Genomic DNA, 57,671 nt, shown 5'->3' on the forward strand with positions numbered 1-57,671 from the left:
CGATCATGCGGCGCGCGGGGCAGATCTCCGCCGACGCCCACTGCCGCGCGATGCGCGCAACACGCCCGGGCCGTTTCGAGTACGAGATCGACGCCGAACTGCTGCACGCCTTTCGCAGCGCGGGCAGCCAGTTTCCGGCCTATCCGTCGATCGTTGCCAGCGGCCCCAACGCCTGCATCCTGCATTACGTCGAGAACGACCGCCGCATGGCGGACGGCGACCTGCTGATGATCGACGCCGGCTGCGAACTCGACGGCTACGCCTCCGACATCACCCGCAGCTTCCCCGTGAGTGGCCGCTTCACCGACGCACAGCGCGACGTCTACCAGCTGGTGCTGGCCGCCCAGCATGCCGCGCGCGCCGAAACCCGACCGGGCCAGCACTGGAACGCCGCACACGAAGCCGCGGTGAAAGTGCTGGCGCAGGGCATGCTCGACCTCGGCCTGCTCACCGGCTCCTTCGACGCCGTGATGGAGCAGCACACCTACCGTCGTTTCTACATGCACCGCACCGGCCACTGGCTGGGTCGCGACGTGCACGACGTCGGCGAATACAAACAGGATGGTGAGTGGCGCACGCTGGTACCGGGCATGGTGATGACCATCGAACCGGGCTGCTACATCCGCCCCGCCGACGACATTCCGGAAGCCTTCTGGAACATCGGCATCCGCATCGAGGACGATGCCGTCATCACCGCCGACGGCTGCGAATACCTCACGGACGGTGTGCCGCGCGAAGTCGACGAGATCGAAGCGCTGATGCGCGACGGAGCATGAGCGACGCCGCCCGGCCGCTCGAAGGCGGCGCTCGTCCAAAGCTGGCTCTGCACAGCGCAAGCGACCGGAGGGCAGTCCAGTGACCGACGCGGACCTGCTCATCGTTGGCGGCGGCCCGGCCGGACTAGCGCTGGCGCTGTCGCTGGCCGACTCGGGCAAACGCATTGTCGTGGCCGACGCGCGCGACCGCGACGCCGTCACAAGCGATCCGCGCGCACTGGCGCTGGCCCACGGCTCCCGCCTGATTCTCGAACGCCTGGGCGTATGGCGCGGGCTCAACGCCACGCCAATCGAAACCATCCATGTCTCGCAACGCGGCGGCTTCGGGCGCACCGTGCTGCGTGCCACCGAACTGGGCGCACCGGCCCTCGGCCATGTCGTTTCTGCCGGCGTACTGACCGGAGCACTGCGCGCCGCGGCAGACGCCGCGGGCATCGAAGTGCGTGACCACACCCGTGTCGGCGAAGCCACACTCGAAACCACCCGGATCAGCGCGCAGCTCAACGACGAGCCTGTCAACGCGCGACTGATCGTGCGCGCCGAAGGCGGCCCCGGCGATGGCGAGGCCGTGAAGAGCCGCGACTACGGCCAGCACGCGCTGATCGCCACGGTGTGCCCGCGCGACGGACACGGCCGACTGGCCTTCGAACGTTTCACGCCGGAAGGCCCGCTCGCACTGCTGCCCTTCGGCGACGACTACGCCAGCGTGCTGGTGGTCTCTGACGACACGGCTGACCGCCTCGCGGCGCTCGACGATGCGGCCTACCTCGCCCATCTGCAGCAGACCATTGGCGGGCGCACCGCACTCGCCTCCGTCGGCCCCCGCGTGCGCTACCCGCTGGCGTTGCGTTATCGCAGCAGCGCGGTCGGACCGCGCACGGCGTGGCTCGGCAACGCCGCCCAGACCCTGCATCCGGTCGCCGGCCAGGGCTTCAACCTCGCACTACGCGACGTGCACTCGCTCGCCGCGGCCCTGCGCGACGCCGCAGACCCCGGCGACCCTGCACTGCTCGCAGAGTGGGCGCGCGGCCGCCGACTCGACCGTGCCGGCACCATCGGTTTCACCGACGGCCTGATCCGTGTCTTCGCCAATGATTTCGGGCCGCTGTCGGTCGTGCGTGGCCTCGGGCTCACGGCACTCGATCTGTGCAGCCCGCTGCGCGGCTTCGTCGCGCGACGCATGATGTTTGGCGCGCGAGCCTGGCCCTGAACGCAAGCCAGGCAAGCGTTGCGGACGTGCAACTGACAAGCGTCCGGCGCTCAGACCGGGACACCGAACGTCGGATGCGCACCACCACGCGTCGTTTATCTGCCTTGTGCGCCTACTCCGTCGGCCACGCCGGCCGGCCGCTGCGGTAGAATGGCGCCCTTCCCCACCCCACCCGGAATTTCGTCGCCCATGCAGTTCGCCGGCTTCAATCTGCGCAACAACCTGTTCGTGGCACCGATGGCCGGCGTGACCGACCGTCCGTTCCGCCAGTTGTGCAAGAAGCTGGGTGCCGGTGTCGCGGTGTCGGAAATGGTCACGTCCAATTCGCTGCTGTACGGCAGTGCCAAGACCCAACGCCGCGCCAACCACGACGGCGAGGTCGATCCGATCTCGGTGCAGATCGCCGGCGCCGACCCTTCGATGATGGCTCAGGCGGCCAAGTACAACGCCGACCGCGGTGCGCAGATCATCGACATCAACATGGGCTGTCCGGCCAAGAAGGTGTGCAACGTGATGGCCGGCTCGGCGCTGATGCAGGACGAACCGCTGGTCGCGCGCATCCTTGAAGCCGTGGTGTCGGCCGTGCCCGATACGCCGGTCACGCTCAAATTCCGCACCGGCTGGAACCGCGAGAACAAGAACGCCCCGCTCATCGCACGCATCGCCGAAGAATCCGGCATCCGCGCGATCGCCATTCATGGCCGCACGCGTGCCGACCAATACACCGGTGATGCCGAATACGACACCATCGCGCTGGTCAAATCGCAGGTGACGATTCCGGTGATCGCCAACGGCGACATCACCACGCCCGAAAGAGCCCGCTTCGTACTCGAATACACCAAGGCCGACGGCGTCATGATCGGCCGTGCGGCGCAGGGCCGGCCGTGGATCTTCCGCGAGATCGAGCACTTCCTGGCCACCGGCCAACTGCTGCCGCCACCGCTGGTCACCGAAATCCATCAGGTATGCCGCGAACACCTCGCCGACCTCTACGGTTTCTATGGCGAGGAAACCGGACTGAAGGTCGCCCGCAAGCACATCTCCTGGTACACCAAGGGGCTGGCCGGCTCGGCGGCTTTCCGCAAGATGATGAATACGCTGGGCGACATCGACAGCCAGACGGCAGCCGTAGACGAGTTCTTCGGCCTGCTCGCCGAGCACGACACCCGACTGCACTACGAAGAAGACCCCCTGCAGGAGCTCGCCGCATGAGTCGCGAGAATGACATCGGAGAATGCGTGCGCCGCACGCTCGACCAGTATTTCTGCGACCTCGATGGCGAACAGCCTTCGGCGATCTACGACATGGTGATCCAGCATGTCGAACGCCCGATGCTGGCCTGCGTCATGGAACGCGCCGGCGGCAACCAGTCGGTGGCGGCCCGCATGCTCGGCATCAACCGTAACACCCTGCGCCGCAAGCTGTCCGAACACGGCCTGCTGTGACCCCGCGCGCCCGCCGGGCGCGCTTTTCCCGCTGCATCATTCGAATCCATGAAAGTCACCCAAGCCCTACTGAGCGTCTCCGACAAACGCGGCGTTCTTGATCTCGCCCGCGCGCTCGACGCACTCGGCGTCGCCCTGCTGTCCACCGGCGGCACCGCCGCCATGCTGCGTGAAGCCGGCCTGCCGGTTACCGACGTATCCGAGCACACCGGCTTCCCCGAGATGCTCGGCGGCCGCGTCAAGACCCTGCACCCCAAAGTGCACGGCGGCATCCTCGCGCGCCGCGACCTGCCCGAGCACATGGACACCATCGCCGCGCACGGCATCACGCGCATCGATCTGGTGGTGGTGAACCTCTACCCCTTCGAGCAGACCATCGCCAAGGCCGGCTGTACGCTCGAAGACGCCATCGAGAACATCGACATCGGCGGTCCGGCCATGGTGCGTGCAGCCGCCAAGAACCACGGTGACGCGGCCGGCGGCGTCGGCATCGTCACCGACCCGGACGACTACTCGGCCATCGTCGAAGAACTGCAGAGCAATGGCGGTGCGCTGTCGTACAAGACCCGCTTCGCACTGGCCGCCAAGGCCTACACGCACACCGCGCGCTACGACTCGGCCATCTCCAACTTCCTGACCTCGCTGGCCGACGACGGCAGCCGCGCGGCCTACCCCGAGCGCTTCCAGATCGCCTTCGACAAGGTGCAGGACCTGCGTTACGGCGAGAACCCGCATCAGAGCGCCGCCTTCTACCGTGAGCCGCATGCGCCGGAAGGCTGCATCGCACGCTACACGCAGTTGCAGGGCAAGGAACTGTCGTACAACAACATCGCCGACGCCGATGCGGCGTGGGAATGCGTCAAGGCCTTCGACACCGCCGCCTGCGTCATCATCAAGCACGCCAACCCGTGTGGCGTGGCGCTCGGCCTCAACGCCGCCGACGCCTACGCCAAGGCCTTCCAGACTGACCCGACCTCCGCCTTCGGCGGCATCATCGCCTTCAACTGTGAAGTCGACCGCGTCACCGCCGAAGCCGTCTCCAAGCAGTTCATGGAGGTTTTGATCGCCCCGACCTTTGCGCCGGACGCGCTGACCCTGCTGGCCGAGAAGAAGAACGTGCGCGTGCTGCAATGCCCGCTCGGCGCCAGCGCCGGCGCGCTCGACTTCAAACGCGTCGGGGGCGGTCTGCTGGTGCAGAGCGCGGACGACGCCCACATCCAGATCGGTGATCTCAAGGTGGTCACGAAGCGTGCACCGACCCCGACCGAGCTGGCCGACCTGCTGTTCGCCTGGCGCGTGGCCAAGTACGTCAAGTCCAACGCCATCGTGTACTGCCGCGACGGCATGACGGTCGGCGTCGGCGCCGGCCAGATGAGCCGCGTCGACTCCGCCCGCATCGCGTCGATCAAGGCCGAGAATGCCGGTCTGAACATCCGCGGCTCGGTTGTTGCCTCGGACGCCTTCTTCCCTTTCCGTGACGGTCTGGACGTGCTCGCCAACGCTGGCGCCACGGCGGTCATTCAGCCCGGTGGTTCAATGCGTGACGCCGAAGTCATCGCTGCCGCCGACGAACACGGCGTAGCCATGGTGTTCACCGGCTTCCGCCATTTCCGTCATTGAACGCTCTGCAACCCCACAACGACAAAATCCCCGACTCCACATGAAAGTTCTCGTCATCGGCTCCGGCGGCCGCGAACACGCCCTGGCCTGGAAACTGGTCCAGTCCGGCAAGGTCACCCGCGTACTCGTCGCACCCGGCAATGCGGGCACCGCGCTCGAACCCCAGGTCGAGAACTTCGAGGTCACGAAGATTCCCGACCTGATCGAACTCGCGCGCGCTCAAGAGGTTGCCTACACCGTGGTCGGCCCTGAAGCGCCGCTCGCCGCGGGTGTGGTGGACGCCTTCCGTGAAGCCGGCCTGCCGATTTTCGGCCCCGCGCAAGCCGCCGCCCAGCTCGAATCGTCCAAGGATTTCGCCAAGCGCTTCATGGTGCGCCACGGCATCCCGACCTCGAAGTACGAGACCTTTTCCGACGCGACCGAGGCACACGCCTATGTCGAGCGCGAGGGTGCGCCCATCGTCATCAAGGCCGACGGCCTGGCTGCGGGCAAGGGTGTGGTCGTAGCGATGACGCTCGAAGAGGCGCACGCCGCCATCGACATGATGCTGCTCGACAACAAGATGGGCGACGCTGGCGCGCGCGTGGTCATCGAAGAATTCATGCGCGGCGAAGAAGCCAGCTTCATCGTCATGGCTGACGGCACCAACGCCTTGGCGCTGGCCACCAGCCAGGACCACAAGCGCCTCAAAGACAAGGACGAAGGCCCGAACACCGGCGGCATGGGCGCCTATTCGCCCGCCCCGGTGGTCACGCCCGAGGTACACGCCCGTGTCATGCGCGAGATCATCTACCCGGTGCTCGCCGGCATGAAGGCCGAAGGCACGCCCTACACCGGCTTCCTGTACGCCGGCCTGATGATCGACGACGACGGCCGCCCGCGCGTGGTTGAATTCAACTGCCGCATGGGTGACCCCGAAACGCAGCCGATCATGATGCGCCTGAAGAGCGACCTGACCGATCTCATCGAAGCCGCGCTCGAAGGCAAGCTTGACCTGATCGAGGCCGACTGGGACCGCCGTTTCGCGCTCGGCGTCGTGATGGCTGCCAAGGGTTACCCCGAGAAGCCGCGCAAGGGCGATGTCATCACCGGCCTGCCCGCAGCGTCGAGTGAAGACGCCCATGTCTTCCATGCCGGCACCGTGATGAAGGGCGACGATGTCGTCACGTCCGGCGGCCGTGTGCTGTGTGTCACCGTGCTGGGCGAGAGCGTGCGCACTGCCCAGGCCAAGGCCTATGCCGTTGCCGACGCGATCCAGTTCAAAGGCGCCCAATACCGCCGGGACATCGGCTTCCGCGCGCTGGCGCGCAAGAGCTGAGCCCTCGCAGCATGGATATTCACGCGGTCAAAACCTACCTCACCGGGCTCCAGCAGAACATCGTCACGCAGCTGGAGGCTTTCGACGGCACCCCCTTTCGTGCCGACGGCTGGGATCGTCCCGGCGGCGGAGGCGGTCTGACCCGTGTCGTCGAGGAAGGCCATTTCTTCGAGCGTGGCGGCGTCAATTTCTCGCACGTCACCGGCGATGCCATGCCGGCCTCGGCCACCGCGCACCGTCCGGAGCTGGCCGGCCGTGCCTTCGAAGCCATGGGCGTATCGCTGGTGCTGCACCCGCGCAACCCCTACTGCCCGACCGTGCACATGAACGTGCGCTGCTTCGTCGCCAGCGCAGCAGACAAGCCGCCGGTGTGGTGGTTCGGCGGCGGCATGGATCTCACGCCGTATTACGCAGCCGAAGAGGACGTGCGCCATTTCCACGCCACCTGCCGCGATGCCGTGCTGCCCTTCGGCGGCGCAGCCGAGTACACCCGACTCAAAGAGTGGTGCGACCGCTATTTCCACTTGAAGCATCGCAACGAGCCGCGCGGCGTCGGCGGCCTGTTCTTCGACGATCTGGGCGCAGACGGCAACACGCCGTATGAGCAGGCTTTCGGTCTCACACGCTCGGTCGGCGACGCCTTTCTGGACGCTTATCTGCCGATCATCGAGCGCCGCCGTGCCACGCCGTATGGCGAGCGCGAGCGCGATTTCCAGGCCTATCGACGCGGGCGCTACGTGGAATTCAACCTGGTCTTCGACCGCGGCACGCTATTCGGCCTGCAGTCGGGCGGACGTACCGAATCCATCCTGATGTCGCTGCCGCCCATCGTGAAGTGGCGCTATGACTGGACGCCGGAAGCCGGCTCGCCGGAAGCCGAGCTGTACGAGAAATACCTCAAGCCGCAGGACTGGGCCTGAACAACAAAAAGCCGCACCTGAGGGTGCGGCTTTTTGTTTGATGACGCTGCTTCAGAGCGCGCGCAGTTTGGCCGCCAGTCGGTACTGTTCCGCAGCATCGTCCGGGCGCTCGAGCTTCTCGAACAGCGCAGCCAGCGTGACATGCACATCCGCCCGCGGCGCACGCACGAGCGACTCTTCCAGATAGCTCTGCGCCTTGCCCCAGATCTGCGCGGCCAGACACTGACGCCCCAGCGAAGCCAGCAAGCCGGCATCGTCCGGATGCGCAACCAGCCACTTCTCGGCGCGGGCCAGTCCGTCGCGCGCATCATTGCCTTGCGTGCACAGGTGGTACAGACGCGCCAGTTCCGAATCCCAGTGTTCGTCCAGCCGGCGCTCGACCGCCCGACGGGCCAGTGCGCCCTGTCCGGTCTGCGCCAGCAAAGGCAGGACGGCCGCCAGCATGACCGGATCGGCCAGATCTTCTTTGGGAAGATCACGCCAGCGGGCAGCCACTTCGATGTCATTGTCGGCACATGCGCGCATCGCCTCCAGGCGCGCAGCGCGCAGCAGGCCACGCGCCTCGTCGGCCGGCATGGCACGGTCGGACTGGAGCTGGTGCACGGCCTCGGCCACCTCGGACCACTTGCCCTGACGACGCGCCAGTTCGAGCTCGAGCCGGCGTGAAGCCGTGCTGCGATGACCATCGTTGCGCAGCGCATCCAGCGCCCGCTGCGCCGTATCCAGCGCACCACGCTCCAGTGCAAAGCCGGCCTCGGCCAGCAGGCGCGGGATGCGGCCGTCGTAACGCTCGGCCTTGTCCAGCCATTCGGTGCAACGCCGCGCGTCGTTCAGGCCGTGTGCGGCCCGCGCGCCCAGCAGCGCGACCTCGTAGGAACGGTCGACCGACTCCGCCGTCTTGACGTGTGTCAGCGCATCCGACATGCGCCCTTCGGCCAGCGCCCGCAGCGCGTTGTGCAAGGCCGTGGAAGCCTTGTGCTCCCGGCGTCGGGCGCGGTAATGGGCCACACGCCCCGGCAGGCCGAGCGTCTTGCGCAGCACCCGGATCAGCGCGTAGGACAGCACAAAGGACAGCAAGGCCACGACGATGACGAGGTTCAGCGAAACCTGCGCACGCCACGGCGGCGAGACGATCAGCACATAGCCTTCGTTGGCGCCGGCCATCATGGCCACGCCGGCAGCGATGGCGAAGATCGCGAGAATCCAGATCAATGCACGCATGCGCGGCCCCTCAGCGTGCTGCGCCAGCAGGCGCGGCGGCCGGCTCGGCGCTGTTGCGGCCACGTACCATGCCCAGCGCGGCGAAGGTGTCGGTCAGCGTCGGCGCCTCGGCATTCATGTCGATGGCGACCAGCTGCTCCAGCTCGCCAAGCACACGCTGCACCTGGACGTCTCCGGTGTCGAAATAGCGCTCCAGCCATTCGCGCGCCATGGTCAGGTCGGTGCCATAGGTGCGCACGTCACTGGCCAGCAGCGCGAGTCGCGCGGTCAGCAGGCGGATCTTCACGTTCTCACGCAGATACACCCCCTGGGACGGTGCCAGCAGCGCCGGATCGGCGCGATCCATGCGTTCGAGCCGGATCATGCCGCGCACTTCGTTCCAGGCATCCGAACCAAGCGCGTGCATGAAGCCCAGGGCCTTGTTCCACCAGCGCGCATCACCCTCTCCAGGCGCAACTTCGGGCAGGGCATCCATGGCCGGCGCGTGATCGATGGGCTCCACGGCATAGGCCAGCGGCAGGCGGTCGATGTGGGCGAACAGCAGTTCGAGGCGCAGCGACATGCCGCTGACGTCGATCTGCGGGTGCGACTTGACCGCGTCGATGTCCTTCATCAGCGCGCGACGCAGGTCGTGCAGATGCGCGAGCTCCGGCGCAGCCAAACGCGATTCGGCGCTTTGCAGCGCAATCAGCGCGGACTCGTAGTTGCCCGCCAGACGAAGCTGCTGCGCGGCGATGGTGACCGCCTGCGCGACTTCGGCCAGCACGCGATCCGTACGCGTACGCGAAAATTCCTGATACAGCGATTCAAGCGCCGCAGCCTGCCCTTCGGTCGCCGCCACCTTGGACTCGAGCGCGCCAAAACGCCCCTGCAGGGTAGCGATGGATTCCTGCGCCTGGCGCGACAGCGCGCGCATCTCGGTCGCGCGCGAATCGGCCTCGGCCAGTCGCTGCGCAACTTCGCCGCGCAAATCGCCGGCGCCCTTGCGCAGCTCGTAGGTCTGCCAGCCGACCACGCCGACGCCGATCAGCGCCAGCACCGACAGGCTCAGCGCGAGCTTGCCGGATTTGCGCGGAGCATTGTCCGCCGCTGCGGGAGGCTTGCCCTTGTCGCCGCCGGCAGGCGGCGCAGCGACACTCGCAGCCTCGTCTGCACGGGCTTCGTCGCTGGCGTTCGGAGGGGGCTGGGTGAGCGCGGGAGTCTGTTTGTCCATGGCCGGAAGTTTAACCGAGACTGATTCAAAGTGAGCCGCCGGCACCGGCGGCGGAGCGTGGCACAAGCCCGTGTTCGAGCCCTGCGACGATGCCGGCATCGCCGGCATCGGTTTCGACAACGCGGCGAAAGCCCGCCTCCAGAGCACATCCGGCAATGCGCGGATGCGGTGCAAACACCGCCACATCACACATTGCCCGCATGCCCTGCGGCCCGAGCATTGCTTCTAGATTACGTACACCTTCGCTACTTGTCAGCACGATGGCATCGAGCCGGCCGGATTGCGCGGCCTCGACCAGGCGGCCACTGTCCGCTGTCGGGCAGTAGCGACGATATACGGCGACGTATTCGACTGCAGCGCCCCGTTGCGTCAGCACCTCGCCCAGCAGGTCGCGCCCGCCGTCACCGCGAAACACCACCACCTTGCGCCCCCGCACCGCTTCCGCCGAAAACTCCGGCAGCGCCAGTACGGCTTCGCTGTCGAACCCTGAAACCGGCACGATCACCTTGGCAAAACCCATGCGCTGGAGCGCGCGCTCACTGCCACCGCCTACCGTCGCGACGGACAGACCGGCAGGCCATTCACGTTGCTCAAGAATGTAGCCGAGGGCAAATTCGACGGCGTTGGGGCTGACGAAGAAGGCCAGATGAAACTCATCGAGCCGTGCCGCAACCGCCTGCAGCGGGGCCGCGTCGGCAGCCGGGGCAATGCCCAGCACCGGGAAACGCATGGTCTGCCCACCACGTGCCGCGATGGCCTCGCACAGCGCGTCGGCCTGCCCGGCAGGGCGCGTCACGACAATCGTCCTGCCTGCCAGCGTGTGCTGCACCTTGTCTCTCCCTGCACCGGGTCCGCCTGCCGGCGGCACGCTTTCAGTCGAGGGCGGCGAGGATTTCCTCGGCGCCCTGGGCGCGCAGCTCCTCAGCCAGCGCCAGACCGATTTCCTCGGCCTGATCGGGGTAGCCCTCACGCTCGGCGCAGACCATGCGCGAACCGTCCGGCATGGCCACAAAACCGCGCAGCCACAGCTTGCCGTCGCGCAGCAGCGCATAGGCGCCCAGCGGCACCTCGCAGCTACCGGCCAGCGCACGCGACACGGCCCGCTCGGCGGTCACACGCGCCGCGGTTTCAGCGTCGTTCATGGGTTCCAGGCATTTGAGCAGATCGGCTCGGTCGGCGCGGCATTCGATGCCCAGCGCACCCTGGCCGACGGCCGGCAGCGACTGCTCGGCCGGCAGCACCGAGCGCACGCGCTCGTCCATGCCAAGGCGGCGCAGGCCGGCTTCGGCCAGAATGATTGCGTCGTACTGTCCTTCGTCGAGCTTGCGCAGACGCGTGTCGAGGTTGCCACGCAGGCTGCTCACCGACAGATACGGAAAACGCGCGCAGATCTGGGCCTGACGACGCAGCGACGAAGTGCCGACCACCGCCCCCGGCGGCATGTCGTCGAGGCTGTCGTAGCGATTGGACACGAAGGCATCGAGCGCCGCGCCGCGGTCGGTGATGCAGGCCAGCGCGAAGCCCGGCTCCAGCGACATCGGCACGTCTTTCATTGAATGCACGGCAATGTCGGCACGTCCGTCGAGCAGCGCGGTCTCAAGCTCCTTGATGAACAGCCCCTTGCCCCCCACCTTGGCCAGCGGGCGGTCGAGAATCTGGTCGCCGCGCGTCGTCATGCCGAGCAGTTCGACGCTGCAGGCGGGATACAATTGCTGCAGTCGCACACGCACATGTTCGGCCTGCCACAGGGCGAGACGACTTTCTCGGGTGGCGATGACGATGCGCTCGGGCGTACTCGGATTCATGGATCTTGGCTACTCTGGACGGCGGGGCGTGAAGCCCCGGAAAACGATGATCGAAAGTTATTTCGCCGCGACTGCAAGACACGCTGCAGCCTGCATGACGGCGCTCATTCTAGCATGGGCCCCTGCACCGCCCGCGGCCGCAGCCGGCACCCTGCCGGGCGCTAGCGACCTCGCCGCAACCGGCCGCGCCATGCTGCTCGACGGCCAGCCGCTGGTGGTGCTCTACAGCCAGGACAACTGCAGCTGGTGCGACCGTGCGCGCAGCCAGCTGGTGCCGCTGTCGCGCCAGCCGGATGTCGGCGCGCGCTTCGCGCAGATCGACATCGACCGCGCCACGCCGCTGGTGGATTTTGCCGGTCGCAACACCACGCATGGCGGCTTTGCGCGGGACGAAGCCGCGCGCTTCACGCCAATGCTGGTAATCTATGGCCCCTCCGGCCAGCGGCTGACGGAGCCCATCGTGGGCATGGGCGCCATCGATTTTTATGCCGAACAGGTGTTGCAGGCGATCGCTCAGGCTCGTGCGCGGCTCAGCGCGGGACGAGCACAGTCGGCGGACATTGCGCCACTGCTTCCCCTGCCCGGACAACTGGCTTCCCTGAATCGCGGTGCAGACGCCGGCCCCTGATGGTCAGCGCCCGCACGCCCAAAAACGACAACACGCAGGAATCCCCTCCATGACCACTCAGGACAAGGACGCGCCGCTGCGCGACGACATCCGGATGCTCGGCCGCCTGCTCGGCGACACCATCCGCGAGCAGCAGGGCGAGGCCACCTTCGAGCTGATCGAACGGATCCGCCAGACCTCGGTGCGCTTCCGCCGCGATGAAGATCATTCCGCCAAACGTGAGCTGGAAGAACTGCTCGACGCGCTGGCCCGCGAACAGACCATCCAGGTCGTGCGCGGCTTCAGCTACTTCTCGCATCTGGCCAATATCGCCGAGGACCAGCACCACATCCGCCGCAGCCGCTACCATCTGCGCATGCACTCGACCCCTCGCCAGGGCACGTTGCCGCGCGCGATGGATGACGCTCTGGAACGCGGCATCACACCCAGCGAGCTGGCCGGCTTCTTCGACTCCGCCATGATCTCTCCGGTGCTCACCGCCCACCCCACCGAGGTGCAGCGCCGCAGCATCCTGAACTCGCAGATGCGCATTGCGCGCCACCTCGACGATCGCGACCGCATCGAGATGACGCCCGAAGAGGTCACGCTGTCGGAAGAGGAAATCCGTCGCGCGGTGCTCACGCTGTGGCAGACGCGCATGCTGCGTCCTGTGCGCCCGTCGGTGGTGGATGAGGTCTCCAACGGCCTGTCCTACTTCGACATCACCTTCCTGCGCCAACTGCCCAAGCTCTACGCCACCATCGAGGAGCACCTCGCCGAGCGCGATCCGGCGCTGGCCAATACCGAACTGCCGGCCTTCATGAAGATCGGTAGCTGGATCGGCGGCGACCGCGACGGCAACCCCTTCGTCACGCACGAAGTGCTGCAGCGCACACTGCTGCTGCAGGCCGAGACCGCGCTCGACTACTACCTCGATGAAGTCCAGACCCTGGGCAGCCGGCTGTCCCTGGCCGAAGGGCTGGTGAACGTGTCGGATGCCGTGCGCGAACTCGCCGCCAAGTCGCGCGACGCCTCGCGCCAGCGCACCGACGAGCCCTATCGCCGCGCCATGATCGGCATCTACGAACGCCTGGCCGGCACCTACCGCGCCCTGCTCGGCAAGCCCACGCCGCGACAGGTGCTGATGGAAGGCGAGGCCTATGCCACGCCGTCGGAGTTCCTTGCAGACCTCGACGCCATCCACCGCTCGCTGGTGGCCAACGGCTCGGCCACGCTGGCGCGCGGCAAGCTGCGTCTGCTGCGTCGCGCCGTAAAGATCTTCGGCTTCCACCTCGCGCCGGTCGACCTGCGCCAGAACTCCGACGTGCATGAACGCGTAGTCGCCGAGCTGCTGGCCACTGCCGGCGTCGAGGCAGACTACCTCGCGCTCGACGAGGAAGCCCGTATCGCACTGCTGCTCGAAGAAATCGAAACACCACGGCCGCTGGTGTCGCCGCACGTAAAGTATTCCGAGCTGACCGAGTCCGAACTGGCGATCTTCCGCGCCGCCCGCGCCGCACACCTGCGCTTCGGCACCGAAGCCATCACCAACTTCATCATTTCCAAGACCGACAGCGTCTCCGACCTGCTTGAACTGGCCTTGCTGCTCAAGGAAGCCGGCATCCTGCGCCCGCACGAGGATGCGCTCGACGGCAACATCATCCCGCTCTTCGAAACCATTGAGGATCTGGTCAACGCGCCGGGCATCATGGATCGCCTGTTCTCGCTGCCGCAGTACATGAAGCTGCTCGCCGGCTCGCGCAATCGCAACCAGGAAGTCATGCTGGGCTACTCCGACAGCAACAAGGACGGCGGCTTCCTGACCTCCGGCTGGTCGCTGTACAAGGGCGAGATCGGCCTGGTCGAAGTGTTCGCCAAACACGACGTGCGCCTGCGCCTGTTCCATGGTCGTGGCGGCTCGGTCGGCCGTGGCGGCGGCCCGAGCTATCAGGCCATCCTGGCTCAGCCGGGCGGCGCCGTGCAGGGTCAGATCCGCCTGACCGAACAGGGCGAAGTCATTGCCGCCAAGTACGACAACCCCGAGGTCGGCTTCCGCAACCTCGAAGTCATCGTCGCCGCGACCATGGAAGCCACGCTGCTGTCGGGCACTGCGCCGGCACCGCGCAGCGAATTCCTCGATACCATGCAGACGCTGTCGGACAACGCCTTCTCCGCCTATCGCGGGCTGGTGTACGAGACCGAGGGCTTCGAGAACTACTTCTGGGAATCGACCGTGATCTCGGAAATTTCCGAGCTCAACATCGGTTCGCGCCCGTCCTCGCGCAAGAAGGGGCAGCGCATCGAAGACCTGCGCGCGATTCCGTGGGTGTTCAGCTGGTCGCAGTGCCGCTTGATGCTGCCGGGCTGGTACGGCTTCGGCACGGCAGCACGCAAGTTTGTCGAGGCCCACCCGGAGGACGGTCTGGAGCGCCTGCGCCAGATGAACCGCGAGTGGTCGTTTTTCGCCTCGCTGCTGTCGAACATGGACATGGTGCTGTCCAAGACCGATCTGGCAATTGCCTCGCGCTACGCCGGTCTGGTCAAGGACGTGGAACTGCGCGACGCGATCTTCGGCCGCATCCAGGCCGAATGGCACGAAACGGTCAAGATGCTGCTGGCGATCACCGAGCAGGAAGAGCTGCTCGACGGCAACCCGCTGCTCAAGCGCTCGATCCGTAACCGCTTCCCGTATCTCGACCCGCTCAACCACGTGCAGATCGAGATGTTGCGTCGCTACCGCGAAAACCCCGAAGACGAGCGCATCCGACTGGGCATCCACCTGTCGATCAACGGCGTCGCGGCCGGTCTGCGCAACAGCGGCTGATCCGCAGCCCCCGCCAAACAAAAAGGGCGCTCCGCAACGGGAGCGCCCTTTTTTCATCCCGACACGGCCTGCGCTACAGTCGCAGCGCATGCTTCACGGCCGGCCACTGCCGGCGGCTGACCGGCAGGCGCTCGTCCAGCCCCCGCACCACGATGTCCCAATGCGGCTCACCGCCCTCTTCTCCGGCGCGCTCCACGCCCGCCACCGCGTCACGCGCCACCAGACAGTTGCGGTGCACGCGCAGGAAGCGCAACGGAAATTCCTCTTCGATGTGCACCAGCGATTCATCCAGCACGTACTCGCGCTCGCCGGTGATCGCGGTGACGTATTTCAGCTCGGCCCGCAGCACCAGCACATCCACCACCGGCAGCAGCAGGATGCGTCCGCGCTCGGTCACGCTGAAGTGCTGGCGCGGCACCCCGGCGCCGGTATCGAGCGCACTGCGCACGCGCGCCAGCGACTCGGCCAGGCGCTCGGCGCGTACCGGTTTGACCAGATAGTCGGTGGCGGCCAGCTCGAAAGCCTCTACCGCATAGTCGTCGTAGGCGGTGGTGAAGATCACGCGCGGCGGATGCGCCAGCCGGGCGGCCTGGCGGGCGAACTCCACACCGTCCATGGCCGGCATGCGCACATCGGCCAACACCACGTCGACCGCCTGCACATCGAGCAGGCGCAAGGCCTCGACGCCGTTGGCGGCCACGCCGACGATCTCGTTGGGCTGCTCGGCCGCGATGTCACCGAGCAGGTCGCGCAGCCGGCTGCGCGCCGGCGCTTCGTCATCCGCGATCAGCACCCGTAACGGTGTCTTGGCCTGCATAGGGATTCCTCCGGAAGGGCAAGCGAATGGTGACACGGTAGCGGCCTCCCTCGCTCGTGCTGTCGAGCCGCGCCTCCAGATCGAAGAACAGCAGCAGACGCTCGCGGATGTTGTCGAGCGCGATGCGATTGCCGGCGTGCGGCAACGCCGCTGGCGCCACCGGGTTGTCGACCTCGATCAGCAACTCGGAGCCGCTGCGCGCCACGCGCACACCGACTTCGCCGGGCTCGGCCATCGGCTCAATGCCGTGATAGATGGCGTTCTCCAGCAAGGGCTGGACCATCAGTGGCGGCACCCGCACATTTTCGGTGCCGGGCTCGATCTCCCAGCGCACCACCAGACGCTCGCCCATACGCAGCGATTCGATGTCGAGATAGCGGCGGCACAGCGCAATCTCGTCGCCCAGTGCGACCAGTTCCCGGTTCTCACGCATCAGCACGCGGAACAGTTCGGCCAGCTCTTCCAACGCCCGCTCGGCGCGACGCGGATCGGAGCGGATCACGCCGAGCACGCCATTGAGTGCGTTGAACAGGAAGTGCGGCCGGATGCGCGAGGTCAGCGCCATCAAGCGCGCCTCGACCACCGAAGGCGTGAGCCGACGCGCGAGATAATCGAAATAGAGCACGGCCATCAGCGCTGCTCCCACCGCCCACAGCACCCAGCGCCAGGAATGTTCGTTAGCTGCGGCCAGCAGTGGAAAGATGCCCAGCGCCGCCAGCGCTGACGCCACCAGCAGCAGCCCCGCCCCCACGTGGTACGGCAGGCGGGCCAGCAACGGGGAGGCGAAGAACAACAGCAGCACCACGACGAACAGCGGCAATTGCACGCGCCCGAGCATCAGCAGAAAGCCTTCGCCGAGCGCACGCACGTCGGGCTCGGCGACCAGTGCCGTGAGCAGCGCCAGCACATTGACCAGCAACAGCACACGCAGCACCACACCGAGGTTACGGAAGTCGGGCAGATGGCGGCGCGGCAAGGGCCTGCCCGGCTTTTGCTTTATACTTTGCACGCTTTTTTGCCCCCCGCCGTCCGGCGCCGATCAGTCGGCGCCCCAACCCGCAAGCCGCGTCCATTATGACAGACACTTCCGCACAAGCCCCCAAGGCCTGGTCCGGGCGTTTTTCCGAACCCGTATCCGATCTGGTCAAGCGTTACACCGCTTCGGTGTTCTTCGACCAGCGCATGGCCGCCCAGGACATCCGTGGCTCGCTCGCGCACGCCAAGATGCTGGCACGCCAGGGCATCATCGCCGAATCCGACCGCGCCGACATCGAACGCGGCCTGACGCAGATTTCCGGCGAGATCGAGCGCGGCGAGTTCGCGTGGAACCTCGACGACGAAGACGTTCATCTGAACATCGAGAAGCGCCTCACCGCACTGGTGGGGGACGCCGGCAAGCGCCTGCACACCGGCCGCAGCCGCAACGATCAGGTCGCCACCGACATCCGCCTGTGGCTGCGCGACGCCATCGACAACATCCTTGGCCTGATCACCGAATTCCAGCACAACCTGCTCGACGTGGCCGAAGCCCACGCCGACACCGCCCTGCCCGGCTTCACGCACCTGCAGGTCGCTCAGCCCGTGACCTTCGGCCACCACCTGATGGCCTATCACGAGATGCTGCGCCGCGACGCCGAGCGCTTTGCCGACTGCCGCCGCCGCACCAACCGCCTGCCGCTGGGCAGCGCCGCGCTGGCCGGCACCAGCTACCCCATCGACCGCGAATTCGTCGCGCGCGAGCTGGGTTTTGACGAGGTCTGCTACAACTCGCTCGACGCCGTCAGCGACCGAGACTTCGCGATTGAATTCTGCGCCGCGTCCGCGCTGCTGATGACGCACCTGTCGCGCCTGTCCGAAGAGCTGATCGTGTGGATGAGCCCGCGCGTGGGCTTCATCGACCTGGCCGACCGCTTCTGCACCGGCAGCTCGATCATGCCGCAGAAGAAGAACCCCGACGTGCCCGAGCTCGTGCGCGGCAAGACCGGCCGTACCAACGGCAACCTGATCGCGCTGCTGACCCTGATGAAAGGCCAGCCGCTGGCCTACAACAAGGACAATCAGGAAGACAAGGAGCCGCTGTTCGACACCGCCGACACGGTGATCGACACGCTGCGCATCTACGCCGACATGGTCACCGGCATCCGTGTGAAGCCCGAAGCGATGAAGAGCGCGCTGACCCAGGGTTTTGCCACCGCCACCGACCTGGCCGACTACCTCGTCAAGAAGGGCCTGCCCTTCCGCGACGCACATGAAGCCGTGGCGCTGGCCGTGCGCGCCGCCGAGATCAAGGGCTGTGATCTGCCCGATTGCACGCTCGACGAACTGCGCATTGCCATGGCCCATGTGCCGGGCGCGGTCGAACGCATCGGCGAAGACGTGTTCGCGGTGCTCACCGTCGAAGGCTCGCTGGCCTCGCGCAATCACATCGGCGGCACCGCGCCGGAGCAGGTGCGCAAAGCGATTGCCGCGGCCCGCGCCCGCCTCAAGGCCTGATTCGATGAACGCGCTCGGCACCCTCACGCGCGTCGAGCGCGCCATCCGTGAAGCCACCGGCAACGCCTTCCGTATCACCGATTCACGCGCCGTCTCGGGCGGAGACACGCACCGCGCGCTGAGCGTCTCCGGCGGCGGCGTGCGCTACTTCGTCAAGCACGGCCCGGCTGACACGCGCGACCTGTTCGAAGCCGAAGCGGATGGCTTGGCCGCGCTGGCCGACACCGGCGCAGTACGCGTACCGGTCGTCATCGCCCTGGGTGCGGACGAAGACGGCGCCTGCCTGGTTCTGGAACACCTGGATCTGACTCCACTCGGCTCGGCCAGCGACGGCACGCGCATGGGCGAGGCGCTGGCCGAACTGCACCAGCACACCGGCGAGCGCTTCGGCTGGTCGCGCGACAACTTCATCGGACGCAACCCGCAAGAGAACGTGCAGAGCGACAACTGGGCATTGTTCTTTGCTCAGCGCCGACTGGCACCACAGCTGCTGCGTGCCAGCGAGAACGGCTTCACCGGCGAGCTGCAGCGCCATGGCCAACGCGTGATCGAACGCCTCGCCGGTCTGTTTCTCGACTACCGCCCGCAACCCAGCCTGCTGCACGGCGACCTGTGGCACGGCAACGCGGCCATGACTGCCGACGGCCAACCCGCGCTGTTCGATCCGGCCGTGCACCACGGCGACCGCGAATCCGATCTGGCCATGGCCGAACTCTTCGGCGGCTTTCCGCCCGCCTTCTATGCCGCCTACCGCCATGCCTGGCCGCTCAACGACGGCTTCGAGACGCGCAAGCCGCTGTACGCCCTGTATCACGTGCTGAACCACCTCAACCTGTTCGGGCGCAGCTACCTGCGCGAGGCGGAGCGTCTGGTCACCAAACTCGATTTCGAACTGGGCACGCGCAGCGAATGAAAAAGGCCGCCCTCGAGGCGGCCTTTTTTAGCTGCATGCGGCCGTTCAGGCCTGCGGTGCAGCACCTTCCGGATCGGCGGCGGCCAGCATCGGCTGAAGCTCGCCGGTCTCGAACAGTTCCTTGACAATGTCACAGCCACCAACGAACTCGCCCTTGATGTAGAGCTGCGGGATGGTCGGCCAGTTCGAGAATTCCTTGACGCCCTGACGCAGATCGTCGCTCTCCAGCACATTGAAGGCCGCAACCTTGGTCAGCCCGGACTGCTTGAGGATCTGGATCACCGTGGACGAAAAACCGCACTGCGGAAACTGCGGCGTGCCCTTCATGAAGAGCACCACCGGGTGGGTGTTGATCTGTTCGCGAATGAATTCCTGCATGTCCATGTGTGGCTTCCCGACGGGCAAATGCCCGAGTTAATTGGTCGGATATTCTATGAATCACGTTGCACTGCGTCAAGCCGCGCGGCCAAAGCCTATGTCGGGATGAACACAGCGAATTTCAACAAATCGCGCCAATACGGCCGCCAATGGCGCGTTTCGTCTGCGGCTCGACGCGTTCTAGTGCTTTCCGGCGCCGCCCTTGCCCAGCCACTGACCGCCCGACACGCGCTCGATGCCGCCCAGATCACGCCAAGACGCGATACCGGCAAAGCCCGCGTCCGCCAGCAAGCCGCGCACGCGGTGCGCCTGATCGTAGCCATGCTCGATGAAGATCCAGCCGCCTGACTCCAGGTGATATGGTGCATGCGCCACGATGCCGGCAATGTCGTCCAGCCCCTCCGGACCCGACACCAGCGCGGTCTGCGGCTCGAAACGCACGTCGCCTTCGCCCAGATGCGGATCGGCCGAAGCCACATACGGCGGATTGGCCACGATCAGATCAAAGCGGTCGCCTTCCAGCGCCGAAAACCAGTCGGACACCACAAAAGACACCGACACGCGCAGCCGCGCGGCATTGGCCATGGCCACCAGCAGCGCTTCGCGTGAGCGGTCTACCGCGGTGACGTCAGGCTCCGGCAGCTCCTTGGCAATCGCCACCGCCAGCGCACCGCTGCCGGTGCCCAGATCCAGCACGCGGGCCTTGGGGCGTCCGCTGAAATGGGCAATGGCCAGCTCGACCACCAGCTCGGTCTCATGACGCGGGATCAGCACGGCCGGCGTCACGATCAGGCTGTAGCCAAAGAACTCGCGCTCGCCGGTGAGGTAGGCAATCGGCTCACCCGAAGCCCGGCGCGTGACGACATGGCGGAACTCCTCCCACTCCGCGTCCTGCAACTGCGCCTCGGGGTGCGACACCAGCCGCGCGCCGGTGCAGCCCAGCACGCGACGCAGCAGGATGCGTGCCTCAGCCAGTTCGATGTACTCGCGCGCCCAACCCAGGGCGCCGGATACGTCCGGAGCGGTGGCGTCGATCATGTTTCCCCCGCCAGTTCGGCCAGTTGGTCCGCCTGATGCTCGAGCGTGAGCGCGTCGACGAGTTCGTCGAGTTCGCCCTCCATGACGGCATCCAGGCGGTACAGCGTGAGGTTGATGCGGTGGTCGGTGACCCGACCCTGCGGAAAGTTGTAGGTGCGGATACGTTCGGAGCGGTCACCGCTGCCGACCAGACTCTTGCGCGTGGCGGCCTCGGCCGACTGGCGGGCGCGCACTTGCTGGTCGTGGATGCGCGCAGCCAGCACGCTCATGGCCTGCGCCTTGTTGCGGTGCTGCGAGCGGTCGTCCTGGCATTCCACCACGATGCCGGTCGGAATGTGCGTGATGCGCACCGCCGAGTCGGTCTTGTTGATGTGCTGCCCGCCGGCGCCGGAAGCGCGGTAGGTGTCGATGCGCAGATCGGCCGGGTTGATGGCCACCTCGGCCAGCTCGTCGGCCTCGGGCATCACGGCCACGGTGCAGGCGGAGGTATGGATGCGGCCCTGCGTCTCGGTGGCCGGTACGCGCTGCACACGATGGCCACCGGACTCGAACTTGAGCCGCGCATAGGCGCCCTGGCCGGCCATGCGAACGATGACTTCCTTGTAGCCGCCCAGATCGGATTCGCTGGCGGAGACGATCTCGACCTTCCAGCGCTGACGCTCGGCGTAGCGCGAATACATGCGCAGCAGGTCGCCGGCGAACAGCGCTGCCTCGTCACCACCCGTGCCGGCGCGAATCTCGAGAAACAGGTTGCGGCCGTCGTCCGGATCGCGCGGCAGCAAGGCATGCTGCAGATCCGCCTCCAGCGCCTCGATGCGGGCCTCGCCGGCTTCAACCTCACCCTCGGCCAGCTCGCGCATTTCGGGATCGCCCAGCATCTCGCGTGCACCCGCGGTTTCGCGCTCGGTTTGCACGTAGTCGTGATACAGCGCCACCACCGGCTCGATCTCGGCACGCTCGCGGCCTAGATCGCGGATGGATTCGACGTCACCCGAAGCCAGCTCGCGGTCGAGCTCTTCCAGCCGGGCGGCGAGGTGTTCGAGTTTGTCGCGGATGCTCTGCTTCATCGGGCCGGGTTTGCGCTCAGTCCTGGTTGTCGAGATTGAAGATGCTGCGCACGACGCGGCTGGCGTCGGCCTGCTGCTCGCCGTCGGCGCGGTTGATGTAATGCACCGGGCCGTGCAGCAGCTTGCGCGCGAGACCACGCGAGAGCATGTCGAGCACCGCTTCCGGGTCTTCGCCACGCGCCAGCGCACGGCGGGCGCGCTCAAGCTCGGCCGCACGCATGGCCTCGGCGTGGCCGTGCAGGGCGCGGATGGTCGGCACCGCTTCGCGCGCCTGCACCCAGTGCAGGAAACCATCCACGCGCTGGTCGATGATGCCTTCGGCCTCGACCACCGCCTGCTGACGCGATTCCAGCCCCGCATGCACGATCTGCGAAAGGTCATCGACGGTGTACAGGAACACATCGTCGAGCTTGGCGATTTCCGGCTCTATGTCGCGCGGCACCGCCAGATCCACCATCACCATCGGTTTGTGGCGGCGCGCCTTGATCGCACGCTCGACCATGCCCAGGCCCACGATGGGCAGCGGTGCGGCCGTACAGGACACCACGATGTCAAAGCGCGGCAGCGCCTCACCAATGGTATCGAGCCGCATCACCTCGGCGCCGAAGCGCCCGGCCAGCACCTGCGCACGCGCTTCGGTACGGTTGGCCACGGCCATCAACGCCGGCTTGGCCGCCGCAAAATGCGCCGCGCACAACTCCACCATCTCGCCTGCACCGATGAACAGCACGCGCTGGTGAGCGAGGGTGTCGAAAATGCGCTCCGAGAGCCGCACAGAAGCGGCCGCCATGGACACCACATTGGCGCCGATGGCGGTGGTCGAACGCACTTCCTTGGCCACCGCGAAGGTGTTCTGGAACAGCTTGTGCAGCAAGGTGCCAAGCGTGCCGGCCTCCTCGGCGCAGCGCGCGGCCTCCTTCACCTGGCCGAGAATCTGCGGCTCGCCCAACACCATCGAATCCAGCCCCGAAGCCACACGGAACATGTGACGCACCGCATCACGCTGCGGGTAGGCATACAGATAGGGCGACACTTCGGCCAACGGCAGCTGGTGAAAGCCCGCCAGCCAGTCGGCCGCCACCTGCGGCTGTTCGGCCGCAAAATACAGTTCGGTGCGATTACAGGTCGACAGAATCGCCGCCTCGCGCACCGGCCCCGCGTGCGTCAGGTCATGCAGCGCATCACCCAGCCGGTCAGGCCGAAACGCCACGCGCTCGCGGATGGCGAGCGGCGCGGTGAGGTGATTGAGGCCGAGGGCATAGAGTTGCATGCAGGGAACGGGGCGGGAGGACGGCGCATTATATCACCGCCCACCCCCGCAAATACCGCATGAAATCAGGCATTCCGCCGCATTCCGGGCACAAAAAAAAAACCGCGGCATGTCACCATGCCGCGGCTTCTTCAGGACAGCGCCGGATTACTTCGCGCCGGCTGCGGCCTTCTCGGACTCGCTCGGGATTACGTCCTTGCTGACCAGATCCGAACGCAGCTTGTAGGCCACGGCCTTGGCATCGTAAGCAATGGATTCGGCTTCCTTGGCCGCCGCCAGCGCGCCGTCGCTCGACGCCTTGGCATCGGCCGCCGCCGCTTCACTTGCAGCGCGCGAAGCAGCCGCATCCTGCGCCGAAGCCTGGCTCACCTGATCGGCGTTGAGGGCCACTGCCGCAGCCTGCTGCGACTGCTTGGTCGCCACTGCGGCCGCGTCATTGGCGGCCTTGGCCGACCCGGCGTTGGCCACCGTCGCCGCCTTCAGCTCCTCGACATCAGCGCGCAGGCGCTCCATGTCCTGGGTCGACGCGCAACCGGCCGCAAACACGATCGCAACGACGGGCAGTGCAAGTTTCACAAACTTCATGGCAAATCTCCTCTCAACATGTATTCGATCAAGCCGGATGAAACGCATCCGGCATACACAGGCTTCACATCCAACCACCGGCCCGAGCCCGCAGACCAAGGGCTCTCGCGCCCTGCAGGCCGATTCCAGCCATGTGGCATCGTAGTACGAAGGCGGGATGCGTGAAAGGGCCTGTTACAACACGGACGGCGAAATATCGCTCGCTGGAAGCGAGAAGGCACGCGGCGCAAACCCCAGATCGCGCGCCGCATCCGCATGATCGAACACCAGATCACAGTTCATGCGGTGGCCCATATCAAGAGTGAGGTGGCGATAGCGCGGCAGACAGCGCGCCAGCGGCACGGCTGCACGCAGCAGGCCGACCGGTACGGAAACGATGCGCGGACCTCGCCCCAGCGCAACGAATACACGCTCGACCATCGCGCGGTAGCTCAGCGTCTCACCGCCCGACAGGTTGTAGGCTCGCCCGGCCACTGGCGCGCTCAACGCCGCCACGCACGCGGCTGCAACGTCCTCGGCATGCACCGGCTGACGCAAGCCCGACGCGGCACCGAGCACCGGAAAGAAGCCGAATCGCCGCACAAAGCGGGCAATGTCGCTCACATTGCGGTCGGCGCCCAGACCGTAGATCAGTGTCGGCCGCAGGATCACCAGCTCGATCCCATGCCGATCACACCAGAACGCGACCTGCTCCTCGGCCTCGGCAAGACGCGCGGCAACCGCCTGCTCCGCCGGATCGGAGGAACCGACCTTGGTAAAGCGACTGGTGGAAGACAAGGCGACGATACGGCGCGCACCGCTGGACTGCAGGAAGGGTAAATATTGGGGCAGCACCCAGACAGGCGCAACGCAGATCCAGAGCGGAATCTCGCCCTCCGGCGCAGCCGGCAAACGGCGCCACACACCGCTTTCATCAACAGGCGGATTACGCGAAAAGGCCAGTGCGCGAAGATTCGCTGCCGCAAGGCGGCCGAGCACGCGGCGCCCGACGAAGCTAGAAGCCCCCAGCACACCTACATCAGTGACGGAGAGACTAGGGCTTGTCAAATCAGAGGCCTACGAATCATCAGGCCCAAATCGCTAGCACCCACTGCGGCACAAGTCAGATAGGTCCAAGCCGAGAAAAAACGCCATCAGTAACCGCCCGACCGAACAGCAGAATACCGGAAACACCGCCATGCCCTTTCGAGGCACGCCAAATCGCGACAGCTCTAATCAGCGCGCTCGACACACCCAAAAAACGATTCCTTGTGTAAGTCTTCTTCACGTATATCTGATTTCGGATGTGATAGTAGTGCTTAGCTCCGAAAGCACTGTTCGACAACAATGACTGTTCTTTAGTCAAATGAAGCATTCGGCTAGCGGGAACCATAAACAACAAATACCCTGCGGCTCTAAGTCGCAGGGAGTATTCGGTGTCGTCATACCCAATAAACAGCTCTGAGATAGGCAACCCCACAGTCTGAGCAGCACTCCGAGAAACGAAAAACCCCACAAACGAACCGGTGTCGATTTCGACCAGTTTAGCCCCGACAATCTCGGCAGGCGCTATCTCAGTTTCTCTCCCGTTTCGAAAATTAAATCTACGATGGTGAAATGTGGAGCGACGCCCAAACTCTTCTACCGAGGCACACAAAGCCCCTACACCAACGGGTGCTATATGCGCAGCATCAAGTAAGCGCTCAAGTGCGTCAGACGCCGGAACAGCATCGTCATCCATCAACCAAACCCAATCCGCCTGCCCCAACAGAGCTTCCTGCAATCCAAGGGAGAAGCCACCCGCCCCCCCGGTATTGATCTCGCTGCGCAAAATGTCAACGCGCGGATTAGGTTGGATTACGCCTGATACAGGCTCAACACTAGCGTTATCAATCACGACCACTCTGGAAACAAGAACGGTCTGTGACAGCAACGCATCGATTACCAGCAAAAGCTCTTCTGGACGATTGTGCGCCACAACAACTGCCGTTACTGTCAATGGCGAAATGGGCTTACCCAATTTTCTCACCCGTTATTCGTAAAGAGCTAAAACCGCAACACTAAAGCGGCGAAACGACAAATGCAGGAATTCGACCATCCGACCTAACAGCATCAATATACTGTTTTGCAACTTGTAGAGCCTCTTCAATGGCCACATGCATGTCCAGATATCTATAAGTACCTAACCGACCAACAAAAGTCGTATTTTTTTCGCCAAGCGCAAGATCGACATACTTTGCAAGCTGAGATTTTTCCTTAACCAGCCGTATGGGGTAGTAAGGCACATCGCCTACCTCACACTGCCGGCTGAACTCCTTATAAACAATCGTAGATTCATGGCTCTCCCAAGGAGAGAAATGCTTGTGCTCAGAAATTCTGGTCCAGGAAACATCCTCTTCGCCATAGTTGATCACCGCATTACCCTGATAATCACCGTCATGGCGCTCTGCGACAAAATCCAGGGTCCGGTAACCTAAACGTCCTGCAGCGCAATCAAACCACGCATCAATAGGCCCGCTGTAGAAGACATGATCGAACCCTTCAGCCATGCCTCGGCAAAACTTGGCACCCAATCGAACCTCTATCAAATCATCGTCAAGCATCTTCTCGACAATTGACGTATAACCATCTTTTGGAATCCCTTGAAACCTGCTTGAATAGTAATTGTCGTCATAGTTGAACCTCACGGGCAAACGCTTGAGAATGCTTGCAGGCAGCTCGGAGGGGTCAATACCCCACTGCTTCCGCGTGTAACCTTTGAAAAACGCTTCATAAAGATCACGACCAACAAAACGAAGCGCTTGCTCCTCGAAGGTAACCGGATCAATAACAGACTTATCAGCTATTGAATCAATAAACTCTGCCGCTTCTTTCGGATTCATGGCTTTCCCGAAAAAAGCATTAATAGTCATGAGGTTTATAGGAAGAGAATACACCCGACCCTTATAAATAGACTTTACACGATTAGTGAACGGCATGAATTCACCAAACTGACGAATGTAGTCCCATACGAGCTCATTGCTCGTATGAAAAATATGGGGGCCGTAAACGTGAGTCATTACACCCGTTTGCTCATCCCTCTCGGTGTGACAGTTCCCGGCCACATGCGTGCGCTCATCGAAAACCACAACTCGGCAACCGGCTTGCGCGAGCTCATGTGCGATTACTGCCCCGGTGAAACCTGCACCAACTACAGCCAAGCTCTTCACACCCACTCCCTTTTTACAAACCGCAAGCCATCGCCTAAAAGAAAATAGCTTAAATCCAACAGTTACCCGGCGTAGACATCCAGCAACTCTTCAACGTGAGCAGCAACAGAAACCGGGGTCATCGCCGAAATCCAGTAGTTTTCGGATTTAACTTGCCCGGAAAGGATGCGACGCAACTTCTCATAGAAGTCGCTGACGTCATCGTGCTTATAAACAAAATTTGGATTACAACCTGACAGCTCCTGAGCACCGCCGAGATCACTCGCGAGAACCGGAATCTTCCTGCAATGCATTTCAATTGCAACTTGAGGAAGATTATCCTCCCACAACACCGGAACGACCCCAAGACTTACGCCTTCCAAAATGGAATCGAGTTGTTCGTGTGAATATCCGTCGGAATAAAATATTCCTGCGAACTTTCTAGCCATCAATTTCAACTCTTCAAGAACTTCCGAATCAGAATTTCTTGCTGCCACCACAATTCGAACTTTACTTGAAATAGATTCTGGCATTGCATTCAATGCACCAACGAAGAAGTAAAACCCTTTGTCTCTGCGCATGTACCCTAGATAGGCTAACGTCAAAACTCCATCGGAGCCCACCAAATCTCTATGAAACCCATCGTTCGCAGCATACGTCTCATAATGCCGAGTTCCAATATAACTTACCCTCAATAAATCTCTTGACACACCGTACTTGACCGCGATCTCAGAAACACGCTTAGAAACGGCAAGAACAACATCACAATTTTCATTAATTAAGCCAACAAATCGACTGCGACGCTCTTTGTAGTATCGTGCATCGACCTTTAACTCTATTAAACCGCTCAATTTCCCCGAAGCGGGCTGTTCTGCACCAAACCTCACACCGGAGGCCCCACCGAGCAAAGCAATAACGCGACGACTAATTGATTTAAACCTAAAAGACAATCGAAAAATCAAACTGAAAAGCGGAGTTTCAGGAGCAACACGCATTTTTTTCAGGTAATACGCAACTGCGTTTGCAGCCCTGATAGCCTTTTTGTTTGGCGGAGTCGCCAAACAGCCTTCGCACTTCCAGCCTTCTTCAAAATCTTCGCATCTAATTTTTTCCTTGTGCCACAAGTTAACCTGCGGACAAAAAGCATAGTAGTTATGAAGAGATAGAATAACCTTAGTTTCAGGAAACTCTTTCTTAAGATCGAGAACAGTCGCAGGAAGACCTTCAAGGTTATTGAAATGAACAACATCAAAAGGCCCACACGCCCTCATAAAGTCGAAGAATACCTTTTTGGTTTCCTCACAATCGATCTGTTGCGCCTCTCCAAAGGAGTGATGCCCGGGAGACATCACCCCAGAGTTAACCACCTCAAATTTTCTGCATCGATCTTGCTTTGGGCCGTGCTTAAGCTGCTCCCACCGAGGGACAGCACTCTTCAAATCAAAAGACAGGCCGGAACAAAGAAAGTAAGCATCAACTTCGCCCCCAGAAGATAAAGCCGAGATGATATTTGACTGGTAGATACTTACCCCACCGCCTCTGCGCTCTGCATCTTCGTAGTCCACCCAGTTGTAATATAGGACTCGCAAACTACACCTCAATTCCAGACCAGTGGCGCTTTCCAATCACATGAAGGTACTCCTCAACAGCTTCAGGATTCGAGAATCGATCTATTATTTTTTTTGTCCCCTGTTTTACCAAGGTAGCACAAAGCCCTTTTCTTTCCACCGCAATATGATTGCAAATCTCATCATTCAATAGACCGCGGGAAATATTTTTGTATTCTAAGTACATAACCTGCCTGGGTCTTCCGCGGATTAAACCCTCGAACATACCACACAAACAATTTATAACTTGACACCACTCCTCAAATTCACCGTACTTAAAATCAACCTTACTACCACTCCAACTCTTATCCGCATCATAGTTTTTGTCCCTAGTTGCCCACTTCTTATCATTCAAGGCTTTCTTATATGATGCGTACTGGGCCAATCTATTTTCTCTATAAACATAAAGAATCGAAATATCACCATCTTTCAGTATATTTTCAAGAATATCAAAGCTATGGCCAAGCATATAGTTAAAACCAATCGACCTGAATCCCTTTGAAAACTCACTATTGTAAAATTCATTCCAGAATCTTATCGGGCGTGCATTTCTATAAAAAACACCTTTAAAATCATCATTCGCACCAAACCGCGATATGGAATGAGGATTAAACAGCTCGTTGTCACAAAATACATCTTTGTGCGAGTTCAACATGTCCACTAGCAGTGTAGTGCCAGTTCTAGGCGTCCCAACTATCACAAATTTCTGCTCGGCCATTTATTCAAAATCCCCGAAGTATTTTCCATACAGTACAAAAGGTACACCCACATCAACAATCCGCAGCACGAGCGGTATTCTTCGCATATACAGTTAAAGCCGACCAATCAATCCAGCAGCGATCAACCCAACGTTTCCCAGTGTTGTTTGGCGATATACCCCGCTCCGCCTTAAATGGATCACCGCGCACAACCCAGAACTGCTACGTACAGCGGAGAATCGCTCGATCAACTCTCGACTCTCGGGGGTAAAGGGGCAATCGACACTGCTCAACGCATCCAGGTTGCGTTCATTCCAGCTGCGGAAGCGCCCCTTAAACAACATGCGCACCCGCGTGAGGCGGGCCCGCCAGCCAGAGTTCCGGCCGATGAGGTTGCCACCGTGCTGACGGTAGCGTATGGCTGGATGGGGGTCGTAGTGCACCCGCCCCCCGCAGCCACTGACGAGGATGTAGGCCCACCAATCATGCGCAACAGCCTGCACATCGGGACCTGCCATGCGCAGCAGTTCTCGCGCCGCCGCGTTGAAGAGCATGGTGTTACCGCCACCAATGTTCTGGACGAGCGCGTTACCGAAGCCGGGCTCACGGGTGAATAGCGGCGAAAGGCCGATCTCGCGCCCTTCTGCATCAACCAGGCGGGTACGGGCGCAATACAGCGCCGGCACGTCGGCTGGCACGGATTTGATCCATTCAACGGCGCGCTGCAGTTTGCCAGCTTCCCATACGTCGTCCTGATCGCAGAAGGCGAAGTAATCGGCCTCAATCTCGGGGCGGCATGCGAGCGACAGAAAGTTGGCCGCGAAACCGCACTGCGGGCCAGCAACGATGTGCAGTCGACCTTCCGGCCATTGGGCCCGGCGGTCTGCTAGCTGCACAAGGGTGTCGTCGCTAGAGCCGTCGTCGGACGCCCATACCTCCCAGTTGGCGTGCGTCTGGTCCTCAATGGAATCGAGTTGCTCCCCAAGGAAGCCTGCACCATTGCAGGTGCACAGCAGGATCGCAACCCTGGGCGACGCCGTCTGCACAGCCGGCTCACCTGAAGCCATGTGAAACCCCTCCCGAACGGACGACTCGAAGCGGGACGTGGGTAGAGAGCGGGCAGCAGCGGGTAGAAATGGCGACACAGAACCTTGCAATGCACGCATGTCGGGAACTAAACATCACGGGCATCTTTTCGTTGTTTGGCGGGCTTGATGGTACTTCACGCACGCAGAAAACTCGCATATGAAATGTCGGCCGTACACGGATGGCATACGGTAAATGTAACCGATTGCAACGCGCATCCTGGCTTGCGGGGTCGTCCGCAGCACGCTACAAGCGGCACTGCAAGGATGAACACTCACGAAGAACTACGCAGCGAGGCGCAATCGATTCGTCATCAACCTCTGCTCCCGAACCACCAAACTCATCTGAAGTAGTGTCGACGGTACCGTATCAGCTCGGCGACCCGGAATCGGTTTCGATAGATTTCGTCTGCGGTCATGGCTATCCATCGCATCGCAGGCAGATACTCCTCCTCGTGGCAATTGACCCGCAGAAACTCCACCAGCCTTGCTCCGGAAGGACGGGTCCTGATCGTGGAGTCTCCCTTGATGTAGAAGCATTTACCGGCTGTATTGAGCGCCTCATAGCAATACGAGTATGGGAGTAATGCGTTTTCGCAATCCAGGCTGTGCGAACCACTGACCGACTTGAGCGAGCCGAGAATCCGGTGCTCGCCCTTGCGGATGTTGTAGAGCCTCGACTTTCTGGCGAAATCCGGAGACAGCAGCTGATCCACTTCCACTACCATACGCTCATTGCATGGGACGCCGAACAACCAGCCAGAGCAGTGAGGCACCTCGTCATAGATCATCGTGCCGGACACCAGCTTGCCTGCCGCAAGGTTGGCCACCAGGCCGGAAATCACGGCTAGCTGATGCGGAATGAAGTACCACACTGAGTCGTTGAAGAAGCACACTTCCTCGACTTCTTGCTTCACCCCCAATCCATCCAGCGCGCGCCAACCCTGCTGGTAGGCAAAGAAGTCGCGCCCGACCGGCGATACATGCACGGCAATGTCGAGCAGCCCCTCGTACTGATCAAGCGCCCCGTTGGGCGCAACACCGACAATGCGGAAACCGGCGTCGGCGAGATTGCGGAACAAAGCCCGCAGGTCGGGACGTGGCTTTTGGTCGAACAGGCAGAAGATCGCGAACTTTCTCTTGTCGCTCTTGCGATATTCCACAACAGACAGCGTGGGCTTCGGCCTGGTCAATGAGGTAAGGAATGACCTCAGAACATCCCAGGCTTCACAAAGACCCCCTATCAGAAAACGTGTCATGCTCAGATATACCTGTACGCGCGGCCTTGTAAATAGCCACTTCTGCAATAGTGCCGGCAAGGATTGACGCCGGCCTCGGCCACATCGCGATTCAGCGCAAGGAAGGCCTCGGCATGAAAGCCCATGAGGACATGCCCCAGCACCAGGCACTGGATTGCATGCATTGCGCGCGCCGCTGGCGAACGACGACGCGTTTGCGATTGCTCACTTTCGCGATCCCGTCATCGTTCGTCGAGATAGCCCCGCTGAAACGCGAGCTGCGTGACCGAACGGAAGTAGGCGGCCTGCCGCTTCTGATCGGGAAAGCGGCTGTACAAGGCGCCGTAGCAAGCAGCCCGCAGCCTTTCGAAGAGCATCGAACCTCGCCAACAAGTACGCCACGGCCCAAAGAAAGTTGGGTTCTCGTTCTGGAATATCCGCGCAGACAAACCGGCGATGCGCATGGTGCGGCAACGATCCGCGATATCCAGCCGGTGCCGGTGCTCCGCCAGGATCTCCGGCAGCAAGGTGGACTTCATACCGAGCTTTACCAGCCGCAAGCCCATCTCCCAGTCGTCCCAAGCGTGGTAAGGGAAGGCCTCGTTGAACGGCCCGGCCTTGTCCAGCAGGGACTTCTTGAAGGACACGTTGCCAAGGTAGAAGAAATCATCCGGGACGGCGGTCATGTCGGGGTGGAATGGCACACCGAACAGCGAACCACTACGCTCGAGCCAGTCGACGAAATCGGAACGCAGATCGGAAGGCACAATGGCACCGCCAACGGCGACCATGCGCTCGTCGGGATGCGCGCGATGAAAATTCAAGGTTGCCCGGATGGCGCCCTTCGGCAGAAGGAAATCATCCGCAACGACGTAGATGAGATCTGCCTGACACAGCTTCAGCCCCGCATTGACGGCATTTGCACGGCTCTCTGTTTCACCGCAGAACACGGCGCGGACATCCAGCCCGGCCGGTTTGCGGGAAGACAGCCGTTCGAGCTCCTTGCCCATGAGGTCATGGCAGCCCTGCTCGGTCGCCAACAGAAGCAATTCAAAATCGCTCGGATCGACCGTCTGCGAGAAGTAGCTTTCGAGCGTGGCGTCGAGCTGGAAGTCACCACGCACCGGGTCGAAGACGGAAAGAACGCTGATCTTCTTGTCCACACCAGCTCCTTGCTCCGTTTCAAGAATTCGCGGGAGCCAAGTGACTGCTGAGCGCCCCCTCATTTCAACTGCTGAAACGATTTTATCCGCCCGTGCTCAAGCTCCATGACCTTGTTGCAGAAGCTGCGCAATAAGTCATGCTTGTGGCTGGCCAGCACGACGATGCCGGCCTTCTCCGCGAACTCCGCCATGCGAATCTTGGCCTTTGCCTGAAAAGCCGGATCGCCCGCACCGATCCATTCATCCATCAGCAGGATCTCGGGCTCCATCTCGGTCGCGACCGCGAATGCCAGACGCGCAGCCATGCCCTGACTGTAGGCTTTCAGCGGCAAGTCGATGAAGTCGCCCAGCTCACTGAAGGCGATGATGCTCTCCATACGCTCTTCGATACGCGCGGGCGTCCAGCCGTTGATCAGCCCCCGCAGCACGATATTGCGACGCCCGGTCGCCTCCTTGCGAAAGCCCAGATTGATGTTGAACAGCGCGTCGACGCGCCCATTGACGGTCAATCTGCCGCCTGTCGGTTCATGGATGCCGTACAGGGTCTTCAACAAGGTGGTCTTGCCGGCTCCGTTTGCCCCGATCAACCCGAGACGGTCACCCGCGGCCAGCTCAAAGCTGACCCCATCGAGCGCCACCACGCACTGGGCTCCGTTACGCACGGCAATAGTGCCGCCGGTGGCGGTACGCCGGTCGGGCGCCTGCAGCGAAATCTTGCGCGCGACAGGATAAGCCAGCATCAGGTTTTCAGCGCGAATGGAGACCATCACAGAATGAATGCCACTTTCTTTCGAAACAAACCCAGCAGGATCAACGCCAAGATCCAGAGCACCAGCACCATAAGCAGCACCAGCAACATCGCCTGGAACGCAGGTACACCACTGACCACGGGCGTGCGCACCACTTCGATCAGATAGGTGAATGGGTTCAGGTGATAGAAAGAGGCCCGCAGCCCGCCCTCACCCGTATAGGTCCAGAAAATCGGAGTCAGAAACATGCCGAGCCGCATGAAATTGGAGACGATGAACTGGCTGTCCGGGAAGTACGCGCCGAGAAAGGCAAAAACGATGATTGCCGCCGGCGTACTGAGCAGGACCAGCAGTGCGCCGGGCAAGGCCCACAGCGCACCGATGGAGAACGTGACATCGCTGACCAGCAGGATCGCGCAGCACCCCAGCACCGCGTAGGCCGAGCGGATCAGTGACTGCATTAGCAAGCGCATCACATAGACGGTCAGGGGAAGCGGCGTGCCCTTGATCAGCGCCTCTTCCCGGACGAACAAGGTGACGCCATGCGATGTGGTTTCCATGAGATAGAACCACACCAACAATCCGGTCGCGACATAGGCCGAATAATGCGGAATGCCCTCGCCGCGGTGAAACAGGAAAATGAAGGTCCCGGCAAAAGCCAGATAGTTGATCAGCAACCACAGGGGCCCGAGCGTCGTGCGCCGATGCTGATCGCCGATGTCCTCCTTGGCGAGCTCCAGCCAGAGATGTCGCAGGCGCAGCCCCTCACGAATATCACTACAGGCATTACGCAGCGCGGTCAGCATGAACGAACGATTCCTGCGGGTCGAGCAATGGGACGGCTTGACGTCGGGCTGAAGAATCGCCGTGCTCCTGGGCGGGGCGTGCTCTTCTCGGTTGGCCGAAGCATAGCATTGCCACCATGCCGCATTCTCGCCCTCATCCGCTCAATGAAAACTGAATTGCATGAATGCAGGCGCACCTCAGACGGCCGCCGCTACAGGCAAAAACAAAAAAGCACTTGGCCCGCATTTCGCGGGCCAAGTGCTTTTTATATCTTTGGTGGCCAGGGGCGGAATCGAACCGTCGACACGCGGATTTTCAATCCGCTGCTCTACCAACTGAGCTACCTGGCCAAAGAGAGGCCGCATTATAGCCCAATCGAGCCGTTCGTCAATTGGATCAGAACCATCCGCCGCGAGAATTCGGATGGGGCGGCGCATGGCGCAGACCGGGGTGCACGAAGCTGACGCGGGCCAGCGTGCCCAGCCCTTCGGGGACGTCTTCGAGGCGCACGGTGGCGCCGTGCAGGTCTGCGATTTCACGCACGATGGGCAGGCCGAGGCCGGAGCCGTCTTCGCCGCTGTCGAGCACGCGGTAGAAGCGCTCGAAGACGCGGTCGCGGTCGTCTTCGGGGATGCCGATGCCGGAATCTTCGACCTCGACCACCGGCACGCCGCCTTGACGCAGCGTTCGAGCGGTGACGCTGCCGCCGCGGGGGGTGTATTTGATGGCGTTGTCGATGAGGTTCTTGAACATCTCACGCAGCAACACGATGTTGCCTTCGACCAGCGTGGTACCTGCCTCGCCTTCGACGCCAAGGTCGATGTGCTTGGCCAGTGCGCGCGGGAAGAGGTCGCCGGCCACCTCCCGCACTACGGCGTCAAGATCCACCGGCTGCATGGAGTAGACGCGTTCGGAGCCGGCTTCGGCGCGCGCCAGCAGCAGGAGCTGGTTGATCAGGTGGGTGGCGCGCTCCGCACTGGCCGCGATGTGGCCGAGCGAGCGGCGCAACTGCTCGGGGTCGGTTTCATCCTGGGCGAATTCGGTCTGCGTCTTGAGGCCGGTGAGCGGTGTGCGCATCTGGTGCGCGGCGTCGGCAATGAAGCGTTGCTGGGCCTGCATGTTGGCATCGAGCCGCGCCATCATGTCGTTGAAGGCAATGATCAGCGGGCGCGCCTCTTCCGGCACGCTGGACGGTTCGATGGGCGACAGATCGGTGGGCCTGCGCCGCGCGATGCGTTCCTGCAGGCGATTGAGCGGCGCAATACCACGCGACAGACCGACCCATACCAGCACCACCGCCAGCGGGATGATGGCGAACTGCGGGAACAGCACCTCGGTGACCACACGCGAGGCGAGGTTGCTGCGCTTGTTGAGCGTCTCGGCCACCTGCACCAGCACCAGCGGCTCCTCGGGGCGCGTGGGCTGCAGGAACTGGTAGGCCACGCGCACCTGCTCACCATGCACGTATTCGTCGCGGAACAGCACGGTCTCGGGAATGATCTCGATCGGCGGCGCGGCCTGCGGCAGTTCGCGGTCGCCGTTGGCCAGCTCTCCGCCGGAGACGGCCACCTGGTAGTAGAAGACGTCGTCCCGATCAGAGCGGAACAGCACGCGCGGCGAGGCCGGAAAATCCACCCACACCACGCCGTCGATGACCTGCACCAGCCGGGTGAGCGCACGCACGTTGTCGGCCAGCACCAGGTCGTAGGGCTGGTTGGCGATGTTGTCGGCAACGTTGTGCGTGAAGATGATCGAGATCGGCCACAGCACCAGCAGCGGTGCGAGCAGCCAGTCGAGGATCTCGCCGAAGAGCGAATTGGGTGGTTGCTGCTTGGACGTGGCCGAGGCCTGGTCAGGCCTTCTGCGCCGCAGCCTCATCCTTGTGCTCCAGACAGTAGCCAAGGCCGCGAACGGTCACGATGCGCAGATCGGTGTCTTCGAGCTTCTTGCGCAGGCGGTGCACATAGACCTCGATGGCGTTGTTCGACACTTCCTCGCCCCAACCGCACAGGTGGTCGACGATCTGATCCTTGCTGACCAGGCGACCGGCCTTGAGGATGAAGACTTCGAGCAGACCGACTTCACGCGCGGAAAACTCCACCACCTCGCCGTGGATTCGCACCACGCGGTCGGCCTGATCGTATTCGAGTTGGCCGAAGCCGATGCGGCGCGGCTGACCGGTGCCGCGACGCGTCAGCGCACGTACGCGGGCTTCGAGTTCGGGCAGGGCAAAGGGCTTGGTGAGGTAGTCGTCAGCGCCGGCGTCCAGCCCGGCGACGCGGTCATCCACGCCGTCCTGCGCGGTAAGAATGAGCACCGGCATGGCCGATTTGCGCGCGCGCAGGCGCTTGAGCACATCCAGGCCGGGCAGCTTGGGCAGGCCCAGATCGAGGATCAGCAGGTCATACGACTGCGAAGCCAGTGCGGTATCAGCGTCGAGCCCCGTAGCCACGTGATCAACGGCGTAACCGCCACGCCGCAGGGTACGCGACAGGCCGTCGGCAATAACGTGGTCGTCTTCGGCAAGCAGGATGCGCATGGAACCCTCTCTGTGCAGTCAGGCCCGCATCTTCACCGATTGCACCGCAACAGTCGAGCATGCCGGCGGACGCATTGCACATGCGCGACACAAAAGAAAAGCCCCGCTTGCGCGGGGCTTTCCGGACACTGCGAATGCAGGGCGAATTACATCATGCCGCCCATGCCACCCATACCGCCCATGCCACCCATATCCGGCATGGCGGGCTTGTCTTCCGCGATCTCGCCGATCATGCAATCGGTGGTGAGCATCAGCGCCGCGACGGAAGCGGCATTCTGCAGCGCGGTGCGCTCGACCTTGGTCGGGTCCAGCACGCCCATCTCGACCATGTCGCCGTACTCACCGGTAGCAGCGTTGTAGCCGAAGTTGCCCGTGCCATTGACCACGGCATTGACGACCACGGAAGGCTCGTCACCGGCGTTGGCGACGATCTCGCGCAGCGGCTGCTCGAGTGCGCGCAGCACGATCTTGATACCGGCGTCCTGGTCGTGGTTGGCACCCTTGAGCTCGCCCAGCATGGAGCGTGCGCGCAGCAGCGAAACACCGCCGCCCGGGACAATGCCTTCTTCCACTGCAGCGCGGGTGGCGTGCAGGGCGTCTTCGACACGGGCCTTCTTCTCTTTCATTTCCATCTCGGTGGCAGCACCGACCTTGATCACTGCAACACCGCCGGCCAGCTTGGCGACGCGTTCCTGCAGCTTCTCGCGGTCGTAGTCCGAGGTGGCTTCTTCGATCTGGGCGCGGATCTGCTTGACGCGGCCTTCGATGCCCTCACCCGAACCGGCACCGTCGATGATGGTGGTGTTGTCCTTGGCGACTTCGATACGCGCAGCCTGGCCGAGTTGCTCCAGCGTGGCGTTTTCCAGCGTCAGGCCGACTTCTTCGGCGATGACCTGGCCACCGGTCAGGATGGCGATGTCTTCCAGCATGGCCTTGCGACGGTCACCAAAGCCCGGAGCCTTGACGGCGCAGGTCTTGAGGATGCCGCGGATGTTGTTCACCACCAGGGTGGCCAGCGCTTCGCCTTCGACGTCTTCGGCGATGATCAGCAGCGGACGGCCAGCCTTGGCAACCTGCTCCAGCACCGGCAGCAGATCACGGATGTTCGAGATCTTCTTGTCGAACAGCAGCACGAACGGGCTTTCCAGAACAACCATCTGGCGGTCCGGATTGTTGATGAAGTACGGGCTCAGGTAACCACGGTCGAACTGCATGCCCTCGACCACGTCGAGTTCGTTCTGCAGGGACTTGCCGTCTTCAACGGTGATCACGCCTTCCTTGCCCACTTTTTCCATCGCGTCGGCAATGATCTGGCCGATGTCGCTGTCGGAGTTGGCGGAGATGGAGCCGACCTGGGCGATTTCCTTGGCGGTCGAGCACGGCTTGGACAGCTTGGCCAGCGCTTCGCAGGTAGCGATCACGGCCTTGTCGATGCCGCGCTTGAGGTCCATCGGGTTCATGCCGGCGGCCACGAACTTCATGCCTTCGCGCACGATCGACTGAGCCAGCACGGTGGCGGTGGTGGTGCCGTCACCGGCGATGTCAGAGGTCTTGGAAGCAACTTCCTTGACCATCTGCGCGCCCATGTTCTCGAACTTGTCCTTCAGCTCGATTTCCTTGGCGACGGAAACACCGTCCTTGGTGACGGTCGGGGCGCCGAACGAGCGCTCCAGCACGACGTTGCGGCCTTTCGGGCCGAGAGTGACCTTGACGGCGTTGGCGAGGATGTTGACGCCGGCGACCATACGGTCACGCGCGGAATCACCAAATTTGACTTCTTTAGCTGCCATGGATGTAACTCCTTGAATTCGTTTGAAAGATGGAAGCGCGAGAGAGGCTTAGCCCTCGATCACGCCCATGATGTCTTCTTCGCGCATGACGAGCAGCTCTTCGCCTTCGACCTTCACGGTCTGGCCGGCGTACTTGCCGAACAGCACCTTGTCGCCAGCCTTGACGGCCATCGCACGCACGCTGCCGTCTTCCAGGATCTTGCCGTTGCCGACGGCCACGACTTCGCCCTGGTCCGGCTTCTCACCGGCGGAATCGGGAATCACGATGCCGCTGGCGGTCTTGCGCTCGGCTTCAAGGCGCCGGACGATCACGCGGTCATGCAAGGGACGGATTTTCATCGTTTTACTCCTGTACGGGTTCAAGCAACGCGGGCCACCTGGCCCGCTCAGAAATCGAAATGCCGGAAATCCGGCGCGCAGCGGCTGTTAGCACTCACCGCCAGCGAGTGCTAATAATAGGGACGAGGTGTTGCGATTTCAAGTCGCCGGCGAAATGAAATTTTTCGGCAAATCGTCCCTGCACGACCTCTCCGCCCGTTTCAACGAATATCGCGCCCTATTCCGCGCCTTTCCAAAGAGCGAAGCGTCCGCCTGTGAGAGCCCCGACTTCGAACGAGAACATCTCCACTAGACGCATACATCTACGGATTGATGACTTAAAAAAGACTAAAGCGTCAATTTGTGCGTTTAACACTAAGCAATCTGAATCCCATGTTCTATAGTGCGTTCATAAGTGCGTGCAAACGGCTTCTTGCTTGATTAACCGCTCAAACTTGCGTGCTATGGAAAACCTGACAATTGGCGAACTCGAATCGCAGCTCGGAGACGATCTCAAGCGGCTGCGGCTGCAGCGCAACATCGAACAAGGCGTGCTGGCCGGACAGGCCGGCCTCAGTGTTCGCGCGCTGCAACGCCTCGAGAACGGCGAAGGCTCGTCGCTCTCCACGCTGCTGAAGGTGGTGCGCGCGCTCGGCCGCGAAGCCTGGCTCAAAGGCATCGCCCCGGTCGCTACCATCAACCCGGTCACCGCAGTGCGCCACAGCAAGGCCCGCCAGCGCGCCAGCGCGGCCCGCAGCAAATGAGCCCGACCATCACACCGGGTGGCCGCAAGCGCGGCTACAAGGCAGTCGACAGCATCGAAGTCTCGCTCTTCGGGCGTCCGATGGGCGTTGTCGCGCTGGACCCGGCCTATGGCTATTACGCCTTCGCCTATTTGCCCGAGTTCCTGCGCGGCGGCATCGAGCCGGCGCCGCTGACGATGCCGCTCAATGACGGCGAGCCTTATCTGTTTACGGATCTGCCCGAGGTCACCTACCACCGCTTGCCGGCGCTGCTGGGCGATGCGCTGCCGGATGACTTCGGCAACGCGCTGATCGACCGCTACATGGCCGAACAGGGTGTAGAGCGCTCGCGCATCACCGCGCTCGACCGCCTTGCCTACATGGGCCAACGTGCCATGGGAGCGCTGAGTTTCAAGCCCGCGCGAGGTCCGCAGCAACGCAGCTCGACGGCCATCGAGATGGGTGCGCTGGTCGAGCAGGCCCGCGCAGCGGTGTCCGGCCGTATCGAAACGGACGACTACACCAACGCCGCCCTGCGCAGCATCATCGAGGTAGGCACCTCGGCCGGCGGTGCGCGCGCCAAGGCCGTCATCGCCTGGAACCCGCACACCCAAGAGATTCGCTCCGGCCAGGTCAATGTCGCGGCGGGCTTTGAACACTGGCTGCTGAAGTTCGACGGGCTGGGCGCCGACCGCGAACTGGGTCTGGCGCAGAACTTCGGTCGCATCGAGCACGCCTATCACCAGATGGCCCGCGCGGCCGGCATCGACATGGCCGACTGCCATCTGCTGGAGGAAAACGGCCGCGCCCATTTCATGACGCGGCGCTTTGACCGCGCGGCGGGCGGCGTGCGCCACCACATCCAGACGCTGTGCGCGATGGACCACATCGATTTCCGGAAGAAGGCCGCCAACGCCTACGAGCAGCTCTTCATCACCATGCAGCGCCTGCACCTGCCCTACGCGCAGCTGGAGGAGGCGTATCGGCGCATGGTCTTCAACGTGATGGCGCGCAACTGTGACGATCATTCCAAGAATTTCTCGTTCCGGCTGCGCGAGGGCGCCGCATGGGAACTGGCACCGGCCTATGACCTGACCTTTGCCCACAACCCGCAGGGCGAGTGGACGCACCAGCACCTGATGTCGGTGAATGGAAAGTTTCGGGGGTTCGTCGAGGCGGACTTTCTTGCGGTGGCCGACCGCTTTGCCATCGGCTCGGCCCGCCAGGTCATTGCCGAGGTACGTGCAGCCATTCTCGACTGGCCCCGCTTTGCCACGGACAGCGGCGTGCCGCAGCAGCAGGCCGAGCACATCGGCGCGCTGCATGTTCCCGGCCCGGGCTGAACAAGGCGGCTGTGCAAGAATGGCGCCCGCTACCAGCCCGGAGAGCCCGATGAAGCCACACGTTCTGCAGACCGGTCCGCTGTCGCCCGCACTCGATACCGCGCTCGCGACGCATTTCAACGTTCACCCGTTGTGGCAGGAGGCCGACCCCGCCGGCTTCCTGGCCCGGCATGGCGCGCGTTTCGAAGGCATCGCAACGTCGGCGCCGGTGGGCGCCTCGACGGAGCTGATCGCGGCGCTGCCCTCCCTCAAGGTGATTTCCTGCCGCGGCGTCGGACTGGACAAGATCGACCTCACGGCCGCTCAGGCGCGCGGCATCGCGGTCAGCGGCACCTTCGGCGTGCTGACCGATTGCGTGGCCGATCTGGCCTTCGGACTGGTGATCGACGTGGCGCGCCGGCTGTCGGCGGCGGACCGCTTCGTGCGCGAAGGACACTGGCTGAAGGAGAAGTACCCGATGACCCGGCGCGTCAGCGGCAAGCGGCTGGGCATCGTCGGACTCGGCCAGATCGGGCGCGCGATTGCCCGACGCGCGGGCGGCTTTGACATGGAGGTGCGCTATCACAACCGCTCCGCTGCAGCCGACGCACCCTACGGCTACGAGCCTTCGCTCGAAGCACTCGCCCGCTGGGCGGACTTTCTGGTGGTGGCGGTGGCCGGCGGCGCGTCCACGCGTCACCTCATCTCGCGCGAGGTACTGCAGGCGCTCGGCCCGGACGGATTTCTGATCAACGTTGCGCGCGGCAGCGTGGTGGATCAGCAGGCGCTGGTCGAGGCCCTGGTGAACGGCCACATCGCCGGCGCCGGGCTGGATGTTTTCGCCGACGAGCCGCAGGTACCGGAAGCACTGCTCACGCTCGACAACGTGGTGCTGCTGCCGCATATGGCCAGCGGCACCGTCGAGACGCGCACGGCCATGGAAGATCTGGTGCTTGCCAACCTGAAGGCCTTCTTCGACACCGGCGAGGTGCTCACGCCGGCGTTCTGAGCCGGCGCGGTTGCACCGCGGGCGAATCGCTCCAACAATGCGGGGCATCCACTCGTCACGCGGCCACCCATGTTCGATATCAGCCAGCTTCGCTGCTTTGTTGCCGTTGCCGAGGAGCTGCACTTCAGCCGTGCCGCCGAGCGGCTGAACATGACGCAGCCGCCGCTGAGCCGCCAGATCCGTCTGCTCGAACATCACGTCGGCACGCAACTGCTCGAACGCACCAGCCGCAACGTGCGCCTCACCGCCGCCGGCAAGGCCTTTCTGCCCGACGCGGCGCGCATCCTGCGCATGGCCGAGGAAGCCGCCGCCACCGCCCGCCGCGTGGCGCAGGGCGAGATGGGCACGCTGTCTATCGGCTTCACCGCCGCCTCCGGCTACAGCCTGCTGCCACAGATCGTGCGCCAGCTGCGCGAGATCTCCCCGGGCATTTCGCTGACGCTCAAGGAACTGGTCAGCCGCAGCCAGCTCGACGCGCTCGACGCCGGCCAGCTCGACGTCGGCCTGCTGCGTCCGCACGTCGAACACGGCGAACTCGAAACCGTGGCGCTGGCACGCGACGGACTGGTGCTGGCCATTCCGGAACGCGACGCAAGCAACTGGTCGCCCACGCCCGCTCTGGGTGATCTGGCCGGGCGCCCGTTCCTGATGTACTCGCCCTACGAGGCCCTGTACTTCCACAACCTGATCAAGGGCTTGCTCGACCGGCAGGGCGTGGTTCCGCAGATCATCGAATACGTGGCGCAGATCCACACCATGCTCGCGCTGGTGCGATCCGGCGTCGGCGTGGCGGTGATTCCGGCCGCGGCCACGCGTCTGCAGTTCGAGGGCACCGTGCTGCGCCCGCTGAAGACCAGCCCCGCCAAACCCGTGGAAACTGTCTGTTCATTCCGCAAGGACAACGACAACCCGATTCTCGGCCTATTCCGGACACGCCTTCTGCCGGACTTCACCGGCCGCTGAACGACATACGTACAAGCCGCATCTATGCGCCAGTTGAATCAATCAAGTCACTCGTTGATTTGATCTTGAATTGATCTGCCGCGAGCATAGCTCCCCATAAAGAAGCGCCACGTGCTTACACGATTTGGCGCTCGCAACGAGGAGACCGCCATGCAACGCATCCACGCGCACACCCCGCGCGCGGCGCAAGGGCCCGCACCACGAGCCGCTGCACGCTGCATCGACCACCGCCACAATCGCCTCCTCCCTCTGCCGCCCGCATCCGACGCGCTTCGCGCCGTCGCTTGACGCCTGCTGCGGCCGCAAGCCAACCGTTTTCCGGGGTACGCCCCACCAGAATCGAGCGCGACATGAACGAACGCATTTCCGGCACTCCGACCGTTGTCGACCTGCAGGTAGTCCCCGTTGCGGGGCAGGACAGCATGCTGCTCAACCTGAGCGGCGCGCACGGCCCGTGGTTCACGCGCAACGTCGTGCTGCTGAAAGACAGCGCCGGCAACACCGGCCTGGGCGAAGTACCGGGCGGCGAGGCCATCCGCAAGACCATCGAGGACGCCCGCCCCTTCGTCGTCGGCCGTTCGCTGGGCGACTACAACGCCGTGCTCAACGCCATGCGCACTGCGTTTGCCGACCGCGACGCGGGCGGGCGCGGCCTGCAGACCTTCGACCTGCGCACCACCATCCACGCCGTGACCGCGGTGGAATCTGCCCTGCTCGACCTGCTCAGCCAGTTCATGAACGTGCCGGTGGCGGCGCTGCTTGGCGAAGGCCAGCAGCGCGAGGCAGTCGAAATGCTGGGCTACCTGTTCTTCATCGGCGACCGCAACAAGACCGACCTGCCCTACCGCTCGGAAGCAAACGCCGACGACGCCTGGTTCCGTGCGCGCAACGAAGAGGCGCTCACACCAGAGAGCGTGGTACGTCTGGCCGAGGCCGCTCACGCACGCTACGGCTTCAACGATTTCAAGCTCAAGGGCGGCGTGCTGGCCGGTGAAGCCGAAGTGGAAGCCATCCGCGCGCTGCACGAGCGCTTCCCCGAGGCCCGCGTCACACTCGACCCCAACGGCGGCTGGCTGCTGAAAGACGCCATCCGCCTGTGCCGCGACCTGCACGGCGTAATGGCCTATGCCGAAGACCCCTGCGGCGCCGAAGAAGGCTTCTCCGGCCGCGAGGTGATGGCCGAGTTCCGCCGCGCCACCGGCCTGCCCACCGCCACTAACATGGTCGCCACCGACTGGCGCCAGATGGCCCACTCGATCCAGCTGCAGTCGGTGGACATCCCGCTCGCCGACCCGCACTTCTGGACCATGCAGGGCTCGGTGCGCGTCGCCCAGTTGTGCCAGATGTTCGGCCTGACCTGGGGCTCGCACTCGAACAACCACTTCGACATCTCGCTGGCGATGTTCACCCACGTCGCGGCCGCCGCGCCCGGCAAGGTCACCGCCATCGACACGCACTGGATCTGGCAGGACGGCCAGCGCCTCACCCTCGACCCGCTGAAGATCGAGAACGGTCTGGTGCGCGTGCCCGAGAAACCCGGCTTGGGCATCGAGATCGACCCGGCCGAGCTGGAAAAGGCCCATCAGGCCTACCGCAACATGGGGCTGGGTGCGCGCGACGACGCCGTTGCGATGCAGTTCCTGATCCCCGGCTGGACCTTCAACAACAAGCGCCCCTGTCTGGTGCGCTGACCCCCGAACGCTGCAACCCGGAGAACCCGAACCATGCGCGAGAACAGACTGCGAACCATCTGGAAGGAAGGCGGCGCCGCCGTCAACGGCTGGCTGGCCATCCCCAACGGCTTCTCGGCCGAGACCATGGCCCACCAGGGCTGGGACACGCTGACCATCGACATGCAGCACGGCATGATCGACTACCAGTCCATGGTGGGCATGCTGCAGGCCATCTCGACCACGCCGACCGTGCCCATCGTGCGCGTGCCCTGGCTGGAGCCGGGCATCCTGATGAAGACGCTCGATGCTGGCGCCTACGGCATCATCTGCCCGATGGTGAACACCCGTCAGGACGCCGAGAATCTGGTGGCCTGGACCAACTACGCGCCGCGCGGCAAACGCAGTTTCGGCCCGGTGCGTGGTCTGCTCTACGGCGGCGCCGACTACCTGCAGCACGCCAACGACACGGTGATCTCCTTCGCCATGATCGAGACCGCGCAGGCGCTCGACAACCTCGACGACATCCTGTCGGTGGAAGGTCTGGAAGCGGTTTACATCGGCCCGGCGGACCTGTCGCTGGCGCTGGGCTGCACGCCCACCTTCGACGACGTCGACCCGAAAGCCGCCGAGGCCTTCGACTACATCCTTTCGCGCGCCAAGGCCCACGGCAAGATCGCCGGCATCCACAACGGCGCGCCGCCCGCTGCGCTCAAGCGCATCGAGAAGGGCTACCAATTCGTCACCATCGGCTCGGACGCACGCCTGATGGCGGCCGGTTCGCAGCAGGTGCTCGGCGCCATGCGCGAAGGCATGCCGGGCGCGGTGGCCACGGCTGGCGGCTACTGAGCACCAGGTAAGAGGTTTTCAGGAACGGGAGCGTGCGCGACCAAAGGAATCGCATCTCTCCCGCCCGAAGAAGCGGCGGCGTCTTCCCTACCGCCAACTTGCGTAGCAATGCATCAAGAGGAGACTTCACACAATGAAAAAGCTGACCATCGCAATGAGTCTTGCGGCATCGACCTTCGCCGCAGGCATCACGGCACCGGCCTTTGCGGCCGACAGTGCACTGCCCAGCAACGTACGCGTCGTCATCGGCTCGACCTCGACCGGCGGAGACACCTATCAGGTCTCAGCCATCGTCGCCGAGGCCCTTTCCAAGAAGCTCGGCATCAACGCCAAGGTCGACGCGGTCGGCCCCACCGCCGCCTTCCAGGCCATCGACAAGAGCGGCGCGGACGGCAGCACCATCATGCTGTTCCACGATCAGTCCTACGCCGGTTATCACTACGGCGTGCGCGGCTTCTTCGACATCTTCGAGAAGTACCGCATCGGACCCACAGTCGCAATCAACCCGGGTGACGCCTTCCTGGTGCCGGCCAAATCGCCGTACAACACCATCGACGACATCATCCAGGCGGCCGGCAAGGACCAGCGCGTGCGTGTGGCCATCCAGCCGGGCGGCGTGTCGGCGCTGGGTTTCACCGCCATCAAGAACGCCGTGAGCGTGCGTTTCCCGGGCAAGGAAGGGAACATCGTGGCGGTCAACACCGGCTCGCAGTCGGACAAGAACCAGCTGCTGTTTGACGGCAACGCCGACCTGATCAACGGCTCCGTGCAGGGCAACGAGCAATACACCCGCCTGCCGGCCGAAGATCAGAAGGCAATGCGCTTCGTGTGGATCACCGCACGCGAGAAGACGCTGCAGCAGGCCAACCCGGAAGGCATGGGGCAGACCTCGCGCGAGCAACTGCTGAAGTACGCCACGCCGGCCTCTTCGGTGACGCTCGACGGCAAGCAGGACTGGGCCTTCGACAAGGAGTTCTTCCTGATTTACAACAAGGAGATCGACCCGAAGGCAGTCGCCGAGATCGACAAGGCGCTGGCCGAAATCTATGCCGCTCCGGAGATCCAGGCGACGCTGAAGAAGTCCTTCTTCATCCCCAACTTCATGCCGGCCGACGAAGCACAGGCCTATCTGAAGAAGAAGTCTGACGGCACCAAGACGCTGATCGACAAGATCAAGTAAGCACCACGCGGTGCCGGCCAGCCCGGCCGGCACCGCACTCCGCGCACCGCCCGAGACGGACGAAGCAATGGAAAACATCGCAGACCTGCTGAAGGTTCAGATCGACTTCGACCGGTCGCATCTGCTGTTCCCGAACATCATCGAATGGGCGCTCGCAGCCCTGGCCCTGGCAATCGTCGCCACCCACAGCCGGCGCTGGCTGGCGCAATGGCGGGAAACCCCGCTGGGGGCCCGCATGCGCGGCTGGCAGATGGACAAGCGCCGACTCTTCGGCTGCCTGATCCTGACGCCCGTGTATTTCGCTGCGATGGAGCCGGTCGGCTCGATCTACCCCAACGTCGGCGTCGGCTTTCTGCTCACGTCCTGGGTGTATGGCTTCGCGCTGTCGTGGCTGTTCGTGCATGACAACACGCGCCGCAAGACCCTGCTGATGGCACTCAACGCACTGATCACGCCAACGCTGGTGTGGCTCGTGTTCGCTCACCTTTTCCGCATCACCCTGCCCTAAGCGCGAGGAACCCCCGTCATGGACGCAATTCTCTCTTCGCTCGACGCCAGCTACTTCCTGCTGGTGGCTCTGGGCACCATCATCGGCATCCTGTTCGGCGCGATTCCCGGCATGACCGCCACCATGGCCGTAGCCGTGTGTCTGCCGATGACCTATGCGCTGGACCTGAACCATGGCCTCGCGCTGCTGCTCGGTCTGTACGTGGGCGGCATTTCCGGCGGCCTGGTACCGGCCATCCTGATCAACATCCCCGGCACGCCCTCGTCGATCACTACGACCTTCGACGGTTATCCGATGACACGCAACGGCGACCCCGAGAAGGCGCTCAAGATCGGCATCGCCGCGTCGCTGTTCGGCGGCCTGTTCAGCGCCGCCGTGCTGTTCTGGTTTGCCCCGACGCTGGCCGACTGGGCGATCAAGTTCTCCTACGTCGAGAAGTTCCTGATCATCCTGTTCGCGCTCACCGTCATCGCCTCGCTGAGCAAGTCGCTGCTGGTCGGCATCTTCTCGGGTGTGCTGGGCATCTACGTGAGCCTGTTCGGCGTCTACAACATGAGTAGCGGCGGCAACGGCGAATTGCGCATCATCCCCGAGGCGCTGTCGCCGTGGCTGGAAAACGGCTTCTCGCTGCTGCCGCTGCTGATCGGCCTGTTCGGCCTCTCGGTGATCTTCGAGGAAGCGCAGAAGGGCGTGCGCGACGAACACGCCGAGCGCGTCAAACTGGCCGCCGGAAAGCGCTTCCAGTGGCGCGTGTTCAAGGGCCAGGGCACCAACCTGGTTCGCTCCGCCTCCATCGGCACCTTCATCGGCATGCTGCCCGGCGTCGGCGGCAGCGCCGCCTCGGTACTGGCCTACTCACAGGCCAAGAACTTCTCCAAGGACAGCGACAAGTTCGGCACCGGCCATCCGCCCGGCGTGGTGGCTTCGGAATCGTCCAACAACGGCCTGACCGGCGGCGCGCTGGTGCCGCTGCTGTCGCTGGGCATTCCGGGCGACAGCACCACGGCCGTGCTGATCGGCGCCTTCACGCTGCAGGGCATCCAGGTCGGGCCGCTGTTCATCAGCGAAAACCCGGTCACCTGGGACGTGATGATGATCGGCCTGGTGGCTGCCAACCTCATCATGTTCCTGGTGATGTGGTTTGCCATCCGCCACATTGCCAAGGTCATCACGGTGCCGAAGTACCTGCTCTACCCCGGCATCATGATGATGTGCGTGGTCGGCGCGTATGCGATCAACAGCGGCATCATGTTCGACGTGTGGACGCTGCTGATCTTCGGTCTGGTCGGCTTCGTCGGCGTCAAGCTGGGGCTGGAGATCGCGCCTTTCATCATCGGCTTCATCCTCGGGCCGTCGGCGGAGGTGTACTTCGTCAAAAGCCTGGAATCCTTCGGCACCGTGAGCATCTTCTTCACCAAGAGCCCGATCGCCGTCTTCCTGTGGGGGCTGATCGCGCTGTCGGTGGGCTATTCGATCTACAGTTACTGCAAGGCCAAGCGCCTGGCGGCGGCTCCGCAGGCAGCACAGTGACGGGATGACCCGTCGCAGGAGAACTACGTGAGCGCAGCAACCACTCCGACCAAGCGCGAACCGCTGGTCATCAGCATGCATCCGGACGACAACGTCGCCATCGTCGCCAACGACGGCGGCCTGCCGGCCGGCACCGTGCTGGCCAACGGCCTGACGCTGCGCGAGCACGTGCCGCAGGGGCACAAGGTGGCATTGACCGATCTCCCCGCCGATGCGCCGGTGCTGCGCTACAACGTCGCCATCGGCTACGCGCTGCAGGCCATCCCGGCCGGCAGCTGGGTGCATGAGCGTCTGCTGCGCATGCCAGCCGCCCGCGAGCTGGAAGGCCTGCCGATCGCGACCCGCAAGCCCGAACCCCTGCCGCCGCTGGAGGGCTACACCTTCGAGGGCTACCGCAACCCGGACGGCTCGGTGGGCACGCGCAACATCCTCGCCATCACCACCACCGTGCAGTGCGTGGCCGGCGTCGTGGATTTCGCCGTGCAGCGCATCAAGAGCGAACTGCTGCCGAAGTACCCCAACGTGGACGACGTGGTCGGGCTGGAACACACCTACGGCTGTGGCGTGGCCATCGACGCGCCGGACGCGATCATCCCGATCCGCACGCTGCGCAACATCAGCCTCAACCCCAACTTCGGCGGCGAGGTGATGGTGGTCAGCCTGGGCTGCGAGAAGCTGCAGCCCGAGCGCCTGCTGCCGCCCGGCAGCATCCCGATTCTCGACGAGCGCAACGTTGCCGACGTCGGCCTGACGGCCAACCCCGAGCTCGACGTGGTGTGCCTGCAGAGCGAGCATCACGTCGGTTTCATGTCCATGGTCGACAGCATCCTCAAGACTGCCGAGGACCATCTCGGGCGCCTCAACGCACGCCGCCGCGAAACCTGTCCGGCCTCGGAACTGGTGGTCGGCGTGCAGTGCGGCGGCTCGGACGCCTTCTCCGGCGTCACGGCCAACCCGGCCGTGGGCTTTGCCACCGACCTGCTGGTACGCGCCGGAGCCAGCGTGATGTTCTCGGAAACCACCGAGGTGCGCGACGGCATCGACCAGCTCACCTCCCGCGCGGTCAATGCCGAGGTCGCCGAGGCGATGATCCGCGAGATGGCCTGGTACGACGCCTACCTCGACAAGGGCCGTGTGGACCGCAGCGCCAACACCACACCGGGCAACAAGAAAGGCGGGCTGTCGAACATCGTCGAAAAGGCTATGGGCTCGATCATCAAGTCCGGCACCGCGCCGATCAGCGGCGTACTGGCACCGGGCGAAAAGCTACGCCAGCGCGGTCTGATCTACGCCGCCACGCCGGCCAGCGACTTCATCTGCGGCACGCTGCAGCTGGCCGCCGGCATGAACCTGCACATCTTCACGACCGGCCGCGGCACGCCTTACGGGCTGGCCGAGTGCCCGGTCATCAAGGTGGCCACGCGCAGCGATCTGGCGCGCCGCTGGCACGACCTGATGGACGTCAACGCGGGGCGCATCGCCGACGGCGAGATCACCATCGAGGAAGCCGGCTGGGAGCTCTTCCACCTGATGCTGGAAGTCGCGAGTGGCCGCCAGACCTGGGCCGAGAAATGGAAGCTCGCCAACGCGCTGACGCTGTTCAACCCGGCGCCGGTGACTTGAGCCGCTGCCCCCGTGAGCGCCGACGTGACCAATACGATCCCGCACGACCGCATCGAATGGATGCGGACCTCCTCCGTCACCTTGCCTCTGGCTAACTCCATCAGCGACGCCAAGGTGCTGACCGGCCGGCAGAAGCCGATGACCGAAATCGCCATGCTGTTCGTCGAGGTCGAATCGGCCGACGGTCACTCCGGCCTGGGCTTCAGCTACGCCAAGCGCGCCGGCGGGCCGGGCCAGTTCGCCCACGCCTGCGAGATCGCGCCGACACTGCTCGGCGAAGACCCCAACGACATCGCGCGACTGTGGGACAAGCTGTGCTGGGCGGGTGCCTCGGTGGGTCGCAGCGGCCTGGCCAACCAGGCCATCGGCGCCTTCGACGTCGCGCTATGGGACATGAAAGCCAGACGCGCCGGGCTGTCGCTGGCCAAGCTGCTCGGCGCCCAGCGCGACTCGGTGCGCTGCTACAACACCTCGGGCGGCTTTCTGCACACGCCGCTGGAGCAGTTGCTGGTGAATACCGACCGCTCGCGCGAGCGCGGCATCGGCGGCATCAAGCTCAAGGTCGGCCAGCCCGACGGCAAGATCGACATCCACCGCGTCGAGACGGTGCGCGCGCATCTGGGCGACTTCCCGCTGATGGTGGACGCCAACCAGCAATGGGACCGCCCGACCGCGCAGCGCATGTGCCGCGTGTTCGAACAGTTCGACCTGATCTGGATCGAGGAGCCGCTGGACTGCTACGACTTTGATGGCCACGCCGCGCTGGCCGCGCAGTTCGACACGCCGATTGCCACCGGAGAGATGCTCACCAGCGTGGCCGAACACGCCGAACTCATCCGCCAGCGCGGCGCCGACTTCCTGATGCCCGACGGTCCGCGCGTGGGCGGCATCACGCCCTTCCTGAAGATCGCCGGCATCGCGCACCACGCCGGCCTGATGATGGCGCCACACTTCGCGATGGAACTGCACATCCACCTCGCCGCGACCTACCCCACCGAACCATGGGTGGAACATTTCGAGTGGCTGGAGCCACTGTTCAACGAGCGTCTGGAGCTGGCAGAAGGTCGCATGCTGGTACCTACCCGACCCGGCCTGGGGGTCAGCCTGACCGATCAGGCACGGGCCTGGACAAACGACTCCGCCGAGTTCGGGCATCGCCCCTGAGGCGGAGAGCTGTCAGAACGCGATGGCCACCGAGAAATGCAGCCTGAATCGCTGATCGTCTTGCCCGTAGGCCAGATCCAGCGCAATCGGCCCGGCCGGACTGCGCCAGCGGGCGCCGACACCGACGCCGACCTTGGGGTCCAGATCCCGGCGTGAATCGGCAGCGTCACCCACATCGATGAAGGTCGCCACGCCCCATTGCGGCCGGAACCAGTTGATGTACTCGGCGCTGGCAGTGGCCAGATATCGCCCCCCCAGCGTGGCATCACCGTCCTGCACGCCCAGGCTCTCGTAGTCATAGCCACGCACCGTTTGCGAACCGCCGGTACGGAACAGGTAATCGAGCGGGATGCCATCTCGACTGCTGGCTAGGGTGGCGCCAAGCTCGCCGCGCAGAATCAGCGTGTCTTCGCCGATCGGCAGATAGCGCACGGCGCGGCCATAGATCCGCAGGAAATCCTGGTCGGACAGCAAGGACTTCGCGCCACCGCCGATTTCGCCGCGCAATACATAACCGCTGCGCGGATCGAGCGGGTCATTCACGCGCAGACGCGTCCATGAGAGGCTGGCGGTCAGCGCCTTGTTGGTGGCTTCGTCGCCTCCGTCGGGACGCAGGCGCTCGCGCTGGTAGCGCAGCGACAGCGCGGTCTCGTCGTCTCCGAACGTCCAGGCGCGCACGGCGCCAATGGCGTACCGATCCGTGCGCAGACCTTCGATGTCGGTTGCCTCGACCATGGCGCCGAAGCTGTCGCGCACGTTCTCGCGCGTGGGCGGCAGGAAGATGTCGGCAAACAGGCTCTGGCGCTTCTGCTCCAGCCGCAACCCGGTATCCAGCTCCCAACCGCGACCCATGAAGTTCACGTTGCGCCAGCCGGCCTCGACCCGCATGCCGGTGTTGGTGGACAGGCCGGCCCCGAGGGCCAGACGGCGGGACTCGGCCTCGGAAACCCGCACACGCACCGGCACGGCATCGGCCAACGCGGGATCACGCGGAATGTCGACCGACACCGAGGCGAACTGCGGCAGGTTCTGCAGGCTGCTCTGCAGCGCCAGAAGACGCTCTCGGTCAAAGGCCTCGCCTTCCTGCAGGGTGAAGTAGCGCTCGACGAAATCCTCGGGCAGGCGCTCGATGCCCTTCACTTCGAGCGCACCGATACGGAACGGCGGGCCGGAGTCGACCGTAACGGACAGCCGCACGATCGCGGCCTCGACATCGACCTCGGCCCGGCTGTCAGCAATGCGGGCCGCCGCATAGTCGCGGGTGGACACTTCGTAGAGCAGCGACTGCTTGGCGGCATCCCAGTCGGATTGACGGAAGGGCTGACCAGGCTGCAGCGCCCAAGCCGCGCGCAGACGCTCACGCCGCGCCTGGGCCTCGGACGTATCGGCGGCCAGATGGCCTTCAAAAACGAGGTCAGCAGCCGCTATCGTAGCGCGCGGACCGGGATCGACGACGATGCGCCAGCGCTCGGGGGACTCGCGCTCGAAGTCGATGAGCGGTGCGAAATACCCTTCGGTCGCCAGCAGGCTGCCGATGTCGCGACGCGAACGGCGGATCAGCGCGATGCGGTCGGCAATTCGTTCGGGAACGACCTGCTCGACCCGTAGCAGACGCACATGCTGCTCAAGCAGCGGCCGCAAGGCATCGGGCGCATCCAGCGCGACGGCCAATCGCCCCTCCTGCGCCGGCACCGGCGCAGCGAAGAGCGCGAACACAACAGCGAGCGCGACGCGGACCTGCATCAAGCCTCGCGGTAGTAGTCTGCGACGCGCTCGACCTCGGCGGTCGAACCCAGCACTACCGGAATGCGCTGATGCAGCTTGGTCGGCTGCACTTCCATGATGCGTTCGCGGCCGGTGCTGGCCGCACCGCCGGCCTGCTCGATGACCATCGCCATCGGGTTGGCCTCGTACATCAGGCGCAGACGGCCACCCTGGGCACGGCACTTTTCGTCGAGCGGATACATGAACACGCCGCCACGGGTGAGGATGCGATGCACGTCGGCCACCATCGCCGCCACCCAACGCATGTTGAAATCACGCCCGCGCGGGCCGGCCTTGCCCTGCTCCAGTTCATCGATGTAGCGCTTGATCGGCGCTTCCCAATGACGGTAATTCGAAGCATTGATGGCGTACTCGGAGGTTTCGTGTGGAATGGTCATGAACGGGTGGGTGTAGATGAAGCTGCCCATCTCGCGATCCAGCGTGAAGCCATGTACGCCGTCGCCGATGGTCAGCACGAACATCGTGGACGGACCATACAGGCCGTAACCGGCCGCAACCTGCTCGGTACCCGGCTGCATGAAGGCGGCTTCCGTCGGCTCGCCATCGGACGGCGGGTTCTTCAGCACCGAGAAGATGGTGCCGACCGAAATGTTCACGTCGATGTTGGACGAGCCATCGAGCGGATCGAACAGCAGCAGGTAGCCGCCCTTGGGGTAGTCGAAGGGAATCTGGTGCACCTCTTCGACCTCTTCCGAGGCCATCGCGGCGAGGTGACCACCCCACTCGTTGGCCTGCAGCAGGATGTCGTTGGCGAGCACGTCGAGCTTTTTCTGCGCCTCGCCCTGCACGTTGTCGCTGCCGGCATTGCCGAGCACGCCGGCCAGGGCGCCCTTGGAGATGGTGACGCTGATGGCCTTGACGGCGCGGGCCACGACTTCGATCAACAGCCGCAGGTCAGCATTGATGCGGCCTGCGCGCTGTTGTTCGATCAGATGCTGGGTAAGGGTGACGCGTGCCATGCGAGGCTCCAGAGGTGTCCGGTCAAGCCGGGAGCGGAATGAAAGGATAGAATTATCCCGCCTGCGGCCCGCTCCGACCAGCATCAAGACGAAACGGTGATGTCGGACCGCTCAATTCCCTCCTGATTCTCTATGCACGTAATGGTTCTCGGTGCCGGCGTTACCGGCGTCACCACCGCCTGGTATCTGCTGCAGGCCGGCTTTGAAGTCAGTGTGGTCGACCGTCAGCCCGGACCGGCGCTGGAGACAAGCTTCGCCAATGGCGGACAGATTTCCGTCAGCCACCCGGAGCCGTGGTCCGGCCCGACCGCGCCGATGATCGCGCTGCGTTCGCTCGGGCGCAGCGACGCACCGCTGCGCCTGAACATCGGCCTGGAGCCGAGGCGCTGGCTGTGGATGCTGCGCTTTCTGCAGGAGTGTCTGCCGGCCCGCCACCAGCGCAACGCCCACGCCATTGCTAGTCTCGCGGTGTTCAGCGCGGACTGCCTGCGCAGCTTGCGCGCCGAAACCGGGCTCCAGTACCAGGAACGCACACGCGGCATCCTGCATCTGCTCTACGACACCCGCGAACTCGAACACGCCCGCGCGCGCATGCCCTTGCTGACCGAACACGGCATCCGCTGCACGCTGCAGACGCCGGCCGAGTGCGCGGAGATTGACCCCGCGCTGACACACGTCTCCTCCCGGCTGGCCGGCGGCCTGTATGCGCCAGACGACGAGTCGGGCAATGCACGCCTGTTCACCGCCGCACTGGCTGAACGTGCGGCAGAACACGGGGTGCGTTTTCACTTCGACACCGAAATCACCGGGCTCGAACGCCGCGCCTCGCGCGTACATGCCGTCACGGTGCGCACAGCGGGCGCCCGCAAGCAGCTTGAAGCCGATGCCTTCGTGATGTGTCTGGGCAGTCACGGTGCGCGCCTGCTGGCGCCGCATGGCGAGCATCTGCCGATCTATCCGGTCAAGGGCTATTCAGTGACGGCACCGGTCGTTGATGCTGCGCGCGCGCCCAGCGTGAGTCTTACCGACGAATCCCGCCGACTGGTGGCCTCGCGCCTGGGCGACACGCTGCGCGTGGCCGGCACGGCCGAGATCAGCGGCTACGATGCCTCGCCGGACGCCAACCGCACACGCCCGCTGCTGCGCTGGATCGACGACCTCTTCCCCGGCGCCTGCAACACCGCGCAAGCCGAGCACTGGGCCGGACTGCGCCCCTGCACGCCTTCCTATGTGCCGATCATTGGCCGCTCCAGGCTTGACGGCCTGTGGCTGAATACCGGCCATGGCTCGCTCGGCTGGACGCTGGCCTGCGGCTCGGCCAAGGTCTTGAGCACCTTGCTGCAGGGCGGCAAACCCACCGTGGGCGGTTTTCCCCTCTACGGTATGTGAGCCCTGCCGACGGCTTGCAACTTATTTCATCGGCACACAGCCACGGCTGCTAGATTGAAGGTGTTGCCCCACACCGGAGATCATCATGCACACCCCCTCGCTCAGAAGTCTGCTCGTCTGCGTCAGTGCCACGCTGATCGGCGCCACGCCGCTGCTGATTTCCGCTGCACCGCCCGCGCATGCCCCGGCACACGGCTGGCGAGCCAAGAACGACCCGTCCTACCCGGGCTACACCGGCAAACAATGGGAGCGCGACTACGGCGTCATCGGAGGACGCTGCGACCGCCGCAGCGTTGCGACCGTTCTTGGGGGGGTTGTGGGTGGCGCCGTCGGCAGCCAGATCGGCGACGGCAGCGGACGCGTCATCGCGATTCTGGCCGGTACCGTGATCGGCTCGATGATCGGTGCCGAGATCGGCTCCCGCATGGACCGAGCAGACGAAGCCTGTATTGCGCACAGCCTGGAACTGGCTCGCGACGGACAAGCCGTGCGTTGGGAGGGAGATGGCGGATTGCGTTACACGCTCACGCCGCTTGGTCCTCACCGCGACCAGGCAGATTGCCGGGTGTTCTCGCTGGATGTGGACGGCGCTGCGCGCAGTGCCAAACGCGGAGTGGGCTGTCGTCGCAATGACGGCAGCTGGACGCTGCGCGGGCTGTGAATTGAGCTGAAAGCCGGAAACCCGGGACCCGGGCCCTTCCGGCTTCGACGCTACTTGATCACTTTCAGATGTGCACCGCGGCTACCGGGCCGCGGCGGCTCGTCGTCGGGCGGAGGCGTTTCGGCCTGGGCCTGCGGCTCGTCGGCAGCAGCATGCGCGTCCTCGTCGGCCTCCATCTCACCCTGTTCCGGATGCAGTTCGAATGCCATGCCCTGCGTGAAGGCCAGCCCGCGACCGTTTTCGCGCGCATAGATTGCCAGCAGGTTGCCATACGGCAGCCACAGGTCGTGGGCTGCACCGCCAAAGCGGGCCTGGAAGCCGATCCCCTCGGGTGCAAAATTCAGCCGATTGGTCGCGCCCGGATCGAGATTAAGCACGATCTGCCCCTCCCGCGCGTAGCCCGGGGGGACCAGTACGTCGCCATCTACACGGACCACGACGTAGGGCGTGAAGCCGCTGTCGAGGCACCATTCGTGGATGGCCCGCACAAGATAGGGATGGGTGGAAGCAGCAGGATTCATGGCATGTCAGGGCGGGTGCCCGGCCGAAGCCGGGCCACCTGCCGATGCGCTCAGCGGCGCATCACCTTTTCGGAAGGAGTCAGGGCGTCGATGAAACCCTGACGACTGAAGATGCGCTCACCGTACTTCATGATGCCGGCAGCGGTCTTCGGCAGTTCGATGCCGTAGTGCTCAAGGCGCCACAGCAGCGGCGCGATGGCCACATCGAGCATCGAGAACTCGTCGCCCAGCATGAACTTCTGCTTGGTGAACAGCGGGGCAAACTGCACGAGCTGGTCGCGCACCGCGGCGCGGCTCTTGTCGGCGGCCTTCTGGCCCTTTTCGAGCTGATCGATGTGGGCGAACAGCTCCTGCTCGAAGCTGTGCAGCAGCTGACGCGCACGGGCACGCAGGATCGGATCGGGCGGCATCAGTTGCGGATGCGGAAAGCGCTCGTCGATGTACTCGTTGATGATGTTGGCCTCGTACAGCACCAGATCACGGTCGACCAGCACCGGAACGCGGTTGTACGGGTTGATCACGGCGATGTCTTCGGGCTTGTTGTAGAGATCGACGTCGATCACCTCGAAGTCCATGCCCTTTTCGAAGAGCACGATCCGGCAACGGTGACTGAAGGGGTCAGTCGTCCCGGAATAAAGGGTCATCATGAGATTGAAACTCCCGATTCAAAAATATACCCAAACGCATGCCCGCAATCGCGGACTCGCTCCCCCAAGAAGGGGCGGTTTTGCCTTGGGGCGGCCCTGCGGCAAAAAACAAAGCGCACCACGCGGTCATCGCGTGGTGCGTCTCATCAAAACGGCGCGTCCCGCTTACGCGGTGCGCCCGGACGTCAGTGAATGTCTTTCCAGTAGTTCTTTTTCAGCACGTAAGCCAGCGCCGTAAAGCCCACCAGGAAAATCAGCGCATACACACCGATGTTCTTGCGCTTTTCGGCTACCGGCTCACCCATCCAGACCAGAAAGGAAACGAGATCCGCGACTGCCTCATCGTACTCGTCCGGACTCATCTTGCCCGGCTTGGCGATGGACAGCTTGACCTCCTTGCCGTGCTCACCTTGGGTGATTTCGGCCACCTGCTCGCCCTGCAGTTCCCACAGCACATGCGGCATGCCGACGTTTTCGAAGATCACGTT

At 63.7% G+C, this 57,671-nt stretch carries 54 protein-coding genes and 1 tRNA gene (2 of these 55 running past the window's edge); 24 read left to right on the forward strand and 31 right to left on the reverse strand.

Annotation, left to right across the window (positions count from 1 at the left end):
• The 7 genes from pepP to hemF form a co-directional block, all read left to right on the forward strand.
• A protein-coding gene (gene pepP, locus AC6H0R_RS02430) for a Xaa-Pro aminopeptidase (protein ID WP_497579742.1) crosses the window boundary here: on the forward strand, nt 1–776 show its 3' portion. 565 nt of this gene lie to the left of the window's left edge; the window shows 776 of its 1,341 coding nt (coding positions 566–1,341); its start codon lies beyond the left edge, outside the window; it ends in the stop codon at nt 774–776.
• A gap of 79 nt (nt 777–855) precedes the next feature.
• Nucleotides 856–1,986 (forward strand): FAD-dependent monooxygenase, encoded by a 1,131-nt coding sequence (locus AC6H0R_RS02435; protein WP_497579743.1) that lies wholly within the window; start codon nt 856–858, stop codon nt 1,984–1,986.
• Nucleotides 1,987–2,175: 189 nt separating this feature from the next.
• Nucleotides 2,176–3,198 (forward strand): tRNA dihydrouridine synthase DusB, encoded by a 1,023-nt coding sequence (gene dusB, locus AC6H0R_RS02440; protein ID WP_497579744.1) that lies wholly within the window; start codon nt 2,176–2,178, stop codon nt 3,196–3,198.
• The gene (locus tag AC6H0R_RS02445; protein ID WP_497579745.1) at nt 3,195–3,431 is read left to right on the forward strand and encodes a Fis family transcriptional regulator; all 237 of its coding nucleotides are present in this window, start codon (nt 3,195–3,197) and stop codon (nt 3,429–3,431) included. Before dusB ends, AC6H0R_RS02445 begins: the two co-directional genes overlap by 4 nt.
• A gap of 48 nt (nt 3,432–3,479) precedes the next feature.
• On the forward strand, nt 3,480–5,051 hold the full coding sequence (gene purH / locus AC6H0R_RS02450; protein WP_497579746.1) for a bifunctional phosphoribosylaminoimidazolecarboxamide formyltransferase/IMP cyclohydrolase: 1,572 nt from the start codon (nt 3,480–3,482) through the stop codon (nt 5,049–5,051).
• Nucleotides 5,052–5,091: 40 nt separating this feature from the next.
• Nucleotides 5,092–6,369, forward strand: a complete 1,278-nt coding sequence (gene purD, locus AC6H0R_RS02455) for a phosphoribosylamine--glycine ligase (RefSeq protein WP_497579747.1) — start codon at nt 5,092–5,094, stop codon at nt 6,367–6,369.
• A gap of 11 nt (nt 6,370–6,380) precedes the next feature.
• Nucleotides 6,381–7,289, forward strand: coding sequence for an oxygen-dependent coproporphyrinogen oxidase (hemF, locus tag AC6H0R_RS02460; RefSeq protein WP_497579748.1), 909 nt, complete (start codon nt 6,381–6,383; stop codon nt 7,287–7,289).
• Nucleotides 7,290–7,340: 51 nt separating this feature from the next.
• Here the strand turns inward: hemF and AC6H0R_RS02465 are convergent, their stop codons facing one another.
• The 4 genes from AC6H0R_RS02465 to hemC are packed head-to-tail and all read right to left on the reverse strand — an operon-like array spanning nt 7,341 to nt 11,528.
• Nucleotides 7,341–8,510 carry a heme biosynthesis HemY N-terminal domain-containing protein gene (locus AC6H0R_RS02465; RefSeq protein WP_497579749.1) on the reverse strand — a complete coding sequence of 390 codons (1,170 nt, stop codon included), beginning with the start codon at nt 8,508–8,510 and terminating at the stop codon, nt 7,341–7,343.
• A 10-nt stretch (nt 8,511–8,520) separates the two neighbouring features.
• Nucleotides 8,521–9,723, reverse strand: a complete 1,203-nt coding sequence (locus AC6H0R_RS02470) for a uroporphyrinogen-III C-methyltransferase (RefSeq protein WP_497579750.1) — start codon at nt 9,721–9,723, stop codon at nt 8,521–8,523.
• Between the two features lie 25 nt (nt 9,724–9,748).
• A complete protein-coding gene (locus AC6H0R_RS02475; RefSeq protein ID WP_497579751.1) occupies nt 9,749–10,552 on the reverse strand; it encodes a uroporphyrinogen-III synthase in 804 nt (267 codons plus the stop codon).
• A gap of 43 nt (nt 10,553–10,595) precedes the next feature.
• On the reverse strand, nt 10,596–11,528 hold the full coding sequence (hemC, locus tag AC6H0R_RS02480; RefSeq protein WP_497579752.1) for a hydroxymethylbilane synthase: 933 nt from the start codon (nt 11,526–11,528) through the stop codon (nt 10,596–10,598).
• A gap of 46 nt (nt 11,529–11,574) precedes the next feature.
• Here hemC and AC6H0R_RS02485 point away from each other — a divergent pair, with 46 nt between their 5' ends.
• Both AC6H0R_RS02485 and ppc read left to right on the forward strand, forming a co-directional pair.
• The gene (locus AC6H0R_RS02485; protein ID WP_497579753.1) at nt 11,575–12,156 is read left to right on the forward strand and encodes a thioredoxin domain-containing protein; all 582 of its coding nucleotides are present in this window, start codon (nt 11,575–11,577) and stop codon (nt 12,154–12,156) included.
• 49 nt (nt 12,157–12,205) lie between these two features.
• Nucleotides 12,206–14,959, forward strand: coding sequence for a phosphoenolpyruvate carboxylase (gene ppc / locus AC6H0R_RS02490; protein WP_497579754.1), 2,754 nt, complete (start codon nt 12,206–12,208; stop codon nt 14,957–14,959).
• 73 nt (nt 14,960–15,032) lie between these two features.
• Here ppc and AC6H0R_RS02495 read toward each other — a convergent pair whose 3' ends face one another.
• Together AC6H0R_RS02495 and AC6H0R_RS02500 are read right to left on the reverse strand one after the other, a co-directional pair.
• Entirely contained in the window at nt 15,033–15,776 is a 744-nt protein-coding gene (locus AC6H0R_RS02495) for a LytR/AlgR family response regulator transcription factor (RefSeq protein WP_497579755.1), read from the reverse strand.
• Nucleotides 15,736–16,752 (reverse strand): sensor histidine kinase, encoded by a 1,017-nt coding sequence (locus AC6H0R_RS02500; RefSeq protein WP_497579756.1) that lies wholly within the window; start codon nt 16,750–16,752, stop codon nt 15,736–15,738. The genes AC6H0R_RS02495 and AC6H0R_RS02500 overlap by 41 nt, the downstream gene beginning before the upstream one ends.
• A 98-nt stretch (nt 16,753–16,850) precedes the next feature.
• On the opposite strand from AC6H0R_RS02500, the gene argH reads away from it, so the two are divergent.
• Together argH and AC6H0R_RS02510 are read left to right on the forward strand one after the other, a co-directional pair.
• Complete coding sequence (argH, locus tag AC6H0R_RS02505; protein ID WP_497579757.1) at nt 16,851–18,269, forward strand: argininosuccinate lyase; 1,419 nt, start codon at nt 16,851–16,853, stop codon at nt 18,267–18,269.
• Nucleotides 18,270–18,273: 4 nt separating this feature from the next.
• The gene (locus tag AC6H0R_RS02510) at nt 18,274–19,182 is read left to right on the forward strand and encodes a fructosamine kinase family protein (protein WP_497579758.1); all 909 of its coding nucleotides are present in this window, start codon (nt 18,274–18,276) and stop codon (nt 19,180–19,182) included.
• A gap of 45 nt (nt 19,183–19,227) precedes the next feature.
• Here the strand turns inward: AC6H0R_RS02510 and grxD are convergent, their stop codons facing one another.
• The 20 genes from grxD to groES form a co-directional block, all read right to left on the reverse strand.
• The gene (grxD, locus tag AC6H0R_RS02515; RefSeq protein ID WP_497579759.1) at nt 19,228–19,566 is read right to left on the reverse strand and encodes a Grx4 family monothiol glutaredoxin; all 339 of its coding nucleotides are present in this window, start codon (nt 19,564–19,566) and stop codon (nt 19,228–19,230) included.
• 174 nt (nt 19,567–19,740) lie between these two features.
• Complete coding sequence (gene prmC / locus AC6H0R_RS02520) at nt 19,741–20,598, reverse strand: peptide chain release factor N(5)-glutamine methyltransferase (protein ID WP_497579760.1); 858 nt, start codon at nt 20,596–20,598, stop codon at nt 19,741–19,743.
• Entirely contained in the window at nt 20,595–21,665 is a 1,071-nt protein-coding gene (gene prfA, locus AC6H0R_RS02525; protein WP_497579761.1) for a peptide chain release factor 1, read from the reverse strand. The genes prmC and prfA overlap by 4 nt, the downstream gene beginning before the upstream one ends.
• A 16-nt stretch (nt 21,666–21,681) precedes the next feature.
• A complete protein-coding gene (hemA, locus tag AC6H0R_RS02530; RefSeq protein ID WP_497579762.1) occupies nt 21,682–22,935 on the reverse strand; it encodes a glutamyl-tRNA reductase in 1,254 nt (417 codons plus the stop codon).
• 147 nt (nt 22,936–23,082) lie between these two features.
• The gene (locus AC6H0R_RS02535) at nt 23,083–23,520 is read right to left on the reverse strand and encodes a hypothetical protein (protein WP_497579763.1); all 438 of its coding nucleotides are present in this window, start codon (nt 23,518–23,520) and stop codon (nt 23,083–23,085) included.
• A gap of 174 nt (nt 23,521–23,694) precedes the next feature.
• Entirely contained in the window at nt 23,695–24,531 is an 837-nt protein-coding gene (locus AC6H0R_RS02540; RefSeq protein ID WP_497579764.1) for an NAD-dependent epimerase/dehydratase family protein, read from the reverse strand.
• Between the two features lie 91 nt (nt 24,532–24,622).
• The gene (locus tag AC6H0R_RS02545; RefSeq protein WP_497579765.1) at nt 24,623–25,528 is read right to left on the reverse strand and encodes a glycosyltransferase; all 906 of its coding nucleotides are present in this window, start codon (nt 25,526–25,528) and stop codon (nt 24,623–24,625) included.
• Between the two features lie 31 nt (nt 25,529–25,559).
• Nucleotides 25,560–26,708 carry a UDP-galactopyranose mutase gene (gene glf / locus AC6H0R_RS02550; RefSeq protein ID WP_497579766.1) on the reverse strand — a complete coding sequence of 383 codons (1,149 nt, stop codon included), beginning with the start codon at nt 26,706–26,708 and terminating at the stop codon, nt 25,560–25,562.
• 62 nt (nt 26,709–26,770) lie between these two features.
• Complete coding sequence (locus tag AC6H0R_RS02555; RefSeq protein WP_497579767.1) at nt 26,771–28,252, reverse strand: glycosyltransferase; 1,482 nt, start codon at nt 28,250–28,252, stop codon at nt 26,771–26,773.
• A 25-nt stretch (nt 28,253–28,277) separates the two neighbouring features.
• Complete coding sequence (locus tag AC6H0R_RS02560; RefSeq protein WP_497579768.1) at nt 28,278–29,012, reverse strand: sulfotransferase; 735 nt, start codon at nt 29,010–29,012, stop codon at nt 28,278–28,280.
• Nucleotides 29,013–29,105: 93 nt separating this feature from the next.
• Nucleotides 29,106–30,059 carry a glycosyltransferase family 2 protein gene (locus AC6H0R_RS02565; RefSeq protein ID WP_497579769.1) on the reverse strand — a complete coding sequence of 318 codons (954 nt, stop codon included), beginning with the start codon at nt 30,057–30,059 and terminating at the stop codon, nt 29,106–29,108.
• 359 nt (nt 30,060–30,418) lie between these two features.
• Nucleotides 30,419–31,240 carry a hypothetical protein gene (locus AC6H0R_RS02570; RefSeq protein ID WP_497579770.1) on the reverse strand — a complete coding sequence of 274 codons (822 nt, stop codon included), beginning with the start codon at nt 31,238–31,240 and terminating at the stop codon, nt 30,419–30,421.
• A 317-nt stretch (nt 31,241–31,557) separates the two neighbouring features.
• Nucleotides 31,558–32,478: a glycosyltransferase family 2 protein gene (locus tag AC6H0R_RS02575; protein WP_497579771.1), complete on the reverse strand. Its 921-nt coding sequence runs from the start codon at nt 32,476–32,478 to the stop codon at nt 31,558–31,560.
• Nucleotides 32,479–32,537: 59 nt separating this feature from the next.
• On the reverse strand, nt 32,538–33,218 hold the full coding sequence (locus AC6H0R_RS02580; RefSeq protein ID WP_497579772.1) for an ABC transporter ATP-binding protein: 681 nt from the start codon (nt 33,216–33,218) through the stop codon (nt 32,538–32,540).
• Between the two features lie 26 nt (nt 33,219–33,244).
• Entirely contained in the window at nt 33,245–34,033 is a 789-nt protein-coding gene (locus AC6H0R_RS02585) for an ABC transporter permease (protein ID WP_497579773.1), read from the reverse strand.
• A gap of 254 nt (nt 34,034–34,287) precedes the next feature.
• Nucleotides 34,288–34,363 (reverse strand) — tRNA-Phe (locus tag AC6H0R_RS02590).
• Between the two features lie 46 nt (nt 34,364–34,409).
• Nucleotides 34,410–35,891: a sensor histidine kinase gene (locus tag AC6H0R_RS02595; RefSeq protein WP_497579774.1), complete on the reverse strand. Its 1,482-nt coding sequence runs from the start codon at nt 35,889–35,891 to the stop codon at nt 34,410–34,412.
• Nucleotides 35,866–36,552 (reverse strand): response regulator transcription factor, encoded by a 687-nt coding sequence (locus AC6H0R_RS02600; protein WP_497579775.1) that lies wholly within the window; start codon nt 36,550–36,552, stop codon nt 35,866–35,868. The genes AC6H0R_RS02595 and AC6H0R_RS02600 overlap by 26 nt, the downstream gene beginning before the upstream one ends.
• Nucleotides 36,553–36,698: 146 nt before the next feature.
• The gene (gene groL, locus AC6H0R_RS02605) at nt 36,699–38,342 is read right to left on the reverse strand and encodes a chaperonin GroEL (protein WP_497579776.1); all 1,644 of its coding nucleotides are present in this window, start codon (nt 38,340–38,342) and stop codon (nt 36,699–36,701) included.
• A gap of 48 nt (nt 38,343–38,390) precedes the next feature.
• Entirely contained in the window at nt 38,391–38,681 is a 291-nt protein-coding gene (gene groES, locus AC6H0R_RS02610; protein ID WP_497579777.1) for a co-chaperone GroES, read from the reverse strand.
• 443 nt (nt 38,682–39,124) lie between these two features.
• Here groES and AC6H0R_RS02615 point away from each other — a divergent pair, with 443 nt between their 5' ends.
• The 11 genes from AC6H0R_RS02615 (at nt 39,125) to AC6H0R_RS02665 (ending at nt 51,221) form a co-directional block, all read left to right on the forward strand.
• The gene (locus AC6H0R_RS02615) at nt 39,125–39,424 is read left to right on the forward strand and encodes a helix-turn-helix domain-containing protein (protein ID WP_497579778.1); all 300 of its coding nucleotides are present in this window, start codon (nt 39,125–39,127) and stop codon (nt 39,422–39,424) included.
• Complete coding sequence (locus tag AC6H0R_RS02620; protein WP_497579779.1) at nt 39,421–40,746, forward strand: type II toxin-antitoxin system HipA family toxin; 1,326 nt, start codon at nt 39,421–39,423, stop codon at nt 40,744–40,746. Before AC6H0R_RS02615 ends, AC6H0R_RS02620 begins: the two co-directional genes overlap by 4 nt.
• A gap of 49 nt (nt 40,747–40,795) precedes the next feature.
• A complete protein-coding gene (locus AC6H0R_RS02625) occupies nt 40,796–41,734 on the forward strand; it encodes a 2-hydroxyacid dehydrogenase (protein WP_497579780.1) in 939 nt (312 codons plus the stop codon).
• A 69-nt stretch (nt 41,735–41,803) separates the two neighbouring features.
• Complete coding sequence (locus tag AC6H0R_RS02630) at nt 41,804–42,697, forward strand: LysR family transcriptional regulator (protein ID WP_497579781.1); 894 nt, start codon at nt 41,804–41,806, stop codon at nt 42,695–42,697.
• Between the two features lie 350 nt (nt 42,698–43,047).
• Nucleotides 43,048–44,388 carry a glucarate dehydratase gene (gene gudD, locus AC6H0R_RS02635; protein ID WP_497579782.1) on the forward strand — a complete coding sequence of 447 codons (1,341 nt, stop codon included), beginning with the start codon at nt 43,048–43,050 and terminating at the stop codon, nt 44,386–44,388.
• A gap of 33 nt (nt 44,389–44,421) precedes the next feature.
• Nucleotides 44,422–45,216, forward strand: coding sequence for an HpcH/HpaI aldolase family protein (locus AC6H0R_RS02640; RefSeq protein ID WP_497579783.1), 795 nt, complete (start codon nt 44,422–44,424; stop codon nt 45,214–45,216).
• A 133-nt stretch (nt 45,217–45,349) separates the two neighbouring features.
• Complete coding sequence (locus tag AC6H0R_RS02645; RefSeq protein WP_497579784.1) at nt 45,350–46,396, forward strand: type 2 periplasmic-binding domain-containing protein; 1,047 nt, start codon at nt 45,350–45,352, stop codon at nt 46,394–46,396.
• A gap of 67 nt (nt 46,397–46,463) precedes the next feature.
• On the forward strand, nt 46,464–46,904 hold the full coding sequence (locus AC6H0R_RS02650) for a tripartite tricarboxylate transporter TctB family protein (RefSeq protein WP_497579785.1): 441 nt from the start codon (nt 46,464–46,466) through the stop codon (nt 46,902–46,904).
• Nucleotides 46,905–46,922: 18 nt separating this feature from the next.
• Complete coding sequence (locus AC6H0R_RS02655; protein ID WP_497579786.1) at nt 46,923–48,434, forward strand: tripartite tricarboxylate transporter permease; 1,512 nt, start codon at nt 46,923–46,925, stop codon at nt 48,432–48,434.
• A 27-nt stretch (nt 48,435–48,461) separates the two neighbouring features.
• Nucleotides 48,462–50,057 (forward strand): galactarate dehydratase, encoded by a 1,596-nt coding sequence (garD, locus tag AC6H0R_RS02660; RefSeq protein WP_497579787.1) that lies wholly within the window; start codon nt 48,462–48,464, stop codon nt 50,055–50,057.
• A gap of 24 nt (nt 50,058–50,081) precedes the next feature.
• Nucleotides 50,082–51,221 (forward strand): L-talarate/galactarate dehydratase, encoded by a 1,140-nt coding sequence (locus AC6H0R_RS02665; RefSeq protein ID WP_497579788.1) that lies wholly within the window; start codon nt 50,082–50,084, stop codon nt 51,219–51,221.
• Between the two features lie 12 nt (nt 51,222–51,233).
• Here the strand turns inward: AC6H0R_RS02665 and AC6H0R_RS02670 are convergent, their stop codons facing one another.
• Nucleotides 51,234–52,964 carry an autotransporter assembly complex protein TamA gene (locus tag AC6H0R_RS02670; protein ID WP_497579789.1) on the reverse strand — a complete coding sequence of 577 codons (1,731 nt, stop codon included), beginning with the start codon at nt 52,962–52,964 and terminating at the stop codon, nt 51,234–51,236.
• Nucleotides 52,964–53,965 carry a class 1 fructose-bisphosphatase gene (locus AC6H0R_RS02675; RefSeq protein ID WP_497579790.1) on the reverse strand — a complete coding sequence of 334 codons (1,002 nt, stop codon included), beginning with the start codon at nt 53,963–53,965 and terminating at the stop codon, nt 52,964–52,966. Before AC6H0R_RS02675 ends, AC6H0R_RS02670 begins: the two co-directional genes overlap by 1 nt.
• Nucleotides 53,966–54,106: 141 nt before the next feature.
• Here AC6H0R_RS02675 and AC6H0R_RS02680 point away from each other — a divergent pair, with 141 nt between their 5' ends.
• The gene (locus tag AC6H0R_RS02680; RefSeq protein ID WP_497579791.1) at nt 54,107–55,354 is read left to right on the forward strand and encodes a D-amino acid dehydrogenase; all 1,248 of its coding nucleotides are present in this window, start codon (nt 54,107–54,109) and stop codon (nt 55,352–55,354) included.
• An 85-nt stretch (nt 55,355–55,439) separates the two neighbouring features.
• Complete coding sequence (locus AC6H0R_RS02685; RefSeq protein ID WP_497579792.1) at nt 55,440–56,015, forward strand: glycine zipper 2TM domain-containing protein; 576 nt, start codon at nt 55,440–55,442, stop codon at nt 56,013–56,015.
• A gap of 50 nt (nt 56,016–56,065) precedes the next feature.
• Here the strand turns inward: AC6H0R_RS02685 and AC6H0R_RS02690 are convergent, their stop codons facing one another.
• The 3 genes from AC6H0R_RS02690 to AC6H0R_RS02700 all read right to left on the reverse strand — a co-directional run.
• A complete protein-coding gene (locus AC6H0R_RS02690) occupies nt 56,066–56,536 on the reverse strand; it encodes a ClpXP protease specificity-enhancing factor (protein WP_497579793.1) in 471 nt (156 codons plus the stop codon).
• 50 nt (nt 56,537–56,586) lie between these two features.
• Nucleotides 56,587–57,183: a glutathione S-transferase N-terminal domain-containing protein gene (locus tag AC6H0R_RS02695; protein WP_497574516.1), complete on the reverse strand. Its 597-nt coding sequence runs from the start codon at nt 57,181–57,183 to the stop codon at nt 56,587–56,589.
• Between the two features lie 185 nt (nt 57,184–57,368).
• On the reverse strand, nt 57,369–57,671 hold the 3' portion of the coding sequence (locus AC6H0R_RS02700) for a cytochrome c1 (protein WP_497579794.1). 450 nt of this gene lie beyond the right edge of the window; only the last 303 of its 753 coding nucleotides appear in the window; its start codon lies beyond the right edge, outside the window; it ends in the stop codon at nt 57,369–57,371.

It is taken from the genome of Pseudazoarcus sp. NS36 (assembly GCF_059703705.1).

Coding starts and splice junctions, on each gene's coding strand:
- AC6H0R_RS02625 (WP_497579780.1), top strand. CDS start 40,796: ATGAAGCCACACGTTCTGCAGACCGGTCCGCTGTCGCCCGCACTCGAT.
- groES (WP_497579777.1), bottom strand. CDS start 38,681: ATGAAAATCCGTCCCTTGCATGACCGCGTGATCGTCCGGCGCCTTGAA.
- AC6H0R_RS02690 (WP_497579793.1), bottom strand. CDS start 56,536: ATGAATCCTGCTGCTTCCACCCATCCCTATCTTGTGCGGGCCATCCAC.
- hemC (WP_497579752.1), bottom strand. CDS start 11,528: ATGAATCCGAGTACGCCCGAGCGCATCGTCATCGCCACCCGAGAAAGT.
- AC6H0R_RS02565 (WP_497579769.1), bottom strand. CDS start 30,059: ATGGCTTCAGGTGAGCCGGCTGTGCAGACGGCGTCGCCCAGGGTTGCG.
- AC6H0R_RS02680 (WP_497579791.1), top strand. CDS start 54,107: ATGGTTCTCGGTGCCGGCGTTACCGGCGTCACCACCGCCTGGTATCTG.
- AC6H0R_RS02595 (WP_497579774.1), bottom strand. CDS start 35,891: ATGAGGCTGCGGCGCAGAAGGCCTGACCAGGCCTCGGCCACGTCCAAG.
- ppc (WP_497579754.1), top strand. CDS start 12,206: ATGACCACTCAGGACAAGGACGCGCCGCTGCGCGACGACATCCGGATG.
- groL (WP_497579776.1), bottom strand. CDS start 38,342: ATGGCAGCTAAAGAAGTCAAATTTGGTGATTCCGCGCGTGACCGTATG.
- hemA (WP_497579762.1), bottom strand. CDS start 22,935: ATGCAACTCTATGCCCTCGGCCTCAATCACCTCACCGCGCCGCTCGCC.
- argH (WP_497579757.1), top strand. CDS start 16,851: ATGACAGACACTTCCGCACAAGCCCCCAAGGCCTGGTCCGGGCGTTTT.
- AC6H0R_RS02675 (WP_497579790.1), bottom strand. CDS start 53,965: ATGGCACGCGTCACCCTTACCCAGCATCTGATCGAACAACAGCGCGCA.
- purD (WP_497579747.1), top strand. CDS start 5,092: ATGAAAGTTCTCGTCATCGGCTCCGGCGGCCGCGAACACGCCCTGGCC.
- AC6H0R_RS02670 (WP_497579789.1), bottom strand. CDS start 52,964: ATGCAGGTCCGCGTCGCGCTCGCTGTTGTGTTCGCGCTCTTCGCTGCG.
- grxD (WP_497579759.1), bottom strand. CDS start 19,566: ATGGACATGCAGGAATTCATTCGCGAACAGATCAACACCCACCCGGTG.
- AC6H0R_RS02600 (WP_497579775.1), bottom strand. CDS start 36,552: ATGCGCATCCTGCTTGCCGAAGACGACCACGTTATTGCCGACGGCCTG.
- AC6H0R_RS02535 (WP_497579763.1), bottom strand. CDS start 23,520: ATGAAGTTTGTGAAACTTGCACTGCCCGTCGTTGCGATCGTGTTTGCG.
- AC6H0R_RS02510 (WP_497579758.1), top strand. CDS start 18,274: ATGAACGCGCTCGGCACCCTCACGCGCGTCGAGCGCGCCATCCGTGAA.
- AC6H0R_RS02620 (WP_497579779.1), top strand. CDS start 39,421: ATGAGCCCGACCATCACACCGGGTGGCCGCAAGCGCGGCTACAAGGCA.
- gudD (WP_497579782.1), top strand. CDS start 43,048: ATGAACGAACGCATTTCCGGCACTCCGACCGTTGTCGACCTGCAGGTA.
- AC6H0R_RS02645 (WP_497579784.1), top strand. CDS start 45,350: ATGAAAAAGCTGACCATCGCAATGAGTCTTGCGGCATCGACCTTCGCC.
- AC6H0R_RS02640 (WP_497579783.1), top strand. CDS start 44,422: ATGCGCGAGAACAGACTGCGAACCATCTGGAAGGAAGGCGGCGCCGCC.
- AC6H0R_RS02495 (WP_497579755.1), bottom strand. CDS start 15,776: ATGCAGGCCAAGACACCGTTACGGGTGCTGATCGCGGATGACGAAGCG.
- AC6H0R_RS02485 (WP_497579753.1), top strand. CDS start 11,575: ATGATCGAAAGTTATTTCGCCGCGACTGCAAGACACGCTGCAGCCTGC.
- AC6H0R_RS02630 (WP_497579781.1), top strand. CDS start 41,804: ATGTTCGATATCAGCCAGCTTCGCTGCTTTGTTGCCGTTGCCGAGGAG.
- AC6H0R_RS02685 (WP_497579792.1), top strand. CDS start 55,440: ATGCACACCCCCTCGCTCAGAAGTCTGCTCGTCTGCGTCAGTGCCACG.
- AC6H0R_RS02585 (WP_497579773.1), bottom strand. CDS start 34,033: ATGCTGACCGCGCTGCGTAATGCCTGTAGTGATATTCGTGAGGGGCTG.
- prfA (WP_497579761.1), bottom strand. CDS start 21,665: ATGAAGCAGAGCATCCGCGACAAACTCGAACACCTCGCCGCCCGGCTG.
- AC6H0R_RS02465 (WP_497579749.1), bottom strand. CDS start 8,510: ATGCGTGCATTGATCTGGATTCTCGCGATCTTCGCCATCGCTGCCGGC.
- AC6H0R_RS02470 (WP_497579750.1), bottom strand. CDS start 9,723: ATGGACAAACAGACTCCCGCGCTCACCCAGCCCCCTCCGAACGCCAGC.
- dusB (WP_497579744.1), top strand. CDS start 2,176: ATGCAGTTCGCCGGCTTCAATCTGCGCAACAACCTGTTCGTGGCACCG.
- purH (WP_497579746.1), top strand. CDS start 3,480: ATGAAAGTCACCCAAGCCCTACTGAGCGTCTCCGACAAACGCGGCGTT.
- AC6H0R_RS02695 (WP_497574516.1), bottom strand. CDS start 57,183: ATGATGACCCTTTATTCCGGGACGACTGACCCCTTCAGTCACCGTTGC.
- hemF (WP_497579748.1), top strand. CDS start 6,381: ATGGATATTCACGCGGTCAAAACCTACCTCACCGGGCTCCAGCAGAAC.
- AC6H0R_RS02615 (WP_497579778.1), top strand. CDS start 39,125: ATGGAAAACCTGACAATTGGCGAACTCGAATCGCAGCTCGGAGACGAT.
- AC6H0R_RS02445 (WP_497579745.1), top strand. CDS start 3,195: ATGAGTCGCGAGAATGACATCGGAGAATGCGTGCGCCGCACGCTCGAC.
- AC6H0R_RS02650 (WP_497579785.1), top strand. CDS start 46,464: ATGGAAAACATCGCAGACCTGCTGAAGGTTCAGATCGACTTCGACCGG.
- AC6H0R_RS02560 (WP_497579768.1), bottom strand. CDS start 29,012: ATGGCCGAGCAGAAATTTGTGATAGTTGGGACGCCTAGAACTGGCACT.
- AC6H0R_RS02655 (WP_497579786.1), top strand. CDS start 46,923: ATGGACGCAATTCTCTCTTCGCTCGACGCCAGCTACTTCCTGCTGGTG.
- prmC (WP_497579760.1), bottom strand. CDS start 20,598: ATGATCGACGCCACCGCTCCGGACGTATCCGGCGCCCTGGGTTGGGCG.
- AC6H0R_RS02580 (WP_497579772.1), bottom strand. CDS start 33,218: ATGCTGGCTTATCCTGTCGCGCGCAAGATTTCGCTGCAGGCGCCCGAC.